The sequence below is a fragment of the Pedobacter sp. NEAU-ZC8 genome (assembly GCF_059278965.1).
Window position 1 is genome coordinate 1 of the sequence record NZ_JCAJXC010000020.1, and the last position, 57,671, is coordinate 57,671.

Annotated in this window: 51 protein-coding genes (1 of these 51 running past the window's edge); 27 read left to right on the forward strand and 24 right to left on the reverse strand. The window is 43.6% G+C overall.

Annotated elements, in window-relative coordinates; translation table 11 throughout:
• Window positions 1–54: 54 nt before the first annotated feature.
• From AC5WJX_RS14920 to miaB, 6 genes are all read right to left on the reverse strand, one after another.
• Window positions 55–1,119, reverse strand: a complete 1,065-nt coding sequence (locus AC5WJX_RS14920) for an IS110 family RNA-guided transposase (RefSeq protein WP_494483982.1) — start codon at window positions 1,117–1,119, stop codon at window positions 55–57.
• Between the two features lie 284 nt (window positions 1,120–1,403).
• Window positions 1,404–1,775, reverse strand: coding sequence for a preprotein translocase subunit SecG (secG, locus tag AC5WJX_RS14925; RefSeq protein ID WP_440428455.1), 372 nt, complete (start codon window positions 1,773–1,775; stop codon window positions 1,404–1,406).
• 14 nt (window positions 1,776–1,789) lie between these two features.
• Entirely contained in the window at window positions 1,790–3,259 is a 1,470-nt protein-coding gene (locus AC5WJX_RS14930) for a DUF8458 domain-containing protein (protein WP_494485147.1), read from the reverse strand.
• Window positions 3,260–3,277: 18 nt separating this feature from the next.
• Window positions 3,278–3,796, reverse strand: coding sequence for an LptE family protein (locus AC5WJX_RS14935; RefSeq protein ID WP_440428453.1), 519 nt, complete (start codon window positions 3,794–3,796; stop codon window positions 3,278–3,280).
• The gene (locus tag AC5WJX_RS14940; protein WP_440428452.1) at window positions 3,796–5,031 is read right to left on the reverse strand and encodes a sigma-54 interaction domain-containing protein; all 1,236 of its coding nucleotides are present in this window, start codon (window positions 5,029–5,031) and stop codon (window positions 3,796–3,798) included. The genes AC5WJX_RS14935 and AC5WJX_RS14940 overlap by 1 nt, the downstream gene beginning before the upstream one ends.
• A 2-nt stretch (window positions 5,032–5,033) precedes the next feature.
• The gene (gene miaB, locus AC5WJX_RS14945) at window positions 5,034–6,464 is read right to left on the reverse strand and encodes a tRNA (N6-isopentenyl adenosine(37)-C2)-methylthiotransferase MiaB (RefSeq protein WP_494485148.1); all 1,431 of its coding nucleotides are present in this window, start codon (window positions 6,462–6,464) and stop codon (window positions 5,034–5,036) included.
• Window positions 6,465–6,600: 136 nt separating this feature from the next.
• On the opposite strand from miaB, the gene AC5WJX_RS14950 reads away from it, so the two are divergent.
• Together AC5WJX_RS14950 and AC5WJX_RS14955 are read left to right on the forward strand one after the other, a co-directional pair.
• Window positions 6,601–8,409, forward strand: coding sequence for an AsmA family protein (locus AC5WJX_RS14950; RefSeq protein ID WP_494485149.1), 1,809 nt, complete (start codon window positions 6,601–6,603; stop codon window positions 8,407–8,409).
• Between the two features lie 16 nt (window positions 8,410–8,425).
• Entirely contained in the window at window positions 8,426–10,204 is a 1,779-nt protein-coding gene (locus tag AC5WJX_RS14955) for a hypothetical protein (protein ID WP_494485150.1), read from the forward strand.
• A 51-nt stretch (window positions 10,205–10,255) separates the two neighbouring features.
• Here the strand turns inward: AC5WJX_RS14955 and AC5WJX_RS14960 are convergent, their stop codons facing one another.
• The 8 genes from AC5WJX_RS14960 to AC5WJX_RS14995 form a co-directional block, all read right to left on the reverse strand.
• Window positions 10,256–12,376 (reverse strand): S9 family peptidase, encoded by a 2,121-nt coding sequence (locus AC5WJX_RS14960; RefSeq protein WP_494485151.1) that lies wholly within the window; start codon window positions 12,374–12,376, stop codon window positions 10,256–10,258.
• 186 nt (window positions 12,377–12,562) lie between these two features.
• Entirely contained in the window at window positions 12,563–13,624 is a 1,062-nt protein-coding gene (locus AC5WJX_RS14965; protein ID WP_494485152.1) for an IPT/TIG domain-containing protein, read from the reverse strand.
• 20 nt (window positions 13,625–13,644) lie between these two features.
• Window positions 13,645–15,219 carry a RagB/SusD family nutrient uptake outer membrane protein gene (locus tag AC5WJX_RS14970; RefSeq protein ID WP_494485153.1) on the reverse strand — a complete coding sequence of 525 codons (1,575 nt, stop codon included), beginning with the start codon at window positions 15,217–15,219 and terminating at the stop codon, window positions 13,645–13,647.
• A 17-nt stretch (window positions 15,220–15,236) separates the two neighbouring features.
• Complete coding sequence (locus tag AC5WJX_RS14975; protein ID WP_494485154.1) at window positions 15,237–18,371, reverse strand: SusC/RagA family TonB-linked outer membrane protein; 3,135 nt, start codon at window positions 18,369–18,371, stop codon at window positions 15,237–15,239.
• A 273-nt stretch (window positions 18,372–18,644) separates the two neighbouring features.
• Entirely contained in the window at window positions 18,645–19,709 is a 1,065-nt protein-coding gene (locus AC5WJX_RS14980) for a branched-chain amino acid aminotransferase (protein WP_494485155.1), read from the reverse strand.
• Window positions 19,710–19,812: 103 nt separating this feature from the next.
• Window positions 19,813–20,226, reverse strand: coding sequence for a lactate dehydrogenase (locus AC5WJX_RS14985; RefSeq protein ID WP_494485156.1), 414 nt, complete (start codon window positions 20,224–20,226; stop codon window positions 19,813–19,815).
• 81 nt (window positions 20,227–20,307) lie between these two features.
• Entirely contained in the window at window positions 20,308–21,360 is a 1,053-nt protein-coding gene (locus AC5WJX_RS14990) for a response regulator (RefSeq protein ID WP_494485157.1), read from the reverse strand.
• Window positions 21,357–22,544, reverse strand: coding sequence for a PAS domain-containing sensor histidine kinase (locus AC5WJX_RS14995; protein ID WP_494485158.1), 1,188 nt, complete (start codon window positions 22,542–22,544; stop codon window positions 21,357–21,359). Before AC5WJX_RS14995 ends, AC5WJX_RS14990 begins: the two co-directional genes overlap by 4 nt.
• 200 nt (window positions 22,545–22,744) lie before the next feature.
• Between AC5WJX_RS14995 and AC5WJX_RS15000 the strand changes: the two genes are divergently transcribed.
• Window positions 22,745–25,150, forward strand: a complete 2,406-nt coding sequence (locus AC5WJX_RS15000; RefSeq protein ID WP_494485159.1) for a phosphoketolase family protein — start codon at window positions 22,745–22,747, stop codon at window positions 25,148–25,150.
• On the opposite strand, the gene AC5WJX_RS15005 is transcribed toward AC5WJX_RS15000, so the two are convergent.
• A complete protein-coding gene (locus AC5WJX_RS15005) occupies window positions 25,151–26,596 on the reverse strand; it encodes a sensor histidine kinase (protein ID WP_494485160.1) in 1,446 nt (481 codons plus the stop codon). It lies immediately after the preceding gene.
• Between the two features lie 315 nt (window positions 26,597–26,911).
• On the opposite strand from AC5WJX_RS15005, the gene AC5WJX_RS15010 reads away from it, so the two are divergent.
• Window positions 26,912–28,393, forward strand: coding sequence for a glycoside hydrolase family 130 protein (locus tag AC5WJX_RS15010; protein WP_494485161.1), 1,482 nt, complete (start codon window positions 26,912–26,914; stop codon window positions 28,391–28,393).
• Here AC5WJX_RS15010 and AC5WJX_RS15015 read toward each other — a convergent pair.
• Both AC5WJX_RS15015 and AC5WJX_RS15020 read right to left on the reverse strand, forming a co-directional pair.
• Window positions 28,332–30,623 (reverse strand): glycosyltransferase, encoded by a 2,292-nt coding sequence (locus AC5WJX_RS15015; RefSeq protein WP_494485162.1) that lies wholly within the window; start codon window positions 30,621–30,623, stop codon window positions 28,332–28,334. The two genes, AC5WJX_RS15010 and AC5WJX_RS15015, sit on opposite strands and share 62 nt — an antisense overlap.
• A 116-nt stretch (window positions 30,624–30,739) precedes the next feature.
• On the reverse strand, window positions 30,740–31,324 hold the full coding sequence (locus AC5WJX_RS15020) for a helix-turn-helix domain-containing protein (RefSeq protein ID WP_494485163.1): 585 nt from the start codon (window positions 31,322–31,324) through the stop codon (window positions 30,740–30,742).
• Between the two features lie 432 nt (window positions 31,325–31,756).
• Between AC5WJX_RS15020 and AC5WJX_RS15025 the strand changes: the two genes are divergently transcribed.
• From AC5WJX_RS15025 to AC5WJX_RS15040, 4 genes are all read left to right on the forward strand, one after another.
• On the forward strand, window positions 31,757–32,242 hold the full coding sequence (locus AC5WJX_RS15025; protein ID WP_494485164.1) for a hypothetical protein: 486 nt from the start codon (window positions 31,757–31,759) through the stop codon (window positions 32,240–32,242).
• Window positions 32,243–32,469: 227 nt separating this feature from the next.
• On the forward strand, window positions 32,470–32,991 hold the full coding sequence (locus AC5WJX_RS15030) for a Crp/Fnr family transcriptional regulator (RefSeq protein WP_494485165.1): 522 nt from the start codon (window positions 32,470–32,472) through the stop codon (window positions 32,989–32,991).
• A gap of 118 nt (window positions 32,992–33,109) precedes the next feature.
• Window positions 33,110–33,499 (forward strand): RidA family protein, encoded by a 390-nt coding sequence (locus AC5WJX_RS15035; protein WP_494485166.1) that lies wholly within the window; start codon window positions 33,110–33,112, stop codon window positions 33,497–33,499.
• A gap of 107 nt (window positions 33,500–33,606) precedes the next feature.
• Window positions 33,607–34,401 carry an SDR family oxidoreductase gene (locus AC5WJX_RS15040; protein WP_494485167.1) on the forward strand — a complete coding sequence of 265 codons (795 nt, stop codon included), beginning with the start codon at window positions 33,607–33,609 and terminating at the stop codon, window positions 34,399–34,401.
• 437 nt (window positions 34,402–34,838) lie between these two features.
• Here AC5WJX_RS15040 and AC5WJX_RS15045 read toward each other — a convergent pair whose 3' ends face one another.
• Window positions 34,839–35,699: an AraC family transcriptional regulator gene (locus AC5WJX_RS15045; RefSeq protein ID WP_494485168.1), complete on the reverse strand. Its 861-nt coding sequence runs from the start codon at window positions 35,697–35,699 to the stop codon at window positions 34,839–34,841.
• An 88-nt stretch (window positions 35,700–35,787) separates the two neighbouring features.
• Here AC5WJX_RS15045 and namA point away from each other — a divergent pair, with 88 nt between their 5' ends.
• Window positions 35,788–36,840, forward strand: a complete 1,053-nt coding sequence (gene namA, locus AC5WJX_RS15050) for an NADPH dehydrogenase NamA (protein WP_494485169.1) — start codon at window positions 35,788–35,790, stop codon at window positions 36,838–36,840.
• Between the two features lie 359 nt (window positions 36,841–37,199).
• Here the strand turns inward: namA and AC5WJX_RS15055 are convergent, their stop codons facing one another.
• From AC5WJX_RS15055 to AC5WJX_RS15070, 4 genes are all read right to left on the reverse strand, one after another.
• The gene (locus tag AC5WJX_RS15055; RefSeq protein ID WP_494485170.1) at window positions 37,200–37,586 is read right to left on the reverse strand and encodes a VOC family protein; all 387 of its coding nucleotides are present in this window, start codon (window positions 37,584–37,586) and stop codon (window positions 37,200–37,202) included.
• A gap of 91 nt (window positions 37,587–37,677) precedes the next feature.
• On the reverse strand, window positions 37,678–38,166 hold the full coding sequence (locus AC5WJX_RS15060; RefSeq protein WP_494485212.1) for a Crp/Fnr family transcriptional regulator: 489 nt from the start codon (window positions 38,164–38,166) through the stop codon (window positions 37,678–37,680).
• 376 nt (window positions 38,167–38,542) lie between these two features.
• Window positions 38,543–39,838, reverse strand: coding sequence for an HAD-IB family phosphatase (locus AC5WJX_RS15065; protein ID WP_440428440.1), 1,296 nt, complete (start codon window positions 39,836–39,838; stop codon window positions 38,543–38,545).
• Window positions 39,835–40,809 (reverse strand): SDR family NAD(P)-dependent oxidoreductase, encoded by a 975-nt coding sequence (locus AC5WJX_RS15070; RefSeq protein ID WP_440428439.1) that lies wholly within the window; start codon window positions 40,807–40,809, stop codon window positions 39,835–39,837. The genes AC5WJX_RS15065 and AC5WJX_RS15070 overlap by 4 nt, the downstream gene beginning before the upstream one ends.
• Before the next feature lie 71 nt (window positions 40,810–40,880).
• Between AC5WJX_RS15070 and AC5WJX_RS15075 the strand changes: the two genes are divergently transcribed.
• Window positions 40,881–42,062: a formimidoylglutamase gene (locus AC5WJX_RS15075; RefSeq protein ID WP_440428438.1), complete on the forward strand. Its 1,182-nt coding sequence runs from the start codon at window positions 40,881–40,883 to the stop codon at window positions 42,060–42,062.
• Between the two features lie 122 nt (window positions 42,063–42,184).
• Window positions 42,185–43,387 (forward strand): redoxin domain-containing protein, encoded by a 1,203-nt coding sequence (locus tag AC5WJX_RS15080; RefSeq protein ID WP_494485171.1) that lies wholly within the window; start codon window positions 42,185–42,187, stop codon window positions 43,385–43,387.
• 42 nt (window positions 43,388–43,429) lie between these two features.
• On the opposite strand, the gene AC5WJX_RS15085 is transcribed toward AC5WJX_RS15080, so the two are convergent.
• Window positions 43,430–44,107, reverse strand: coding sequence for a DUF6266 family protein (locus AC5WJX_RS15085; protein ID WP_494485172.1), 678 nt, complete (start codon window positions 44,105–44,107; stop codon window positions 43,430–43,432).
• A 285-nt stretch (window positions 44,108–44,392) separates the two neighbouring features.
• On the opposite strand from AC5WJX_RS15085, the gene AC5WJX_RS15090 reads away from it, so the two are divergent.
• From AC5WJX_RS15090 to AC5WJX_RS15110, 5 genes are all read left to right on the forward strand, one after another.
• On the forward strand, window positions 44,393–45,679 hold the full coding sequence (locus AC5WJX_RS15090; RefSeq protein WP_494485173.1) for a PQQ-dependent sugar dehydrogenase: 1,287 nt from the start codon (window positions 44,393–44,395) through the stop codon (window positions 45,677–45,679).
• 43 nt (window positions 45,680–45,722) lie between these two features.
• Window positions 45,723–46,451 carry a hypothetical protein gene (locus tag AC5WJX_RS15095; protein ID WP_494485174.1) on the forward strand — a complete coding sequence of 243 codons (729 nt, stop codon included), beginning with the start codon at window positions 45,723–45,725 and terminating at the stop codon, window positions 46,449–46,451.
• Window positions 46,452–46,555: 104 nt separating this feature from the next.
• Window positions 46,556–46,855, forward strand: a complete 300-nt coding sequence (locus AC5WJX_RS15100) for a hypothetical protein (protein WP_494485175.1) — start codon at window positions 46,556–46,558, stop codon at window positions 46,853–46,855.
• Window positions 46,856–46,930: 75 nt separating this feature from the next.
• Window positions 46,931–47,152, forward strand: a complete 222-nt coding sequence (locus AC5WJX_RS15105; RefSeq protein ID WP_494485176.1) for a hypothetical protein — start codon at window positions 46,931–46,933, stop codon at window positions 47,150–47,152.
• Between the two features lie 497 nt (window positions 47,153–47,649).
• Window positions 47,650–48,210: a hypothetical protein gene (locus AC5WJX_RS15110; RefSeq protein WP_494485177.1), complete on the forward strand. Its 561-nt coding sequence runs from the start codon at window positions 47,650–47,652 to the stop codon at window positions 48,208–48,210.
• 26 nt (window positions 48,211–48,236) lie between these two features.
• Here the strand turns inward: AC5WJX_RS15110 and AC5WJX_RS15115 are convergent, their stop codons facing one another.
• Window positions 48,237–48,497, reverse strand: a complete 261-nt coding sequence (locus AC5WJX_RS15115; protein ID WP_494485178.1) for a hypothetical protein — start codon at window positions 48,495–48,497, stop codon at window positions 48,237–48,239.
• Window positions 48,498–48,549: 52 nt separating this feature from the next.
• Here AC5WJX_RS15115 and AC5WJX_RS15120 point away from each other — a divergent pair, with 52 nt between their 5' ends.
• The 11 genes from AC5WJX_RS15120 to AC5WJX_RS15170 all read left to right on the forward strand — a co-directional run.
• Window positions 48,550–49,119: a Crp/Fnr family transcriptional regulator gene (locus AC5WJX_RS15120; RefSeq protein ID WP_440428431.1), complete on the forward strand. Its 570-nt coding sequence runs from the start codon at window positions 48,550–48,552 to the stop codon at window positions 49,117–49,119.
• A 68-nt stretch (window positions 49,120–49,187) separates the two neighbouring features.
• Window positions 49,188–49,652 (forward strand): hydroxyisourate hydrolase, encoded by a 465-nt coding sequence (gene uraH, locus AC5WJX_RS15125; RefSeq protein WP_494485179.1) that lies wholly within the window; start codon window positions 49,188–49,190, stop codon window positions 49,650–49,652.
• 59 nt (window positions 49,653–49,711) lie between these two features.
• Complete coding sequence (locus AC5WJX_RS15130) at window positions 49,712–50,578, forward strand: alpha/beta hydrolase (protein ID WP_494485180.1); 867 nt, start codon at window positions 49,712–49,714, stop codon at window positions 50,576–50,578.
• A gap of 102 nt (window positions 50,579–50,680) precedes the next feature.
• Window positions 50,681–51,151 carry a hypothetical protein gene (locus AC5WJX_RS15135; protein WP_494485181.1) on the forward strand — a complete coding sequence of 157 codons (471 nt, stop codon included), beginning with the start codon at window positions 50,681–50,683 and terminating at the stop codon, window positions 51,149–51,151.
• A 91-nt stretch (window positions 51,152–51,242) separates the two neighbouring features.
• Entirely contained in the window at window positions 51,243–52,265 is a 1,023-nt protein-coding gene (locus AC5WJX_RS15140; RefSeq protein ID WP_494485182.1) for an LLM class flavin-dependent oxidoreductase, read from the forward strand.
• A gap of 126 nt (window positions 52,266–52,391) precedes the next feature.
• Complete coding sequence (locus tag AC5WJX_RS15145) at window positions 52,392–54,335, forward strand: PAS domain-containing protein (protein WP_494485183.1); 1,944 nt, start codon at window positions 52,392–52,394, stop codon at window positions 54,333–54,335.
• An 80-nt stretch (window positions 54,336–54,415) separates the two neighbouring features.
• On the forward strand, window positions 54,416–54,757 hold the full coding sequence (locus tag AC5WJX_RS15150) for a VOC family protein (RefSeq protein ID WP_494485184.1): 342 nt from the start codon (window positions 54,416–54,418) through the stop codon (window positions 54,755–54,757).
• Between the two features lie 66 nt (window positions 54,758–54,823).
• The gene (locus AC5WJX_RS15155) at window positions 54,824–56,017 is read left to right on the forward strand and encodes a hypothetical protein (RefSeq protein ID WP_494485185.1); all 1,194 of its coding nucleotides are present in this window, start codon (window positions 54,824–54,826) and stop codon (window positions 56,015–56,017) included.
• A 149-nt stretch (window positions 56,018–56,166) separates the two neighbouring features.
• Entirely contained in the window at window positions 56,167–57,024 is an 858-nt protein-coding gene (locus AC5WJX_RS15160; RefSeq protein ID WP_440428421.1) for an SPFH domain-containing protein, read from the forward strand.
• 2 nt (window positions 57,025–57,026) lie between these two features.
• A complete protein-coding gene (locus AC5WJX_RS15165) occupies window positions 57,027–57,539 on the forward strand; it encodes a hypothetical protein (protein WP_494485186.1) in 513 nt (170 codons plus the stop codon).
• A gap of 2 nt (window positions 57,540–57,541) precedes the next feature.
• Window positions 57,542–57,671, forward strand: partial view of a type II toxin-antitoxin system antitoxin gene (locus tag AC5WJX_RS15170; RefSeq protein ID WP_494485187.1) — the 5' portion only. It continues 41 nt past the right edge of the window; 130 of the gene's 171 nt are visible here — the first part of the coding sequence; its start codon is at window positions 57,542–57,544; its stop codon lies beyond the right edge, outside the window.

The window sequence follows — 57,671 nt, forward strand, 5'->3', positions numbered from 1 at the left end:
AAAAGGTACTGTTATAAATTGCAAACATTTTAGACAAAAAAGTATTTTTGTATTTCAAAGAAGTTCGACTATGGAACTATCTAGCGTAGTCTCAACTTTCGGGTTGGGACTACTTAGTTTATAGCCCTCAATGAACTCCGTATCATTCTTCCATAAAGTATAGATCAATATTAATAGCTTTCTTTGAATGGCAACTTGTCCAATCATCTTTGAGGGTTTGTTTTGATTGATTCTTGTATACATTTCTTTTAGACCAGGATTGAATCTGCAAGCGACCATTGCCGGGAAGTACAATGCATTTCTGATGTACCGATTGCCTTTTTTAGAGATTCTGGTCTTGCCTTTTATGGAGGTTCCTGATTCTCTTTGCACGACATCATAGCCTGAATAACTTACCAGTTGTTTAGCATTCCTGAAATGCTCAAATCCCATAGTTTCGGCCAGGATAGTAGCTATGGTAATCAAACCTACTCCCTTTATGGTGAGCAGCTTTGTTATTCTTTCTTTCAGGTTGCTGTCTGTTTCTATAAGCCTTTTTATCTCTTTTAACGTTTTTGCAATTTCTTTGTCGATATCTTCAATCAACTTTTTATTACTCTTGAGAATGAAGCTTTGAACATCGTGCGAAGCGTCCTTACTGTGCTTGATGTTGCCAAGGCTAGTTTTTTGTTCTTGTAGCTGAACATAATATCTGGTTAGATTCCTCAGCTGTAATAAGGCGGCAGGAGGTGGAGTCCAAAGCTTATGAGTCCGCTCTACTCCAAGCTGACTTAAGATCCTTGCATCAACAGCATCTGTCTTGGTCTTGATGTTTAAGCTCGAAAAGTAGTGTTTAGAGGTGTTAGGAAGCACCACATGAACCCTTTTCTTTACTTTATGTAAATGGTGTGCCAAATTTTCGTAATAAACACCCGTGGCTTCCATTAGAAACACAAGCTCTGGTCCGATGGCGATAGCGCCCTTGGCCCAGCGAAGCATTTGGTTAAAACCTTTAGTATCATTGCCAAAGGTTACTACTTTTGAGAACGCTAATTCGCCATTCTCTGCACGCTGACACAGACATACTGTAAATGTAGCTTGTGAGATATCTATCCCAACTGATTGTTTTGTAATAGCCATAATCAAGAATTTAGATCGTATCGACTTAATTCCCCTTCGTCTATCCTTTTGTTTTATCCAGGCTCCTAGTTATGGCCTTAAGTACTGTTCAGACTCCTGAGAATAAAATCGTGTCGTTCAACCTTTTTTACGGTATAACATATAGCCTACCTAGCCCGATCTGAACTGACACGAACAGCCAACACATTTTGCATAACAACAATATATTGACCTTTTTAAAATTCTCAGTAAAAATAAAAGCCCGTTAAGAGTTGTCTTAACGGGCTTCAAATCTTTATTTAGGACTATGGTGCTGGCTGCGCTGGTGTTTCTGCAGGTGCAGTGTTGTTGTTAGCAGGAGCAGCATTGTTATTAGCAGGCGCATTTCCAATTGGAGATGGAGCAGGTGTTCTGTTCAGTTGTTCCTGAATTTTCGACGCTCCGGTTGAACCGCCGTTACCAGTTTTAGCAATGGTTGTAATAGATAAAGTAATTACAACAACTACGGCTAACAGGATCCAGGTGCCTTTTTCTAGAACATCTCCTGTGCGCTGTACGCCGAACATGTTACTGGCTGACGATCCTGTTGCCAATCCACCACCTTTAGGGTTCTGGATCAATACAAAGATTGCTAAAGCGACACAAATAATGATCAATAGAATAATTAAAAAAAGCATAGTCTGTTATATGGTTAAATTTTCTTTTTTATAGATTGGATAAGATCGGCAAAGTAACGGCTTTTTTCCGGAAACTTCAAACTTAATTTTTCATAAGTATCTATGGCCTTGTGGTAAAGCATCTGCTCGATGTAGATCTTCGCGAGGGTCTCTGAAACGAGATCATTGTGGTCCTCGGCGCTACGCTTAGCCTTGTTTTCCGTATCAATCTGCTCTGGCCTTGGCGGCGTGATCTGCGGGTCTTTCTTGATGAACTCGTCAATGATCTTAGCATCCTTCGGATCTGCCTGGTGCTCCGGAACGTTGTTCAGGATCTCTTCTGCATTGAAGGGACTTTGAATATGGAAAATGTGCTCTACATATTGCTGATGGAGCTCACTCTGCGTTTGCCGCTTTGGCGTCGCATAGGGCTGGAAGATCGTGGAATGCTCTTTCCGTGTTTTTGCCAGCCACCACAGGAAGGTGTAAGGAAGTGTGTCATCGTCGTAATTGGTGATTTCACTGGTGTCCTTCTCTCCTGGATTTGCCTGTTGTTGATCCGTCCAAGCCGGGGCTGGAGGTGCAGAAACTGCTTTGCTATTGTTTTGCGCATCATCCGCGATGAACTTCTCTTCGAAAGCGAAGAAATCAGTGGCGGCAATATTTTCAACGAAGTTATCTTCTAAAGTCTCAATGACCGGCGCAGGCGTAGGTATGGTCTGTTCGGTAGCGGGCTGTTGATAGTCATGGCCATCAACTTCAGAAATCTCTTCAAATATTTCCTGTGCATCATTATCCTCTGCACCCGTTGAACTATGATCTGCAACCGCTATATCAATTTCATCAATGCCTCCGTCAATATTCTCAACAGTTTCTATAAAGGCATTATTATCTACTATAGCCGGTTGCTCTACAGGAGCATCCCCATCATAGTCATGAATGTTTATCTCTGATATTTCTTCGTAGGTGTCATCGCTCTGCGCTGCAGAAAGATGATCAATAGGATTGTCGTAGTCGTGGATATTGATTTCCGCAATCTCGTCGTAAGTGGCCTGATCGTCAGTAATGGTATCATTTACCTCTTCAACGCTGTTGATTTCCTCAGGCTGTTCCGGGTCAGCGGCACCAAAGGCATATACTTCTTCCAGTAAACTTGCCGCCTCCAGGTCTGTTGCTTCTTCAAAAATGGATTTATCTTCGAAGGTTGTTTCTACAGCAGGGGCTGATGGAAGCGGTGCTTCTGCAGACCTTGCCGGTTGCATCGCCGGTTTCCGGTGCAGGAATTGGTGCAACATGGCGCCATTGGTGTACAAGGCGGTGGTGGTGAGGGTGTGTTCCGCTTCCGCTGTTTCCATGGAGAGCTTCGCCAGAATTAACCGCAGGGGCTGGAAGTAGGGGTACAGCTCCAGCAGTTCCCGCAATAAAGGAATGTCCGAATGCCGCAGGCTATCCGGATCATTAATGATAGAACTAAGCTGTTTATTATGGTCTATTCCCTGCTCCACGTTGCTAAGATACAATTATTACCATTGAGCAAAAGCCCTGTTAAAAATATCCTCAGTCAACTGCGTATTGATGTCTTTGATCAATTGCGGCTCAAGTGCCTGCAAGCTAGAGCCGGAAAGCACGAAATCCTTGAATCTTGTAAACGACTCTTCAAAGCTCTGTTTAGCGTCAATATTGTTCGTGTACTTCACGTTTACAGTAATTGATAGCCTGTTTGAACCTTGTGTATTGGAGTTCATTTGGTTATTGTCGGTAAGTGTCACCGGACGGATCTCATAGTTCGTAATCCGGCCTTCAAATATCGCATGGCCGTCATTCTGCACGATGCTCAGGCGCGACTGGTTCCTGATCCTGGTACGCAGGTCCTCTGTAAACTGCTGGCTCAGGTAAGGGATTACCAAGGGCGCATTGTTCTCGAAGAAGTTCACGGTCACGGTCTTCATCTCCGGGGGGATTGACGCTCCATTGAATTTGATTGAACATGAATTAAACAGTGCAACAACCGCAAAAAGCAGGATATATATCTTCTTCATCATTAATTTAAGTTCAGTTCTTTGATTTTGCGGTATAGGGTGCGCTCAGAAATACCCAGCTCCTGCGCTGCAAACTTACGTTTGCCTTTATGCTTTTTCAGTGCCTTTTTAATCAGGTCAGATTCTTTATCCACCAGTGACAGTGATTCTTCTACTTCCTCCGCCTCATGTGCGTAGTTGTATTCCATCGGTGCATTTGGCGCAGGCTTGTTAATTGTCAATGCCTGTGGCTCAAACTTCGGCCGGTCAATTTCCTGATAAAGCTGGTTGATGTAATGCGGGTTATCCTCCATAATGTGGGCCGTGTTACCGCCGCTTTGGATAATCTCCGCAACAAGCTTCTTCAGATCAACCATGTCCTTTTTCATATCAAAAAGAACCTTGTATAGAATATCCCTTTCGGTAAAATCTTCCTTATTGTTATTGCCGTTGATGGCCATCGGCAGGTTAGCGCCGCTTTCATTCGGAATATAGTTTAGCAATGCGGCCGCTGTAACGTTGCGGTCTTTCTCCAACACACAGATCTGCTCGGCAATGTTTTTCAACTGTCGTACGTTACCCGGCCAGCTGTAGTTGCTGAGCACCTGAATGGCATCGGGTTCCAGCTGTATACCCGGACTGCGGTACTTATCACTAAAATCTGCTGAAAACTTGCGGAACAGCAGATAGATATCTTCCTTACGCTCATGCAACGCAGGAATGCGCAAAGGCACGGTGTTCAGCCTGTAGTAAAGATCCTCGCGGAATTTGCCATTTTTCACCCGGTTATAAACGTCTACGTTTGTCGCCGCAATAATGCGCACATCGGTTTTCTGCACCTTCGAAGAACCCACGCGCAGGTATTCCCCGCTTTCCAGGATCCTAAGCAAACGTGCCTGTGTGCCCAGCGGTAACTCGGCAACCTCATCCAGGAAGATCGTTCCGCCATTGGCCACCTCAAAGTAACCCTTACGTGCTTCATGCGCACCGGTAAAGGAACCTTTCTCATGCCCGAATAGCTCCGAATCGATCGTGCCTTCCGGAATAGCACCACAGTTTACGGCGATGAAAGTACCGTGCTTCCTTGCACTCATCTGGTGGATGATGTGCGAAAACACCTCTTTACCGCTACCACTTTCACCGGTAATTAAAACCGACATATCCGTAGGTGCAACCTGTCTCGCTATATCTATCGCCCGGTTCAGCAGCGGTGAGCCGCCAATGATCCCGAACCTGTTTTTAATATCCTGTACGTCCATAATTACTCCGCAATTCTACCCAATAGGGTCGCTGATGTACAACGTTCAATAGTTACATTCACATATTGCCCTGGTTTAATTTCCGCCGTTGCCGGGAAAACCACCATAGCATTCTGGTCGTTACGACCGCAATAATCTGTTTTTGATTTCTTAGAAGTCCCCTCCACCAGAATGCGCAGGGTTTTACCCACATTCTGCTGCAAGCGGTACAGAGAAGTTTCCTGCGCTTTCTGCAGGATCTCCGCCAAGCGACGTTTCTTCACTTCCTCAGGCACATCATCCACCAGCTTTCTCGCAGCCAATGTTCCCGGACGCTCCGAATAGCTGAAGGTAAAGGCGAAGTCATAACCAACATAGTCCATCATGCTTAAGGTCTCCTGGTGCTCTTCTTCCGTTTCTGTGCAGAAACCTGCGATGATGTCTGAAGAAATTGCACAATCCGGAATGATCCTCCTGATGGCATCCACACGGTTCATGTACCACTCCCTGGTGTATGTGCGGTTCATCAGTTCCAACACGCGGGTGCTGCCTGATTGTACCGGCAGGTGTATATAGTTACAGATGTTATCGTATTTGGCAATGGTATAAAGTACCTCGTCCGTAATGTCTTTAGGGTGAGAGGTCGAGAAACGAATCCGTAGATCCGGGCTGATCAGGGCAACCATCTCCAGCAGTTGAGCGAAGTTCACTTGTACCTCTGCTGATTCTGTTCCTTCAGTGCCCTTCCACTTGTACGAATCCACGTTCTGCCCAAGTAAGGTCACTTCGCGGTAGCCACGATCGAATAGATCCTGCGCTTCCGCAACTATGGAATAAGGATCCCTGCTGCGCTCACGTCCACGGGTAAATGGTACCACGCAGAAAGAACACATGTTGTCGCAGCCGCGCATAATGGAAATAAAAGCAGTTATGCCATTTCCATTTAAACGCACCGGACTGATATCTGCATAGGTTTCCTCGCGGGAAAGCAACACGTTGATCGCTTTTTGACCATCTTCCACCTGACCGATCAGTTGTGGCAGGTCGCGGTAAGCATCCGGTCCAACAACCATATCTACCAGCTTCTCTTCATCCAGGAATTTAGACTTCAATCTTTCGGCCATACAGCCCAGAACACCCACAATAAGCTTTGGATTTCTACGCTTCTCCACACCAAATTGCGACAAACGGTTACGCACCCTTTGTTCTGCATTTTCCCTGATGGAGCAGGTGTTGATGAATACTAAATCTGCCTCTTTATAATCGCCGGTTGTTTCAAAACCGTTATCACCTAAAATCGAAGCCACAATCTCGCTATCGGCGAAATTCATCTGGCAGCCATAGCTTTCAATGTACAGTTTACGTGCATTCTGAAGCTTCGGCGTATCAATTATTAAAGCTTCACCCTGGCGCGCTTCATCGTGTGTCTTGTCTGCTAGCTCTAATTCAATCATTGCTGTATGCTTTATTACTGAAATACAAAATTAAGCAATTAATTTTTAAAATGACAAAGTGTCAGATTTAAATGGGGCCCCAAACATTTTGCTTTTGATTTTCCTTATTATACTATAAACCAATGAAAGCTGCTTCATGACGAACCTTAACCCGAAGAAAAGAAAGCTCCTAAAATGGATCGCAGGCAGCTTAATTGCACTACTTGTAATTGTCGTAACCTCCGCGATATACATTGCAGCGAAGTGGAAACCCTTTCTTACGGAAAAGATCAAGACCGGCATATATGAGGCTTCAGACCATTTATACAACATAGATTTTACAGACCTCAACCTGAACGTGCTTACCGGTACGGTGAGTCTGGATAGTGTACGACTTTATCCGGATACCTCGGTGTTCCATGCACTAAGAAAAAAAGAACTTGCCCCGGTGCACCTGTTCGAGATCAAACTTGCAAAGCTTAAACTTACCCGCATCAGCATTTTAGAAGCCTACTTTAAGAAGCGGATCAACATGAATGCAATTGTGATAGACGAGCCCTCCATCAACATGCTGCGCTTCAATGTTAAACCGCAGGCCGACACTACAAAAACAGCAACCAATCTTTATCAGAAGATCTCCAAATCATTGGAATCTGTGCATATCAGGAGCATCAAAGTGCTTAATGCAAACTTCGATTACATTCGTGGAGAAACAGGGACAGTTCTGAATGCGGTGCAAAAGCTTAATGTCAGCATTACTGATGTGCTTATTGACAGTGTATCCCAGTATGATAAAGAAAGGTTTTATTACAGCAAAGACGTTGCATTTGAATTGATCGGGTACAAGTCGATCAGCAAAGATAAGTTGTACACCATGAAGGTGGATACCCTTACCGGCTTTGCCAACAAAGGGGATATCCGGATGAAGGGATTTCAGATGATCCCGATGTATCCGGACCTGGAGTTCAGCAGGAAGTACAAGACCCAACGGGATCGCTATGACCTGAAGTTTCCGACCATCAATTTTCGCGGTTTAGATCTGGAGCGCTTCAACGTGGAGGGGCGCTTGTATGCGGAGGCCCTGACCATTGCTTCCGCCAAAGTGAAGATATTCATGAACCGCGAACTCCCACCCTCAAAGGAGAACAAGAGCCGCAACTTTCCGCACATCGCACTGCAAAGGGTAGAACTGCCACTGATCATCGACACGGTAAATCTGAAAAACGTTGACGTAGCGTATACTGAGTATAATCCAATTGCGCAGGAGCGGGGTACGGTGCATATCGATAACCTGACCGGCACTATTAAAAACGTGACGAACGATTCCCTGCAGAAAAGCAAAAATGCCTTCATGGCGGCAGATCTAAAAGCGAAGATCATTAAGGCGGCAGATCTCGATGCACACCTTCGTTTTAACCTGAACGCTAAAGATGGCGCCTTCAGCTTCCGGGGAAATATAGGTTCCATGAATATGCCCGCTTTAAACCCACTGGCTTCTGCACTTGGATTGGTCAAGATTGAAACAGGTAATATTCAAAAAGTTGAATTTGACATTAAAGGAAATGCTGTGGGTTCTACAGGTAGCCTGAGAATGCAATACAACAACCTCAAAGTGCAGCTGCTTAAGGAGGCTGAAGATGGTGAGACGCCTAAGAAGAAAGGTCTGCTGTCCTTCCTGGCGAACAAGTTGGTTATTAAGGATGCCAATCCTGAAAAAGGAGAGCCACTCCGCGTTGCAGCGGTACAGTTTACCCGCTCACCTTCGCAATCCTTCTTCAGTTTACTCTGGAAAAGTGTTTTTACCGGTATCCGGGAAACCGTAGGTATTGGCTTTATCAAACCGAAAAGTGCGGCGAAGTCGCACGAGAAAATAGAGGAGAAGCTCGAAGAGCGCAAGGAAGAACGTAAAGAAAAACGGCAGCAAAAACGTGCGGAAAGAAAGCAAGCACGTGAGGAAAAAAAGTAGTAACTTTTAGCCGGATATGTCAGATCATGCGCATAAAAACTTCCGGATTGTTAAGTATATCGCCGCCATTCTGCTGCCGGTATCTATCTTCGCCACTGCATTATCCTGGTACTATTCTGAAAAACTCCGCCCGGTCATTACCCAGGAATTAAAAGACCTGGTTTTTACCGCTACAGACAGCCTCTACCATGTTGAGTTCTCCACCATCCGCACCAATTGGATCACCGGTAATGCTTCCTTATACGACGTAAACATCATTCCCGATTCTCTGGCGCTTAAACGCTTAAATGCCCGGGCCGCCGGTCCGAATAACATCTATACCATCCGCGTAAAGCGCGTGATGATCCGGGGCTTTCACCCCTTTACACTGTACAGGAAAAATAAACTGCAAATTGATGAGCTGCTGCTGCTGCGACCGGATATCATGATGGTCAATAAGCAACAGCCCTATAATGAAGGAAAACCGCCAAGGCCCAGGTACAATCCTTACGACTACATTTCCAAGTATCTGGCAGAGCTGCAGGTCAATAATATAAATCTGCGCGACATCAAGTTTAAATACATCAACAACAACGGTGAAAAGCCAGTAGCCGACTCCCTGTCTAACCTGAACATCACGCTTAAAGACTGGCTCATCGATCCCAAATCTGCGGAGGACCCCAAACGTTTGTACCTGCTTAAAGATGTTGTGCTCAGCATGAACGATTATGTATACCGAAGCCCGGATAGCCTGTACCACATTAAGATGAACAAGCTGGACTTCCGGGCATCCACCGGCCGTTTAAAGATCAGGCAGTTTACTGTAGTGCCGCAACATCCGGAAATGGATTTCTCAAAAGCTGCCGGTTATGCTAAGGACCGCTTCAACATTTCTTTCAATGAGATCAGCCTGGGCGGCATTGATTTTCCCCTCTATATCTCCACACAGGAGCTATTTGCAAAGGACATGCAGATCAATAACGGCTTTGTTGCTGTTTTTAGTTCCAATGTGATACCCGGCAAAGGCCTTCCTAAAAGCGGACAGTTTCCGCATCAGCTGCTACAGAATCTAAGTGGTACGGTGACCGTGCAGAAGCTTCATCTGAATGACATTGATTTCAGTTACTCGGCCTACAACCGCCGCAGTAAACAGAAGGGGAGTATCACGTTTAACAAGACCTCCGGAACGATCAGCAACCTGACGAATGCTCCAAAGTACAAAGCACTAAATCCGGTGATGACGGCGAAACTGCAGAGCCGGTTCATGGAAAAAGGTGCCTTGGATGTCGATTTCAAATTCCACCTCTCGGCTAAAAATGGATTCTTCAATTACAAAGGCAGGTTGCGGAACATGGATGGGCGGCTGCTGAATAAGATCACCAGACCGGTAGCCATGCTGCAGATTAAGAGCGGATTTATTGATGAACTCCGTTTTGATATTCGAGCCAACGAAAGCCTCGCCTTAGGCACGCTCGACTTCCGGTATCATAACCTTGGTGTAAGACTGCTGGAGCCCGCTGAAGATTCCGACCGTCTGGTGAGTAAAGGCTTTATGTCCTTTCTTGCAAATAACCTGATCATCAACTCCGGCAACCCCGACCGGGAAGGTAAGTTTGTCTCTGCAAAGATCAATTACCATCGACCGGCAAAGGCATCCTTCTTTAGCTTTATCCATAAAAGCCTGTTTCAAGGCATACGGCACAGCATAGGGTTTACCGTGGAGAAAGAAAAAGAGATTAAGGCACAGATCGAGAAGTTTGAAAAGATGAAAGCAGATCGTGAACAACGGCGCGAGAACCGCCGAAAGCGGAACTAAAAACAAAAAGCCCTTGAACGAAGTCCAAGGGCTTTTGCAATATCATGGCTTTTAGTTAGCCAGGGAAGCCGGCATCGGCTTATTCAATAAGTTTTCATAGTAAAAACGGAAGCGCTCTGCACGATCATGCGGGGTTTTCACACCACCCCAACCATGACGGCCACCAGGGTAGATCATCAACTCAAAATGCTTGTTTGCATTCTGCAGCTTGTCAATAAACTGGATGGTATTCTGCATGTGGACGTTATCGTCCATATCGCCATGCATCACACGTAATAACCCTTTGTACTGATCTACGTAGGTCAATACAGACGCATTCTTGTAACCTTCAGGGTTTTCCTGTGGCGTGTCCATGAAACGTTCAGTATAGTGACTGTCGTACAATTCCCAGCTGGTAACCGGTGCGCCGGCATAACCGAAATCAAAGACATCAGCACCGTAAGTTAAAGCCATACAAGTCATGTAGCCGCCGTAACTATGGCCAGTGATCAGTAGTTTTTTACCATCAACCCAAGGTTGTGATTTCAACCAGCGACCTGCGGTCATATAATCTTTCATCTCCCATTTACCAAGGTTGCGGTGCATCAAAGCAACACCTTCCTTTCCAAACTGGCCAGAGGCGCGGTGATCTACAGCAATCTGAATCACACCTTCATTCGCCCAGTATTGGGGCGCAGTACCTTTCCAGGTGTTGGTCACGGTACCTGCATTTGGTCCGCCGTAGATGCTGAACACAACAGGGTACTGCTTCGTTTTATCAAAGCCAGTAGGGTAGGTGATCACGGCCGGAAGGTTGTAGCCATCTTCTGTTGGAATGGTAATCATCTCCGTTTTACCGAATTCATAAGAAGCGAAATCCGGAGATTTGCTGTCTCCAAGTTCCTTAATGATCTTACCATTGTTGTCTACCAAAGTTCTTTTCTGTGGGGTAGAAACGTTCGAGTAGGTGGTGATGAACTTGCTGCCATCTGGCGCCATCTCCACCTGATTGCTATATTCGCCAAACGTTAAACGTTTCAGATTTTTACCATTGTAATTTACGCGGTAAAAGTCGGTACGGGTTGAAGCTTCTTTACGGGCCATAAAGTAAACCACTTTATTTTTTTCATCTACATGCACCAGTTTGGTTACCTGCCATTTTCCGCTAGTTAGTGGGTTCAGCAGTTTGCCGCCCAACGTGTACAGGTAGTAGTGCGACCAGCCGGTTTTGTCACTTCTCAGGATGTAGTGCTTTTTGTCTTCCAGGTAGGTGATGCGCTCATCAAAGTCCAGGTCAACCCAAGACTTCTGTTTCTCGTCATAGATCTCCTTTTTGGCACCGGTAAGTGGATCAACCGAGTAAAACTTCAGGTTATCCTGACCGCGGTTCAGCCATTGCACCATCATGCTGCTGCCGTCGTAGCTCCAGTATGGGGTACCGAAGTACTGATCATCTTTAGCATTGAAGTCCGCCCAAACCACAGCACCCCCCACTGCCGGGACAAAACCGATTTTAACCTCCGGGTTTGCATCACCAGCTTTAGGGTAACGGGTCTTCTCCGTATAGCCATGCTGACCGGTAGATCCATAGATCGGGAACATCGGTACTTTGGTATCATCAAAGCGCATGAAGGAAATGTGTTTGCTGTCTGGCGACCACCAGAAAGCCTTGTATTTTGTTGCGCGGCCTAAGATCTCCTCAAAATATACCCAGGAAGAATAACCGTTATAGATAACATCTGTACCATCGTTGGTGTAGCGAATCTCTTTGCCTGTCGTTACATCAACGGCATACAGGTCGTTGTTGCGGGTAAAAGCAACATATTTTCCATCCGGAGAAAGGGTAGGGTTCTTCTCCTCGTCTTTATCATTCGTTAAACGCTTCGGCGCATCTTTTCCATACTGGATGAAAACGTCAGCGTCTTTCACCATCACACTTACATTGCTTTTCGGTGGTGGGGTATAGCTTTCCTTCTTGCCGGTATTCACGTCGACCGCTTTCAGGCTGCGGTCCTTTATATCCATTTCAATGTAATGCTGTGCATCCGCCCAGCCCGTAACCGGGTTTAATGGAATCGTCAGAGAAGGTTGATTTCCCAGCGTTTGCTGCTGACTTAATCGCTTAAGCTGCGCCTGGGCGGGCGACATATAGAGCAAGCCGGCAGTTAAGGTAAACAGTAGAGTTTTATTCATTTTTAAAACAGTTTAAAGGCTGAAAGTAAGAAGTTAAAGCCATGCTGCAAAATATGTTTGATAGATGTTACCCTGGAGCTCCACAATTTGGACTCAGCATTATAGATGTCCACTCCGGCCAGGTGCCTCTAAAAAAAAGCTGGCTTGTAAAATGAATTACAAGCCAGCTAATGAAGTTTTAGTGGTCTATTTGATGAAGATTACGTCATCAAAGTAAAATGCCTCATCCTGTGCATCCGGACCTTCGATCCAGAAGCCAAACTGCTTCATCGGAGCGCCCTTTTCCCAGAACTTAATGGTCGACATCGGGATCTTAAAGTAGGTCCAAACATTGGCAGGGATGTTTAATGGAATAGATTTATCGGAGTTTCCGTATCCACCTGCACGTTGGTCGCCAGTCAGGTACAAGGTGTAATTCGCTGAGCCACCTTTAACCCAGAAGCTTAGGAATTTGTACTCCGGCATGTTTGCCAGGCCATCCCAGTATGCAAAACCATCTGCACTCCAATTGCCTTTGTTGTAACCAGCTTTGAATGATTTCGAACCAGACTTAAAGAATTCGGTTGAAATATCTGCAGGTCCCCAAGAGCCATTTACAAAGCCATTCTCATAATCATCGGTGAAGATCTTGAAGGCATTGTTCATGTTTACGAACTCCTGGTTTGTAGTGATCGGACCGGTTGAGTTTGTAACAACAAGTTTTGCACTGTTTACCGTTGTTGCAGGGAAAGTGATCACAAGTTCACGTTTCGACTGCGATACAATGGTTGCGGCTGCGCTGCTGCCTTCTAAGGTAACAGAAGTTACATCACCCAGGTTGTTACCGGTTAACGTTATCGCAGGGCCATCTGGTACGAAGTTATAGTTAGATACTCCAGTAACGGTTGGCAAAGCAATGACTTTATACGGAATAATGATCTGCTTGTTCAGGGTATTGGTCAGGATGATGTTTTGCTCACCACCAACAGCCTCGTCCGGCACCCGGAATACAATTGCGCGATCATTATTTAGCACTGGGTTAAACGGTGCTAATACACTATCCTTTTCAAATAGAATGGTTTTTATGCCGCCTAGTTTGTCGCCCGTTACGGTGATGACCTCACCTGCAGAACCTTCAGTTATTTCAAGCGCATTGGCCCTTGGACTTTCCGATGCTTCAGGCCGCTCCTCTTCCTTCGTGCAGGCAGCAAGGAAGGTGGATGCCAACAGGAGCACCAACGCAAAGCTTTTTAATTTAAATCGTTTCATATCGAATATTTTATAATGGTCTAATAGTATGGAATAGCAGGTTTACCCAATTCTGGGTTTGTCAGGATCTCTGTTGTTGGAATTGGGATAAACAGATTAGCTTCTGAAGTCAAGGTTGCTTTAACACTCTCAATGCGGTGTTTACCAGCCGAGCTGTAAATACCTCTTTCCTGCTGGTCAACAATTTGTTTAGCCTTAGCAAAACCTTGTCTTTGAATATCAAACCAGTAATCACCTTCAAATGCAAACTCCACCCTTCTTTCATGCAGGATCAGCTCTGGGGTAAGCACGGTCTTATCGGCTGAAACGCCAAATCCTGCACGATGTCTCACCTGATTGAATGCTTCAAGCGCAGAGGCGTCACTTGTAGATGCTGCAGTACCTAAGGTTGCTTCTGCATAGATCAACAGGATATCAGCATATCTCAAGATATAAGTGTTCATATCGGTTGATGTTCCATTTACATTAACACCATTGCCACCCGGACCAACAACATATTTCAAAGCATTGGAACGTGTACCTGTTTTAATTTTCAGCTTTTCATCCGCATTGGTTACATAGGTCGTATCGTAAGTAAAACCATTTGGAAAATTCACATTCACCCAGTTCTCTTTCTTGAAACCATGCTCCATGATAGACCATTGTTTACGCTTGTCGTTGAACTCATAGCTGTTTAGCAAGTCAATCGATGGAATAATGGCCGACCAGCCTGCACCTGTAGTTGGTAGTAGCAAAGTCGAAGGCGCCACATACGCCTGGATCGGGTTTCCTATCGAGTAACCACCAGAAGCAAGCCACTGCAAGGCGAAGAGCACTTCCGGGTTGTTGTTTGCAGAAGGATCTGTAAACATTTTCTGGTAGTCAGGATATAAAGAATACTTGCCGGAACTGATTACCTCGCTGGCTTTAGCTTTTGCATTCGCGTAATCTTTCAGGTACAGGTAAGCTTTTGCCATCATACCTTTTGCCGAGAACTGCGTTACACGGCCTGGATCATCATTTGCTTTCAGGTTTGCCTCAGCAAATTGCAAATCTTCAATGGCAAACTTGATCACGTCCGACTGGATGTAACGTGGAACGTTAAACTGTCCACTTTGTGCCAGGTCAACCGGATCAGTAATAATAGGCACATCACCAAAAACACGTGCAAGATAGAAATAAGCTACACCTCTCATGAACCTTGCTTCAGCAATCCCCTGGTTCAGATAAGAAGGATCTGAAACCTGAGCCTTTTTCTGCTCAAAAGTGTTGATCAGAACGGTTGCGTTACCGGCTATTTTATAGAAGGCATACCATGATCTGGTTACCTGCTCATCCGTTCCGGAGATAGAGAAGTTCAGGTAGGTGTTATATTTTGGATCGCTGGTATACATATTGCCGCTGAGTACCTCGCCAATAGCATGGAATGCTTTATCCTGATATTCGTACCAGATGCTATTGTATAATAGACCCGTAGCCCCTCTTACCTGTTCCGCATTTTCATAATAGGTTTCCAGGGTAGGTTCATTTCTGGAAGGTTTTTCAAGAAAATCCTTCTTACAACTGGTTACTACCGTCAATGCCGACAGCAATACCGTTGAATATATAAATTTCATTTTCATGTTCTTAATTCTTAAAAGGTAATGTTTGCACCAAAGGTGAATGTGCGTGGATTAGGATAGTTTCCGTTGTCGATGTTAAAGAAGGTAGCGCTGCTGTTAAATGCACCCAATTCCGGATCATATCCTGTGTAATTTGTGAACGTGTATAGGTTTTGACCAGTTACAAATACCCTTGCATTCGCAATTTTAGCTTTGCTGATCAGTGTTTGTGGCAAGTTGTAACCAAAGGTCACGTTCTGGATACGCAGGTAAGAACCATCTTCCACAAAACGATCAGACACCCTGAAGTTGTTGTTGTGCCACTGGTTGTACCTTGGAAGTGCTCCATTAGGGTTACTTTGTGTAAAGCGGTCTTTAACCGTATTCAACTGATTGTTATATACGTTGCTCAGTTGCTCGGTTGTCCTTTTGGTATAGTTTAAAACATCATTACCATAGGTTCCTTGTAAGAAAACTGATAAGTCAAAGTTTTTATATCTGAAGGTATTGGTTAAACCAAAGGTGAATGATGGGTTTGGATCGCCGATGTAAGTTAGATCCTGATCATCAATCTTGCCATCGCCATTCAGATCTTTATACCGTACGTCACCTAACCAGGTACCTGTAGGGCTAACTGGCAGTCCCTGATCTGGACCATTGTTCAATTCATCCATGGTTCTGAACAAGCCATCTGTCTGGAAGCCATAGAATCCACCTACAGCACGGCCAGCTGCGGTTCTGGTTAGCAATATTGCATTACCATATTCAACAAATTCCAGATAAGTAGAAGATGGACTGTTTAAGTAATTTAACGTGTTCTTGTATTTAGAGAAGACAAAGTTTGTTCTCCATTCGAAGTCCTTTGAAGTCATGTTATATGACGTAATGCCAATATCAATACCCTTGTTGGTCATCTTTCCGGCGTTTACCACTGGCGCCTGAATATCATTGTATTCGGTTCCGATACCAGTAAATACTGGAAGTGAACTTGGAAGAATCATATTAGTGGTTTCCTTCTGGTAAAGGTCCAAGGTAACATCCAGCTTTCTGTTCAGGAATCCAAAGTCAAGACCAGCGTTGTAAGTTCTCACAGACTCCCATTGCAAAGCAGGGTTGCCCACGTTCTGTGGAATACCACCTTGTCCGAAAGGTGCGGTAGATACAAGCCTTACACGGGTTACATAAGCATTTTGTTGAGGCGAGTTCTGATTACCTACTGCACCTGCACCTGCTCTTACTTTAAGGTAATCCAGGAACTTGATGTTTTTAGCCCAATCTTCATTGGTAACGGTCCAGCCAATCGATGCTGCAGGGAAGTAACCGATGCGGTTATCCGGTCCGAAAGTAGATGATCCGTCACGTCTGATGGACAGGTTTAAGGCATATTTATCATTGTAAGTATAACCTGCTCTGGCAAAGTAAGACTCCATCGCGAAGTCGCCCAGGTAGGAGCCTAAAGATTGACCGGCTTCTCCACCAGCACCAATTGCAGGAATGTTCTGTGCAAGATTTTGTCTGGAAGCATCCAGCTGATCGTATTCACTTTCCTGGAATTCATGACCTAATAATGCAGTAACCTTGTGTTTACCGAAGCTCTGGTTATAGTTCAGGAAGTTTCTTACGCCATAGTAAACATTAGTAGACCTTTGTTCTACCAATCTGCTTGGGGTTAGAATGTTGTCGATATAAGGCTGGAAAGCACTATTGTCGCCAACAGTATAGTCGAAGTTTACCTCAGATCTGAAGGAGAAATTTTCGTTGAAGGTGATTTCGCCATAAAGGTTTCCATAACCTTTAGACTGGATGTTCCGTACTTCACGTGCAAGTGCAAGGGCTATCGGATTCCGGACGTTTCCGAAGTTATAGCCGCCGATGCCTACAGTTGTTGCATAACCTCCGTTTTGATCAAAAACAGGAGAAGCAGGGCTGTTTGCTGTTGCGATGGTTACAATTGCATCTGATCCGTTCGTCAAGGATACACGTTGATTACTCCTGGTTAAGTTCGAGCTTAAACCAACTTTAAACCAGCTTTTTACCTGTTGATCGATGTTAAAGCGAAGGGACAATCTCTTGAAGTCTGATCCGATGATGGTACCTTGCTGATCAAAATAGTTTAATGCAGTATAGTAATTGGTTTTCTCATGGCCGCCGGAGAAGCTCAACTGATGGTTCTGCATTGCGCCCCTTCTGAAAACCTCATCCTGCCAGTCGGTACCCACACCTAAGATGCCAGGGTTTTGAAACTCCGGAATAGGTGTAAAAGTAGTATTGTTTGTTGTTGCGATTTCGCTTAATACTTGATTGTTGTACTCCGCAAATTCGCTTAGGTTCATAATGTCAAGCTTTTTCGGTACTTCCTGTAAGCCATAATAGCCTTCATAAGTGATTTTACCTTCCCCAGCCTGACCTCTTTTGGTGGTAATTAATACCACACCATTAGCACCTAATGAACCGTAGATCGCCTGAGCAGAAGCATCCTTCAGGATGTCAATGGTAAGGATATCTGAAGGGTTGATCGAAGCCAATGGACTTTGCGTGGTTTGACCACCCATACCACCTAACTGATCCTGAGAAATCGTGTTTCTGGTGGTCTGCAAAGGCACCCCATCAACCACATACAATGGCTCGTTTCCATTAACCGAGGTGATACCTCTTACACGTACAGAAACACCGCCGCCTGGCTGTCCACCGTTGGTAGATACACTAACACCGGATAGTTTTCCTTGTAAAGCCTGATCTACACCTGAAACGGGAAGATCTTTAATGTCTTTAGCGCTAATGGATGAAATGGAAGAGGTAACCTCTGATTTTTTTGCGGTTCCGTAACCGATAACCACAACGTTCTCCAGGTCCATTGCTGAGGATCGGAGGGTAACATTAACCGTTGTTCTGTTTGCGGCAACTTCCACTTCCTGGGAAGTTGTACCAATGTAGGAGAATACAAGGACTGTTGGCGTTGCTGGAACGCTAATGCTGTATCTGCCTTCAGAATTTGTTGAAGCTGCGGTTTTGGTACCTTTGATGATGGCGCCGGCACCTGGTAGGGCGACACCTGAATCATCATAAACCGTCCCCGTGATGGTTCTGGTTGCGGGCGTTTGAGCCATAGACATTAATGTTCCGAAACACAATATCACAAGCCAGATTGCTCGTAGAATTTTATTCATAAGATTTAAAATTTGGTTATTTAAACAGGTTATAAAATTAAGAGTAGATAGGATGCCCAGTGTAGTACTATTTTAACCCATAATGAGCTAATCTGAACATTCATACTTACGGTATTTGCGGTTTGAAGCCTCTATCGGCGTTTTTTATGATTGCCAATGAAGCTAAATTGGGTCGAAATATAGGACAATATTATCCGGGACTTAATCGGCATAAACTTAAGAAGCCGTACATTTCTTTAATGTACGGCTTCTTAATATTTAAGATGGGTTGGATCAGATGATCCAGTTCCAGCCAAACTCGTCAGGCACCAGGCCGTAACGGATGTCATTTACTTTCTTAGCGATTGCTGCAGAAACCGGGCGGTTAGCCGGATCATTCAGCGTATGAATGGTTCCATTAAAACCAATTTCCGCAATCTGAGTGATGGTTGCTGCGGTACCAACAGCAAAGGCTTCGGTAAGTGCGCCATTACCAATCTTCTCCAGTACTTCATCAACAGAAACACGACGTTCTTCGATGCCATACCCAAGGCTTTTCGCTACTTCAAGTACGGTATCTCTGGTTACCCCGTCCAGGATGGTTTCACGAACCTCAGGGGTTACAATCTTATTGTCCATCACGAACATCAGGTTTGCTGTACCAGATTCTTCCACATATTTATGTTCTTTCGCGTCCGTCCAGATTAGTTGATCGTAACCTTCTGCCTGCGCCTGCTGTGTAGGTAACATAGACATGGCATAGTTACCAGCGGTTTTCGCGGCACCTACACCACCATCTGCACCACGGGTATAGTGGGTTTCAATTTTAACACGCAATGGTTTGTTGTAGTATGGACCAGCAGGGGTGGTAAGTACTACAAACTTATAGTCTGCAGAAGCTTTTACGCCTAATACAGCATCCATAGCAAAAAGGGTAGGGCGAATGTAAAGGGAGTTATTCGCTGCACTTGGAACCCAATCCCGGTCCAGGTTAATCAAAGCAGCAATACCTTGCATAAAGACCTCTTCAGGAATGGTGGCCATGGCCATACGTGTTGCTGATTTGTTAAAGCGGGCAAAGTTCTTGTCGGCGCGGAACACGCTGATGCTACCATCAGGAAGGCGGTAAGCCTTCATGCCTTCAAAAATTGCCTGGCCATAATGAAGCGCTGAAATCGCAGGGCTCATTGCAATTGGTCCGTAAGGCAGCACCTCAAAGTTTTTCCACTCGCCGTCAATGTAGTCTGCAACGAACATATGGTCGGTGAAAACTTTCCCAAAAGGCAGGTCTGTTAACTCGGTTTCAGCAAGTTTAGACTGACCGGTTTTGGTTATTTTAATATCTAAAGTATCTATCACTGCTGTAAATTCTAATTCTGTACAATATTAGGGAAAAATATATTTCAATGCAGGTTTATTTCAGATTTACAGGTGTTTGGAATACACTAAGGAGCTTTGTCTTTTACCTGGTTACAGCATCGAGTGTGTTAACGATGTGATTTGCATTCTCCTTTAACGAGACTTCAATCAATTGTGGCGATGGTACATTACCGTAATGTTCTACTGCCGTTATGGGGGGAGGTGCTGTCATGCCGAAAACCAATATCTCATATGCTGATGCTGCTTCCTGGTCGATAAAATCGGTGTTGGCCAACCGGGAAATGATGAACTTAATCCCAAGCCTTGCCAGTTGGGCAATTATTGATGCTGAAACATTGTCGGTGCTGTAAACGATAATAGCTTTCTTACCAGTGGCATAGCCTATGGTATCTGGCCCTAGGGCATTAGAAATTAAAGTTATATCATGTTTTTTGCTGTTGGCCTTGGCCAGATATTCGCGTTCAAAAGAACGGGTACTGTACACTACGGCTTTCATGTTGGTATGAATTTACATGTAAAGCTACTTGGAAAAACAGCATGTAGCAGTGTGCGGTAACATCCACTGGTGTGATCTGCATCAGTTTTTCATCTTTATCAGACGCTGAAGCTCAAGTATCGTGATGATTTGGCCTACCTTGGCTACAATGCCCTCGTTTGAAAAGTCTGACAAGGTGCGACTTACCGTTTCTGCTGCCATGCCAGACATTGCCGCCAAATTTTCACGGGAGATGTTCAAGTCTTTTTTTTCCGGTGTTTGCCCACGATGCAACCGAAGAATAGCATCAGCAACCTTCCGCCTCACTGAGTTATAAGCCAGCTGCAGCAGTTGTTCTTCCTTCCACTTGGTATCTTTCGAAAGTAAGCTGATGAATGAACGGCTCACTTCTGGATATGTGGTAACCAGCTGTTCCAGGATCTCGGCAGGGATAAAGCATAGTTCCACCATTTCAATTGCAATCGCCGTGTCTATGTAGTTATCTGCAGCCAAAGCAGCATTAATTCCTATGTAACTATCAGCGTTGTAAATGCAGGTAATGAGCTCCCTACCACCGTCACTTTGCTTTACCGTTTTCACCGTGCCACTAATCAGCAGGTGAAGTCCGTCACTTTGGTCACCTTCGTAATAAATGACTTGGTTCTTCTTGAAAGATCTGGTCTGTCGGTCCCTGATTATTGACTTCAACTCAGCGAAGCCATCCTTTTTAAGAATCAATGCTTGAAGCTTGTCAAGTTGATTACTGTAGCCGCGCTCAACAGCAACTTTCTTTTTCAGCCTGGTCTCTACAGCATTTAGCAGTTCGGTCCGATTGAAAGGTTTTGTCAGGTAGTCGTCAGCACCTGATTCCATCCCTTTTCGCCAGTCCAGATGTTCTGTTCTAGCTGTTAAGAATATAAAAGGAATGGTACAGGTTGCCACATTACTGCTGAGAATAGACAACACACCATAGCCGTCCAGCTCCGGCATCATAATGTCGCAAAGAATTATGTCTGGGAGCTGTTTTTTAGCCATTTCAATCCCGTCTTTGCCATCCGCCGCCTCAGTAACAGCATAACCGGCAAGCATTAAGATTTCTGCAACATTTTCCCTGATGTCCTGATTATCTTCTATGATTAGGATGTTTTTGCTCATGATGCCGGAAATAAAATGGTGAATACCGTGCCTTGTTTGAGGTCACTTTCAAAGTTTATGACTCCCCCCATTAATGCAACGTAACGGGCAACGATGTTGAGGCCAAGTCCCGTACCCGGAATACTTCCTGTGTTGTGGGCACGAAAAAAAGCCTCAAAAAGATGTTTTTGGTCCCTTTTAGGAATTCCGATACCATCATCCTTTATCGTGATAGTACAAGCTTCTGCATCGATTTCGGTATTGAAGTCTATAAAAGAGTTTTCTCCTGAATATTTAATCGCATTGGAGATCAGATTAACCACGCAGCATTTCAGGAGGTTTCGGTCCAATTTGACAGTGCTTATGGTTCCTGTATGTTGATAAATGATATTTTGCTGCGGCTTGGCCATTGATTGCATATCTTCAGTTATCTCCTCTGCAAGTTTGACAAGGTCAAATTGGTCAGCCGTTACTTCCTGTTTTCCACGATCTAACTTTTCCAATGACAGGAAATCATTAAGAATACTCGTCAGGTTCCCAACAGCACTATTTATTTTGGCAATATGCTTAGCGATAAGTGATGTTGTTGATGTCTCAGCATACTGCTCAATAAGAGAGGTGGAAAGCTGAATGGATGTTAAGGGTGTCCTGAATTCATGCGAGGCAATGGAAACAAACCTGCTTTTTAATAAACCCAGTTCCTTTTCCTTTTCCAATGAAATACTAACCTCTTCCTTAGCCTGTTCCAAGGCATCTACAGTAGCATTAAGTGACTGTGTCCGGCCAAGTACTTCCGCTTCAAGGCGGCTGGCGTATTCTTTTAGCTGCATTTCAGCATCCTTTTCCCGGGTAAGATCATGAATAAAACCAGTATAAATTTTCCGCCCGGAATATTGTACCACGCTCAAACCAAGGCAAAATGGAAACAGCGTGCCATCTTTCTTTAAACCAACAATCTCTCGTTCGCTGCCGCCGGGTTTAACCTTGCTAAGTCGCTGATAATTTTTAAAGTACCTGGCATGGTCGACCCGGCCTGTAATCGGCATCAGCATGGACACATTGTTGCCAATGACTTCCGTAGCGAAATAGTTGAATAGTTTACATGCCGCAGGATTAATGGATTCAACAGTTCCACGACAATCAATCGTTATAATACCATCAGTCGCGTTTTGTATGATCGCAATTAGTAATGCAGCATTTTCCATAACAACATTTTGGTATAACCTCAATGTTATATCTACCTAAAGATCGACAATGTGAATCAAAGAACCCCTAAATAGTTTTGCTAAATGTGTGATACACATCACCATTCGTAAGAATTCCGAACACCACTAACCTGGAGAATTAGCGATAGCTTGCTGTTAACATCATGTCGTCAGTATATACACTTTAAAATCACAGAAGAATGGAAACTGCACTATCAAACATAGCAATCGAAGGATGCGCTCCGGAGTTAATACAAAGAATGGATGCTTACTGGCGTGCGGCCAACTACATTAGTGTCGGCCAACTTTATTTGCGTGACAATCCTTTACTGAACAAGCCATTGGAGTTAGCGCATATTAAAAACATGTTGTTAGGACACTGGGGCACAACACCGGGTCAAAATTTCATTTATACGCATTTGAATCGGATCATCAATAAGTATGATCTTAACATGATCTATGTTTCCGGTCCCGGGCATGGTGGACCGGCTGTTGTTGCCGGCACTTATCTTGAAGGCACATACACTGAAGTTTACCCTGATATAACTCAAGATGAAGATGGCTTACGAAAATTGTTCAGGCAATTTTCTTATCCTGGCGGTATTCCCAGCCACGCATCCCCCCAAACACCCGGCTCCATACATGAAGGTGGTGAATTGGGATACTCCTTAAGTCATGCTTTTGGAGCAGTATTGGACAATCCCGATCTGCTGGTCGCCTGTGTTGTAGGTGACGGAGAAGCTGAAACTGGGCCATTAGCAACGGCATGGCATTCAAATAAGTTCCTTGATCCATTGAGTGACGGTACGGTTTTACCCATCCTTCATTTAAATGGATACAAGATAGCCAATCCCGCTATCCTGGCTCGTATTTCCCATGTTGAGCTCGACCAATTGTTTCGGGGGTACGGTTGGAATCCGATATTTGTAGAAGGAGATGACCCCGGGTTAATGCATCAAAAAATGGCCGAAGCGCTGGACTATGCTGTAGATCGTATTAAGCAGGTAAAATATGATGCTTTGCACGATGCGAGTGAGCGGCCGTGCTGGCCCATGATTATACTTCGTTCGCCAAAAGGTTGGACAGGACCTAAAGTGGTGGATGGCTATCAGATTGAGGGAAATTTCCGAGCACATCAGATACCGCTAGCCGTCTCCGCGAAAACACCTTCGGGGCACCTGCAAATGCTGGAAAACTGGATGAAGAGCTATCGTCCGGAAGAGTTATTTGATAAAACAGGTAAACTGATCCCAGAACTGGCTGCTCTTGCTCCGAATGGCAAACGCAGAATGGGTTCTAATCCTCATGCAAATGGTGGTAATTTGTTGCGTGACCTTTGTCTTCCGGATTTCAGGAGGTACGAAGCTCTCGTCGACAAGCCCGGTGTAGCTGGTGAGGGGGATACCTACGTAATCGGACGCTTTCTAAGGGATGTAATCAAACTTAATCAGGTGAAACGTAACTTCCGGATCTTTGGCCCTGATGAAACCCTGTCCAATAGGCTTGATGCTGTATTTGCTGTAACCAACCGACAATGGAATGGGCCCATCGAGGAGCACGATGAACACCTGGCAGCACAAGGCAGTGTGATGGAGATGCTTAGCGAGCACCAATGCGAAGGATGGCTTGAAGGCTATTTGCTTACCGGTCGGCATGGGCTATTTAATTGTTATGAAGCCTTTATACATATTGTAGATTCCATGTTCAACCAGCATGCGAAGTGGTTGAAAACGTCCTCGGAGGTGCCTTGGCGTAAGCGAATCGCCTCACTGAATATTTTATTGACTTCAACCGTATGGCGGCAGGATCATAACGGATTTACACATCAGGATCCCGGATTCCTTGATCATGTGGTAAATAAAAAGGCAAGTATCGTTCGGGTCTATCTGCCACCTGATGCAAATTGTTTACTATCGGTGATGGATCATTGTCTTCGTAGTTATCATTATGTAAACGTGATTGTCGCAGGCAAGCACCCCGCACCACAATGGCTTAACATGGAGCAGGCGGTCCAGCATTGTACCCGTGGTATTGGTATCTGGGACTTTGCAAGCAATGATCAGCAATCCGAACCCGACGTGATTATGGCTTGCAGCGGCGACGTACCAACCCTGGAAACGCTGGCCGCAGTGTCGATATTACGCGAACACTTGCCGGCCTTAAAAATCAGGGTTGTTAATGTAGTTGATTTGTTTAAACTCCAAAAGAGTAGTGAGCATGCCCATGGCCTGACCGATAGGGATTATAATGCATTATTTACAATAAACAAACCTGTTATATTTGCGTTTCATGGATATCCATGGTTGGTGCATCGCCTAACTTACAACCGTGTCAATAATGCGAACATCCATGTGCGTGGTTATAAGGAGGAGGGCACCATCACCACCGCGTTTGATATGACGGTGCTGAATGAAATGGACCGGTTTCACCTGGTGATTGATGTCATAGACCGTTTGCCACAAACGGGGAGCCCAGGCGTTTATCTCAAACAATTATTACTCGATAAATTAACTACCCACAGGAACTATATTAATGTGCATGGGAAAGATATGCCGGAAATCTTGGAATGGAAATGGGAGCCGAGGTATGTAAGCGCAACAAGCTAATTATGCTATAGGGAGTTTGAACCAAAAAATACTCCCTTTACCAACTTCACTCTCCACGCCAATTTGTCCCTGATGTTTTTTGATGATTTCTGAACAAATGTATAATCCAAGTCCTAAGCCTGAATATTGACTTCCGCTACTATCTACCTGGTAATAACGTTCAAACAGGTGCGGCAGTTTTTCAGCGGAAATGCCCGGCCCTTTGTCAATAATGGAAACTTTAGCCATGTTGTCTGCCCTTTCTAGTCTAATTACAATCTCTTTGGAATCAGCAGCATACTTCATGGCATTGTTGACAAAGTTCACGATGACCTGATCAATTCTGCCTTCATCTGCGAAAACCTCTACATGGTCAATGTATTCCGTTTTGATCGTAAACCTTCCCTCAAAACGTACGTGGTCGCAACAATTGTCCATTGATGTAGATAGAAGATATTGTTTTTTCTTCAGGTGCAATTGACCCTCATTTACTTTACTAGCATTCAACAAATCATTAATCAGCACATTAACTTTTTCCAAGCTCTTGTTAGCCATTTCTACGAGCTTAGAAAACATGGCAGAAGAATGGACATCTTTATTCTTCTCCAGCAGTTGCAGCGAGGCTTTTAAACTGGTAATGGGTGTTTTTAGCTCATGGCTTGCAATACTGATGAAATCATCCTTTTGCTGCTGTAACAACTTAAGCGCTTGTATATCTGTAGCGGTACCTACCCAAAGTTGTACCTCTCCATGTTCATTGCTAACCGGCATTAGCCTCACCAACTGCCATAGATATAGTCCATCTGCACGTTTTACTCGGATCTGTAACTCCCCACCTTTAGCGGTTTGTCTGATGGATCTGTAGTGATCCAGAACATCTTCCAGATCTTCCGGGTGAATTGCCGTCTCAAGTCCACCTTTGTTGCTCTCGTTGGGATCCAGCCCGGTATAATCATACCAGCGCTTATTGTAAAAGGTAACCTGACCATCTACAGTGTTTGTCCAGGCAATTTGAGAAATGGTTTCCATCATAATTCGAAAGCGGTTTTCGCTGTCAGCTAATGCCTTGGTACGGTCGCTCACCCGGCTTTCCAGTTCCTGATTCAGGCTCGAAAGCTCCTGATTAACGATGCGGATCTTTTCTTCTTGTTTTATGAGTAGCTCGTTGCTGCTTTTTAACGCTTCCTGCTGCAACTTCAGATCTGCTGTAAGATCAATTAAGGCCGCTGCCCGTTTCTCTTTTTCTGTGTTTTGAAAAGCGAGTTCTTTGTTTGCAACTCCAAGTTGAGCTGTTCGCTGGATGAGGTACAATTCAGTTACATTACTCGCAAATAGTTTTTTAGCAATGCCCTTCGGTGCAGTGATATACCGTGGTTTGCCTGGATTTAATGGAGCAAATGCACTAAAGATCTTGTGGGGTGACATTGCGCATGGTTTGGCAATGCTTAATTCTTTATTCCATTTCATGTAGCGACTTTGATGTAAATTCTGTTAAACAGAATACGGCTTGGCTCTGTGAAATAACAAAGAACGATTGTGTGTGTAATGCACCGCGACTAAAGATACCTACAAATTGAGGACATCCGGTATAAAGTCTTAAGGTGAGGAGTTTAATGACAAGCGTGTGCGTATTGTTTGCCTTCTCTAGCTTAGCGCGTCAATTTGTGGTGATTATGTAAGTCTTCTCTCGTACGATGTAATTATGGGCAACCGAAATCACGTAGATTAAACGGGCTTCAATGACCAGGCAGCTTAATTGCTGTGTTGCATCTAACCTATCAAATGAGATTAACAATAGAACGAAAACCAATAAAGGTATATCCAGACCCTAAACGCGTAATCGCCCGATTCTTTTTTAATGGAGAAGAACGTGGCAAGCATGTAATTGCAAAGGTGCTTGAGCTAACTGACGAACAGGTGTTTACCATTTTGTCACCACTGCTCCAGGATTTTTCCAAGCGCCACAGAAGCATTACAAAGCTGCTATTAAAGCACTTCAATAAGCTAAAATCACTGTTTGATGCACTTCAGATCGACACTTCATTGTTGAAACATAATACAAAGCTGCTGATTGCGTCCTACTTCACGCACGAATACTCGATTGAATCCGCTGCTTTTTTTAATCCGTCTATTGTGGAAGATCCTGATCAGACGGAGCTTGAGGATGGTGAACGACGGCTCATTGTCAGCTTCAGGGCTGTTGGAGAAGGTCATATTTCATCTATTGTATTCCGACGTGCCCTCATTGACAAAAACAACAATATACATGTCATTCCCTCCGGTAACTACATTGATGAAGCGGAGATCGTACAGAATGCTACATACAGCAAAGAGCTGTTCCTTGAAAGAGCTTTAATATCCAGGATCAGCAATGTGGTTGTGGCGGAGTTAAATGCTAAACTGACGAGTTCCTTTGATTATCTAACCTTAAGAAGCATCATTCTGGAATCCCAACAGAATGAACCAGATCCATTGAAAGATTCGGATTTGGAGCGCGTTTTATGGCTCTCAGACTCCTATTATCAGATCACGTTTTCACAGGATACAGATATATCCGATCGAGTGATTTTTCCAATTTCAGAGTTCGAACGAAAAGGCATTGAAGATGCCCGGTTTGTAAAGTTTGTTGAGGATGATGGCACCATCATGTATTACGCTACCTATACTGCATTCGACGGATTGGTGATCATGCCTAAACTTTTGAAAACCAAGGATTTTTACAGCTTTACGATTGGTCCACTGTTTGGCGCGGGCGCACAAAACAAAAATCTAGCGCTCTTTCCGAGAAAGATAAATGGAAAATATGTTATGCTATCCAGAATAGATGGCTGCAATAACTATGTGATGTATTCAGACAATATCAACGTCTGGGAAAATCCAATTAAGCTGCAGCAAACTAAGTATAGCTGGGAATTCGTCCAAATCGGTAATTGTGGCTCACCAATAGAAACCATCGATGGATGGCTTGTTATTACCCACGCTGTGGGCCCGATGAGGCGCTACTGCATCAGTGCTTGCCTGCTTGATATCGATGATCCATCCATTGAAATTGGTCGCCTAGATGAGCCGCTGTTGATCCCGAATCCGGATGAGCGGGTAGGTTACGTCCCAAACGTCGTTTACTCCTGCGGCTCTATAATCAATAATGGCGCATTAATTATCCCTTATGGATTATCTGATTATTGTTCTTCCTTTGCCAGTGTTAACCTTCAATCTTTACTTGATCGTCTGAAATTAAACAAAGACCATCAAGGCAAGAATTAGTGTCGTATTGCATTTGATACTTTTCCATAGTTAACCTGGCCATCAAATAGCTAACGGTAGATTCTGCACCCTGATTCAAATTGATCTGAAACTGTTCGAGGCCGTCATAGCAACCGCCCGTACAGGGATTGTATATGATCTGCTGTAGGTGGTTTCTACCAAGAAACCATTGGAAAGCGATGTTCATCTTTTGCAGATAGGCATCATCTTTAAACACCTGATAAAACCGGTCGAGTGCCAGAACCGTGTAGGCCACATCAATGGGTTGCTCTCCGAAGCGTGCGGAAACTTTTCCTTTTTGCAGCCACTCCTGATTTGAAATGACCTTAATTCCGGTGTCATCAAAGGTCTGGTTAAGAAGAAAAGCGAATGAGCATTGTGCGATCTCCTTGTATTTCAAACGATTCGTTAATTCGTATGCGCATAACAACGATTCAGGTAATATGCTGTTGCCATAGGTAAGATAACTCTCAAACCATTCCCATGATAACTCTCCTTCATGTTTGTACATTTCAACCAGCCTGTTTGCAAGCGTATTTATCAGATCTAAATGTTCCTTTGCCGCCCTGTTATGATTATAATAGCAGAGCCCTTTCAGTGAAAACGCCATAGATCGGGTAGAATGCCTTTTGGCAATTTGAGGAAGCGCCCGGTCAAAGATGGTATTGGCCTTTTCAATTAACGTTTGTGGCAGAATGGTACGTTGCGCAATAAGAATTCCTAAAGCCCATAGTGCTCTTCCATTGGAATCCTCCAGGTTGGTTTCATTGTTTTGAGGTGTGAATTTCCTTTCCTCATCAACGTAATTCAGGAAAGAACCATCATGCTGCTGGCAAAAGCCGATGAAGTCCAAGTACAAGGTAATAAATGGGATATGCCCAACATTTTTTGTAAGTTCAAAATCCATGGTTAATGCCACCAATGCACGGGCATTATCATCAAGGGTGTATCCTGAACTAATATCAGGCGCATCAATCTTTGAAAATTGAATGATTCCTAAGGGCCCGGTCAGATGTTTTACAAACTGCAAATCAATGCTGGGCATACGGAACTGCAGGTTTAAACCATCGTAATATCTTGCAAAAAGATTTGCATGTGAGAGGGAGACATTCTGCCAGGCACTGGCAACAATCTTTTGGAGACCGTTGTTGCTGTAGGTATTTCTTAAGTTTTCATCTGCCAAAAGACAATTTACCGCTTTCATTAATTGACTTGAATCTTGAAAGTCTAAGATTATTCCGGCATCATCTTTTAGTACCTCAACTGCATGTGGCATAGGTGTCGATATTATCGGACAACCACAGCTAATCGCATAAGAAAAGGTTCCGCTAACAGCCTGATTAGGATCTTTGGATGTAAACAGATAGATATCGGTTAGCTGTAAATACTCAAGCAGCTCCGTTAATGGTAAATAATAATTTATAAAGCGTACATGATGGTGTAGTTTTAATTCTTCCACCTTTTGCTGCAGCATATTACGATAGCTTTCGCCATCGTGCTTCAGTACCGTGGGATGTGTTTTGCCAATAATCAGGAAAAGAACATCCGGATGCTGTTCTATGATGCCGGGTAATGCTGCCAGGGTTGTTTCAATACTTTTTCCCGTGCTGATCAACCCAAAGGTCGACAGGATGGTTCGACCTGTCAGATCATATTTTACTTTCAGCGCGTTTCTATTAGAGTGTGGAACCAGGTGTACTCCATGCGGAATAACAGTTATCTTTTCGGCTGCAATGGAATAGTCATTCCGGAGAATTTTCGCTGAATTCTCAGTCATAACGATTACAGCGCTACAACATGCCGTAATTAGGGCTACTTTCAACTTGAAATGCAGGTCGGGTCGCGGTAACACGGTATGATAGGTAATAATAACCGGAACGTTCAGGGCCGATAGGAATTGGATGAATTCTTCTTCATACGCCGGGTCGAACAATCCAAATTCGTGCTGAATCATCACCAATTTAATTGCACTTCTCGCATTGATGGCAAGTGCAGTCTCAAAGTAAGAATTTGCATCTGAGGTATTCAAAACAAACTTCACCTCGGGTGCATAACTATGCATTTCTTTGTCGGACTCCAAAGCACATATAGATGAAGAAAATGAATCCACATACTTTGTTTCCAATGCCTTAATCAAGTCCTGTGAAAAAGACGCAATACCGCATTCCCTTGGTGGGAAAGAGGTGATGTAGAGGATCTCGGGTGTAGGACTAGCGAGCTTGTCAATCATGTTTGTAATTTAAATCCACCGGCCTATTAAACGGCCAATCAGAACTTGTAAAATAGGATTTAAATACGCAGAAATCTTACAGCATTCTTTGTGTTACTTGTATGATTCACATTTGGTTAGGACTTGTATTTTCCTGTGTCTGCCAGATTAACCAGCCCTTCTCGGCGGTAGTCTTTCAGTTTTTTAAAATGAGAAGGTGTTAGCCCCGTGATTTTCTTGAACTGGTTAGATAAGTGTGGCACACTGCTGTAATGCAATTTAAAGGCAATTTCTTTCAAAGAAAGCTCGTCATAAACAAGCAGCTCTTTAACTTTCTCGATTTTATGGATGATCAAAAAATGTTCAATGTTTATGCCTTCCACTTCGGAGAATAAATTGGCTAAATATGTGTAGTCGTAATTCAATTTTTCGCTTAGGTGATTTGAAAATTTGATCTTCAGCGCCTTATCGGTATGGTGTACAAGTTCAACGACTACATTCTTTATCTGCTCAATAAGAATACTTTTTTTATCATCCATAAGCTCCAGCCCAAATCTGGCAAGTGCAGTAGCAAACTGCTGTTTCTGGTCAGCTGAAATCTGTTCCATGATTTCTACTTCACCCAGATTTACGACAACATAATGTATTCCAAGCCTTCTGAGCTCTTGTTTTACCACCATCTTGCAACGGATGCATACCATGTTTTTGACGTAGATCTTCAAGATGAGGTTGGTTTAAGGAAGTAGGTGCTGAGGCGAACTCCTCAATTTAGCAAAATTTAACATAAATGGGTTGTATTTTGTGGAGTCGAAATCACCTTGAAGACCTGTTGAAAAATGGGGGTATGTAAACGCGTGTTAATAAATGCTCTGCTCCAAGGCAGGTTCGCTGTCTTAATCTTTGATCTTGCTAAAGTAGGTGTCTGATAAGCCTGACATTAATTAGATTTATTAGCAAGAAGTTCCCTAATTTCTTCATATCAAGAATGCAATTCCTTTAATGATTTTACCGTTCTGAAGTTCAAGCTTCCAGGCACATTAAGGATTGTCTGAATCAAACTTTACTTTAATGGAGCACGGTAATTTTTGATGCATCTCAGCTAAATAGCTTGCATGATTGGCTTAATATTCGCGGTAACCACGAAAATTCAGAGTATGAATAACAAGCTGATAATTCAAGGACTCATTGCTGGGGCGGCAGGCGTTGCTGCAATGACATTAGCAGAAAAATTGGAACAGGTTATTACCAAGCGGCCAAACTCTTATGTGCCTGATCATACACTCAGACGCTTACTTGGCGCTGACTCCAGTGCAGACAAGATATGGACGAATTGGGCAATGCACTGGGGACAAGGCATCTTACTTGGAGCTGTAAGAATCGTGATGGCAGAAAAAGGGATCAGAGGTCCGGTAAGCTCGTTTATATTTATGAACCTGCGCTTATTAACGGATCAAACACTTGAAAATGCAACAGGAGTTGGTGCCCCACCATGGACATGGCCTAAAGATGAGCAAATTATTGACCTCATTCACAAGGGGATTTATGCTTTTGCGACAGGAGCTGTAGCGGACGCTGTGGTTAGTGGATCAAATTCAGGCAAGCTTGCTCGTAAGGGCTGGACAGCCGGCACGCTCGCCTAAAATCCTCAATCTCCTGGGTAATGTGTTTCAGCTAAATGTCTACAATGGTTGAGACATATTCTTCATAGGCATTTGAACTGTTACCTTTGATCTTATTTTTAATACAGAGGCATGTACGAGCGAAGAATCCCTAATAACCTGGACTGCGGAACGGGTATGACTTCTATAGAAACTATCTAATCGTGATGCACCAGAATCTCAGGAGACATATAGAAACAGTTGTATCATTGACTGATGAAGAATTTGAAGTTATAAGCAGGTATTTTATTGTTAAAAGTTTCAAGAAGCACCAATTTCTGGTTCAACCAGGGGAGATGGTGCGCTACCACTATTATGTAATTTCCGGATTGCTAAAGCTTGTTTATACTGATGCTAACATGAAGCAACATATATTGGCTTTTGCCATGGAGGATTGGTGGGACAGTGACTTTCATGCCTACTACACGCAAACGGAAGCCACCTTATCTCTGGAATGTTTAGAAGATACAGAAGTGCTGTGCCTTTCTCTGGATAACTACTACGCGCTCCGTGCCGCCATGCCTAAAATGGAGCATTTCATTCTTGAAAAACTAACTTTGGGATATCTTGCAGGACAACGACGAATACTCTCTTTGCTTACTACGAGTGCCAAAGAGCGCTATGAACATCTGGCAAAACAGTACCCGGCCTTGTTACAACCCATTCCTAAAAAGCAGTTAGCCGCATATTTAGGTGTATCCCGCGAAACACTAAGCAGACTGTCGCGTTAGTGACTTAGGTCACAGCAAAATCGTGTCTTAAGTCACAAGCCTTTTCTTTCCATTTTCAAGAGTTTTGCACATCAACGCTGCTGCATTTGCAGGGCGTATAACTAAGAAGCAAACTAAAATGGAAAAACGAATTATCAATCCTTGGAAATGGCAGGACGAACGTCACTACGTGCAAGGCGTAGAAGTTAAATCCGTTCAAAGCACCCTTTATTGTGCCGGTCAAGCTGCTGTACATGCAGACGGAACATCTAGTTCAGCTGATATGAAAACGCAATTGCAACTCGCCATTCAAAACCTTGAACAGGTGATTAGCGAGGCGGGCTATGAAGCGAAGAATATTGTTCGTCTGACTGTTTATACCACATCGCATGAAGAATTTCTTCCCTATTTCGACTTTTTCGGTGCATGGATCGTCAAAAATGAAATTAAGCAAGCAGCTACTTTTGTTGAAGTGAAGACACTTTTCGAAACACTTAAGGTAGAACTCGAAGCAACAGTCGTAAAATAGGGTATTCTGAAAAACGACTTCCTCGATCACAATTCTCGTTACCTACACGCTGCGTACTTCGTGAATCATTTTTTAACAAACAATTAAGAACAACAAGTTTAAATACCATGAACATTACACAATCCTTAAACACAGATCTGAGCGGTAAACGAGTCCTGGTAACAGGAGGCACAAAAGGTATCGGCAAGGCCATTGCTGACCAACTGGCAAGTGCTGGTGCAAAGGTCATTGTTTCTGCACGGCATGAGCCGGCTGAAGCTGAAAACCCGCATTACTTTATTGCGGCAGACTTAACAAAGAACCAAGACGTTATCATGCTCAATCAGGAGATCAATGATAAGTTTGGCGGGATTGATATATTGATCAATAATGTGGGGGGAATAGTTGCTCCAGGAGGCGGCTACCAGACCCTGACAGATGCCGATTGGGAAAATGAGCTGCAGTTGAATTTATTGGCTGCAATCCGGTTGGATAAGATTTTTCTGCCCCAATTGATAGAACAGCAAAGTGGAGTAATCATTCACATTTCTTCAGTAGCAGCGCGTACACCGCTATGGAAAATAAATATGGCGTATGCGGTATCCAAGGCTGCTTTAAATGCCTACAGCAAAACCTTATCGTTGGAAATGGCGAGTAAAAACATCCGAGTTCTTACCGTAGCTCCAGGTGCAACAAAAACGGCTGCAATGGAAAAATTCATTGAAGATTTCGCGATCTCCACAGGTATCTCTACAGATGAGGCATTGAATAAAATGATGGCCGAATTGGGCAGTATTCCTATGGGAAGAATGGCAAAGCCTGAAGAAGTAGCCTCGCTGGTGCACTTTCTGGTATCACCGGCGGCGGCATATCTCACCGGAACAATCTATTCCATTGACGGTGGATCACTTCCGGTCGTATAGTTTTGATCTATCTGAACTGAGCTTGATTATACAAGATTAGTCTATCCCTGGATAGGCTCTCCTTGTATAATCAAGCTTCCTTAGAATTTATGATGTGCGCTTCTTAACTTCTTGATAGGGTTCAATTATTTGTTTCAAGACCCCTTGAATCAATTGTATTATCATTATTCCCTGGTTTTCTAGCGAGGTGTAGCTTGCTTTCCAAAGAAACGACCGTTTTTTGATAGTAAATGAGACGAGTATTTAATGAAAATTATTGTGTGAACTTTGAAGTTATTTTGCCGTTTATCTTTCTAGCAATTGCTCATTGAGGAACAGAATTTTCACAGTTTACCGACAAATTCAAATTGAATAGCAGTAACCTTGCAGCATTGAGAACAGCTTAGTAAGTAAAATGAAATCATACCCACTGGCTATTAGGATAATATTTGCAACTTTTATTCGGCCTGTGCAGTTATTCTGTAAGAAGCTAGGCTTTGTCCTCTGTGTTTCCGGAAAAATTTATTGATATGGCTTTCATCTGAAAAGCCAAACTCATGAACAATCTCATTGATCCGGCTATCACTGAACTTCAACCGATGTTCAATCAGGCGTATACGGTAAGCGCCAATATAATCCTGCAGGGTTTCGCCACATAGCCTTTTAAAATATGAACCCAGGTAGGTTTCCGAAAGACCGAATTTTTCAGCCATTACAGAAACTTTTAACAGCAATGGGCTATGGATATGAAGATGAATATAGTCTATAATATCCATAATTTTCTTATCTGCACTACTCTCTAAACCTACCGGTTTTACGATGGAAAGATTTCTTGCTGTGATCACAATTACGCCATTTACTAAATTGCGCATAAGATCTTCAGTGTAGATACCATCATCGGAACCAGCTTGCACTATTCCTTCGATAAGCGTGCTGATAATTTTCTTATCAGTTTCACTTTTGATGACCGAACCTAACAGATTAGAAGAGTAGTATAGCAGACATTCTATGTGATCAATAGTTTTCCACGAATATTCCTGAATGAAACTTTTCTGAAAACGCATTACAACGAATTCACATGGTTCAGCCAGATCAAACTCATGGCAGTCATTTGGTGTAATTAAAAACAGGTCACCTTCGTTAAACGCCATAGAATGGCTATTGATGCTATACTGGCCAGTTCCAGATACCGTATAAACGAGCTGAAAAAAATTTAATCTGACTTCCCTTAAGGGACATTCGGTTACGTTTTCATATATGACCTCAAAGCTCTTATGAAGATTTGTCCTTATCATACCGCAAAAATACTTAATTATCATTGAATTGTACCTATAATAATCGATGTGGTAAGTATAATTTTGCTTATCAAATTAAAAGAAGATTTTAAATTTAAAAACACACAACAAAATGGAAAGTATTCAGCCATTACTATTTACTCCTATAAAAATTAAAAATGTAGAGCTTAAAAACCGAATTGTAATGTCTCCTATGTGCATGCACAGTGCAACACCAGATGGACATATTACAGACTGGTTAAAAACCCATTATACATCACGCGCCCTGGGACAGACCGGGCTTATTTTCCTGGAATCGCTAGTGATTAGCAAACAGGGGTTGATTGGTCCTGGCGATATTGGGATTTGGGATGATGGGCATGTTAAGGGACTTAGTGAACTAGTAGATCTCATTCACAGCTATGGAACAAAGGTAGGTGCACAGATCTCACATGCCGGCAGGCAGACATACATTCCTGACGGGGAAGAATTTGACCGGTTAGCTCCTTCAGCAATACCATTCGGCGAAGGGTTTCCAACACCGACAGCTTTGAATGCCGAACAAATTGAAGATGTGATCAAGGAGTTTGGAATAGCCGCAAAACGCGTGAAAGATGCCGGCTTTGATATTTTGGAAATACATACTGCACATGGATACTTATTGGGCGAGTTTTTATCTCCGTTAGCTAATGAGCGCACTGACCAATATGGCGGAAGTCCGGAAAACAGATACAGAATAGTATCTCGCATCATTCAGGAAGTTAAACAATATTGGGATGGCCCTTTGTTTGTAAGAATTTCAAGCACTGATTATAAAGAAGGTGGAAACACGCCAGAATCTTTTATACAATATGCTAAGTGGATGCAGGAAGAAGGAGTAGATTTGGTTGATTGTAGTTCGGGTGGTATTGCACCGATCAAAGTCGACGCTTACCCCAATTATCAAGTTCCAGCTGCTGAATTAATTAAAAAGGAAGTTGGAATCATGACAGGCGCTGTTGGCGTAATTGAAAGTGGAAAACAAGCCGAAGAAATTCTAAAGAACAATAGAGCAGATTTAATATTTGTTGGACGTGCAATCTTAAGAGACCCATTTTGGGCAAGAACTGCAGCTGTCCAATTAGGAACGGAAATTGAAATACCAGTACAGTATACAAGGTATGGTTCAAAATGGCTACTCCCTTAGTTTTATATTGTCTTATCAGTAAGTAAAAGCTTTATAAAAGAAAGAGGATGGTTAGTAAACCACCCTCTTTCTTTTTATCTATATATCAACATGACCTCCGCGAGTCCTTTTCATATTAAGGTAGAGGAAATAAGGTATTGAGAATCTATTGGAATATCTGATCACTATTTCCCTTTTTTTTGATAATCTTAAGAGATTTTACACGTAAAATGAGTTCGTGAATTGGGGCAGAACGAAATCATGAAGTATTTCCTTCAAATCGTTCAAGGAAACAACTGTTTGCTGATGAATTGAGATTAGGTATTTGACATCAGGGAAATTGTCTTAGTCGTTATTTTAAGACACTGGGTAATTAAAAACTATTTTTTGTTATACCACTGAATGAATTCAAGAACATTATGATCAGGATCGGAAAAATAAACCCAAGTTTCTTCGTTTTCAATCTTTAATGGACCCCTGAGTATTGGAATTTCCATTGCTTCCAGATCACGCACAGCTACTTCCAAATCCTCAACTTCGACGCATAAATGTGGACAGAATGGTTTTTTCAATATAGGCAAGGTATAGTCATTGGTCAAATCCTGGATTAATTCAATACGAACATTGCCAGCGGAGATAAACGCATATTCCTCTTGTTCCTCTTGATTTATTGCTCTGTGATCTAAGGTAAAGGCTAACTTTTCTATATAAAATGCAATTGCTCTGTCCATATATTGAACTTGTAAAGCGGCATGATCAAATTTCATAATAATCTTATTTAAGTATGTGATTAGAAATACAAATATCCTTCTTAATAGAAAAGAACGCGTTTAACTAGTTTAAGATTTTAGGTTAAAATTATTTAATATTCGAATGACGTCTTCTGATCATACTTAAGAATACAGGAGTTATTCCGAGGTAAGAGGCAATGTGCTTCTGCGCTGAGCGATTTTCTATCCTGGGGTATTTAGCAACAAGTGCGTGATACCGCTCTGCCCCATTCATGGAAATTGCATTTAAAACTCTTTCACTCTGCGATAAATTGAAATTTTGATTTAGCACTCGCCAGAATCTATCGAAGATCGGATAATCAAGATAAAGTTGATCTAAAGCTTCCTTTTCAATTTGCATGACGATTGTCGGTTCGTGTGCAATAATATTTATTTCAGAGGGCAGCAGCTGTACAAAACTTTTGCTGTCAGAAATCCACCAGTCTTCGAAAGCAAAATTGAGGGTATGTTCAGTACCAAGGTCATCGACAAAAAAGGAACGTAAAAAACCCTCAACTATAAAAAACTCATATCTACAAATCTCCCCTTGCTGTAATAGATACTGTCTTGGTAAAATTTTCTGAAGGTAAAAAGTGAGGTGAAATGTATTTGTTCATCCGTCGATAGATTGATTCTTTTCAATACATGATTTATCAACAAAGTATCAGCATATGTTTTTTTCAAAGCAAACAATAATATATAAATGTACTGCCAATAGTATGAATATTAGTCGACTTTTTGTAACTCTTCCAGTTACTATCATTATTCCCTCCTTTATCGATAACCCACAAAAACATACGCCCCCCTCATAATTCCTAAGAAAACGCCAGCTGTAACCTGCTAAAAGAAACCAGATCCTCACCTCAAATTATCAAAAACCCATTCCATTAATCAAACCCTATTTTCCAGTTTTTGATAATGGGTTTTTGATAAATAAAAACCCCTCAACCGGCCTAGTACAACACCCTGAACTTGATCGTCTGTTCAATCTGCTTCAACGACTTGAACAGCTCCTTATCGTACTCCGCATTGATATCCGTGATGGCATACCCGATCTGGGCATTTGTCATCAGGAACTGCCCTACGATATTGATATCGTGCGCAGCAAAGATGGTATTGATCTGCGCCATAATGCCCGGAATATTCTGGTGAATGTGGATCAAGCGGTGCGACTTCTCCATTCTCGGCAATTGCAGATTTGGAAAGTTTACACTCAGATACGTTGCACCGGTGTTCATGAAATCGATCATGCGCTGCGGGATGAAAGAAGAACTTCTTGGATTGTTCCTGGGATTGTCAAAAACAACAATACCCATCTCCGTACAAGCCGTTAAATCCAGCGACTTGGCCTTGCCCAAATGGCCAATCGTTTTCAGCTTGTTTGCACGCTTCAGCTTTTCATGATCGATCCTTTCATCTGCAGCAAGCAACACCATGTGTACGTCTGCTACATATTTCTCCTCGAAATCTGCTTTGTGGCGTACGGAAAACCCGTCCCTTTTCAGCATGTTGATGCTGAGTTCCGGTACATCACCGATCACGAGGCAAAGAATCCTGTTTTTTGGATAAGATATTGCGCTCGGCAAATTGTTTACATACAGGAACTCGTCGAAACTCGGCGTAACATGGTCCGCACGGCTAACGATGCTGTCGCGAGCGATGTTCTCTGTAAAAGCGAAGAACTTCTTGATCAATCCACTTTCGCGCAGCTGGAAATCCGAGTACCCATCGCCGATGCCATAAACATTACCATCCAGCTTCATGCCTTGAAGTAGTTTCACCTTGCCACCTTCCTCGCTCAATGGGTTGTCATGATCATAGTCAATGATTTGACCCTCCTCATTGGTTACGAAAGTATTGGCATAGATGTTCTCCTTTTTGATGTGATACTGGCTCACCACTGGCGTAATGAACTCCTTAAACCCACCTGAAACGATTAATACCTCATCTGCATGATTCCTGAAGAACTCCGCATTGCGGGAGAAAGAGGCCGAAACCTTCTTTTTCAAACGGGTGATCAGCTGCTTCAAGTGATCCTGGTTGGCATTAAGCAGGCGGACACGTGCTGCAAGACTTTCCGTAAATGACAACTTACCTTCCATGGCAAGGTTGGTATAATCCTCAATCTGCTTTAGAATTTCTTCTTTTTGCGGGTGATTTTTGAGGGAGATCTTAGCCATCTCATCCAGCGCTTCTACCTGTGTAAAGGTGCTATCGAAATCAATGATGTAGTAGTTTTTAGGTGTCATGGATTGTTTTTTGTCAATGCAGCACAAACCTCAGAGATGCTTTGCTCCAGTGGTTTGAATGCGATGCCTATCGTGTTTCTTATTTTTGAATTGCTGTAATAACTGTAGCTGGTACTGCTTTTCGCGGTATCACTGGTGAGCCCGAATGACCGGCCGGTAAACAACGTTGCCACCCTTGCAGCACGCCAGGCGATGCCCAGCATCCAGGGTTTGGCTTCCCGGGCTGGTGCTTTCCTCCCGAACCCATTAGCGATCAGGCTGAACAGTTCTTTGTAGCTCAGGTTGGCTGCCGAAATGGTGAACCGCTCCGCCTGCTGTTCGCTGTTCATCAGCAGGATCATGCTTTTGGCCACATCACTGACATCCACCAAACCTGTAGCGCCATTGGTGTAAAAGGAAAGGCCGTCTTGGACCAATTTAAATAGAGCGCCGCTTCCCTGATAACCCGCATTTGCACCGATGATCACGGATGGATTTACAATAACCGCTTCCAGACCTTCGGCAATGCCACGCCAGACTTCCATCTCACCTTCGTACTTTGAAATGGCATAAGTATGCACATGCGCGCTATATTCCCAGTAATCGTTTTCTGTAATTTCCTGTCCCTTCTTCGGTTCACCCAAGGCAGCTACCGAACTCACGTGTAGCAGTCGCGCGCCATATTCCATGCAAAGGTTAACCACATTACTGGTGCCTTCAATATTCACATGGATCATTTTTGCTTTGTCTTTTGGATCAAAAGAAACGACTGCAGCACAATGGTAAACCTGATGGATACCTTCGAAAGCATCTTCAAGGGTTGCCAGATCATTGATGTCTGCACTGAACCATTCAATGTTGGTATTCCCTTTCAGCAGATCGGGAATTCTTCCTGTTTCGCGTTTTAAAGCACGCACCCGGAGCCCTTGCGATGTTAACTGTTGGGTCAGTTCAGCGCCCAAAAATCCGGTGGCACCAGTGATCAGGATCATTTCATTAATTTAAGGTTGTGCATCAATATGTGGGCTCAAAAATAGATATTTGAGCCCACATATTGACATTTATGAGCCTTTCCGACTTCTTTTCTCCCTTATCACTGGAAGAACTTAGCCCTAAAAACGGATTCCTGACCAGCCAGCTGGGCATGAAAGCCAGTTTTTATACCGACAGGTTTCCTGAACTGGAAGAGAATGCCTACGATATTGCCATAATTGGTGTACAGGATGATCGCGCAGCGGTCAATAACAGTGGCTGTTCACTGGGGCCAGATGCTTTCCGTGAACAATTCTACCTTTTAAATGAGGGCGATTTCCAATGTAAGATCATCGACCTTGGAAATATCAAGGCTGGTGCTGCCATCTCCGACACCTATATTGCAGTGAAAATGGTTGTTTCGGAGCTGATGAAGCTGAACATCCTGCCGGTGATTATCGGTGGCGGACAAGACCTTACTTACCCGCAATATCTGGCTTATGAAAGCATGGAGCAAAAGGTAGATCTGGTTGTGGTCGACAACAAGTTCGACCTCGATGAAGATGATGAAGAGGGCATCGCAACCCGCTCCGACACCTATCTGAACAAGATCTTTTTACATCAGCCAAATTACCTGTTCAACTTCAGCAACCTGGGTTATCAAACCTATTTCGTTAACCAGGAAAGTCTGAAAGTGATGAGCAAGTTATACTTCGATGCGCACCGCCTTGGAGAATTTACAACCGATATCAGTCTGACAGAGCCGATCATCCGGAACTCGAATATGATCAGCTTTGATATCTCTGCCATCCGTTCGTCCGATGCCGGAGCCAATGCCAATGCCACGCCAAACGGCTTCTATGGCGAACAGGCTTGCAGGATCGCCCGGTATGCAGGAATGAACGACAAGCTGACGTCCATCGGTTTCTATGAGTTCAATCCAGCCTATGATAATAACAGTCAGACGGCACTCTTACTTGCACAGATCGTCTGGTATTTCGTAGATGGTTTTTACAACCGCAAAAAAGATTTTCCATTAAGTCCGAAGTCGCAATACATCACCTACCGCACGACTTTAAGCGATGGAACAGGGGAGATGCTCTTCGTGAAAAGCAAGAAGTCTGACCGCTGGTGGATGCAGGTGCCATATCCAACAGGTGTATCCAAGAATGAGCGTTATCACCTGGTGCCCTGCCGCTATGAAGACTATACGATGGCCGTGAATGGAGAAATGCCTGATCTTTGGTGGCGCACCTTCCAGAAGCTACTATAATCCCTGATCAGCCAGCGGCGCTACGATTGTAATTTTACTGGTAAAGAATCGTTATGGTATTATCAATATTTTATATTTGATATGCTAACGCAATCTAATTAACACCAACCAAATTACAATCAATGAAAAAATTCATTCTATCTGCTGCCATGATATTGCCTTTTGCGGCAATGGCGCAGCAGGGCTTTACCATCAACGGTAAAATAGGCGCACTAAACGCACCAGCCAAAGCTTATCTGATCTATAGAACCCCCGCTGGGCAGTTCGCCGACTCGACTAATATCGTAAACGGTGCTTTCAGCTTCAAAGGACAGGTGGAAATGCCGGTAAGTGCAAACATCAGGGTAAAACATGCACAAGCAACAGCGGCAAAAACACCACTGGATGTACTTGGATTCTATATTGAAAATAAGAATATCACCATTTCTGCCAAAGATTCCGTGAAAAATGCGGTGATCACTGGCTCGCCGGTAAATGAAGATAATGCGAAACTTGCTGTCTTGATGAAACCAGCAGTAGCGAAGATGGAAGCTTTGCAGGCGGAGTTTTCTGCGAAAACCGATGAAGAGCGTAAGGCTCCGGGTTACATGGAAACCGTATATGCACGTTCCAATGCCATAGAAAAAGAAATGCAGGACCTAAGCCAGACTTTCATTGATGGCAACAGAAATTCATACGTTGCTCTAAATGCCTTCCGTTCAGTGTTGGGGTACGATATTGACCCAACGACTGCGGAGCCTGCTTTCAATAAGTTTTCTGCAGAGCTGAAAGCAACGCCACTTGGAAAAAGCATTCAGACTGCAATTGATGGCGCAAAGAAATCGCAGGTAGGTACCATGGCGACAAACTTTACACAAAATGATCCAAGTGGTAAACCAATCAAACTTTCTGATTTCAAAGGTAAGTATGTGCTGGTTGATTTCTGGGCTTCCTGGTGCGGACCTTGTCGTCGTGAAAACCCGAACGTGGTAAAAGCTTATAACACATATAAGGACAAGAACTTTACCGTGCTGGGTGTTTCTTTGGACCGTCCGGATGGGAAAGAAGCCTGGGTTAAAGCAATTCAGGATGATGGCTTAACCTGGAGCCATGTTTCAGATTTAAAATATTTTGATAATGCTGCTTCGAAGATGTATGGCGTACAGGCTATTCCTTTCAACTTCCTGGTAGATCCAACTGGTAAAATCGTTGCCAGAAACCTGAGGGAAGAGGCTTTACAAACCAAGCTTGCTGAACTTTTAGGTGCGAATACGGCTGCTGCGACTTCACCTACTGCCGCTGCTCCAGCTGCAAAAGCTTCTAAAGCGAAGAAAGCTAAATCTTAGTCGTATATAATTGATATAAAAAAGGGCTGGTCATTGGGTTGATCAGCCCTTTTTGTTTGTCTTGCTGAGATTGCAACTACGCAATAACGACCTGCCCGGTATAGGTGCTTTTAGAGATCTTTCTCCGGTCGTCTGAGATGAAGGCAATATAGGTTTCGAATACTTGCCCCGGTTTGCCCGAGCAGACTTCCAGCAGGTCTTGCCCTGCGCTGCGCCGTGCTCCGCTGGTGACGTAAAATGCGACATCTTCTTCCGGCATATAGGCAAGTAGCATGACTTGATCCTGGCTGCGCACATAACTTTGCTTGTCCGGCTGTTCCCAGAAAACTCTAAAGTGCGCGGGCTTGTCATTTCCACCCTTGCACCTAGTGCTTCCTGCAGGTTACCATCTGCAACCAAAAGATCTTCGTACCTGAAGTGGAAGTCGGGATTTAGCCCCTCAACAACACTTAACACTTTGGAGACTGCGATATTGTGGGCGGTTTGTCCTTTCTCCCGGCCCAGGGAGAATCCAACGTTAAGAAAAGGCGTTGTCGGCTTAACGAACTTCATGGCAAAGCCGAAGCGGTTATTTGCCGCGATCTGTTTTTCGCTGCGGGGTTTTGTGGGGTCAAGCTCGCGCTTCTTTCGAAGTACGGGTACTCCAAGACGGATATAGCCAGTAACCTGCGATACTGGTCCCTCAATGGGACCCAATATGCCATTCTTTATTCTTGCCATGCTGATTGCGTTATTGATTCTTCAAGGTAAACAAAGATTTGATCTCTATCAAGTTTGTCTAAGTGTCGCGTATTCAAAGCCTCTCCAGCGCGTTTTGTTCGCTTGCAGGCGAAGCATAAGCGAACAATAGGCGGCCAAGAGGCGATGAACAGCCGGCGAAGCTGCGATGCAAAACCCCAGCAATTCATCTTTTGTGTAACAATTTATATCCTTAATGCTGAATTACTTCCTGATGTATTATCTTAACAAAACGAGCGGAATCTTAAAATATGCTCCTGATTATCCATGAATAATATCCTGAACTCAATTAAAAAAGGCTGCGCATTCCTGCTGTGTATCCATCTCCTGTCAAGCTGTCAAAATGCAAATAAAGAATCTATTGCAAATACCGTAAGCGACAGCGCCGCGATGGCGCTTGTCTTGCCACAAGGCTTCTCTGCCAGCGTTGTGGCAGATTCTTTAGGCCCGCTGCGTCATCTTGCATTGAATAAAAACGGTGACATCTATGTTAAGCTTAGCAAAATGAAAGATGGAAAGGGTATCCTTTTTCTGAGCGATACGGATCATGATGGAAGGATGGACAAAACGATGGGCTTTGGAAATTATCCAGGTACAGGCATTCGCATTCAGGGGAACCTGTTGTATTCATCTTCTAACAGTAATGTATACAGGTACCAGCTGGATGATCAAGGACAGCTACTGGACACAGCTAAGGCAGAATTGATTGTTCAGGGTTTGGTAGATAAAGGCCGGGACAATGCAAAAGCCTTATCGCTGGATGCTGAAAATAACCTGTATGTCGCTATTGGCTCCTATGATGAAACCTGCACCGACGCAGCAGGTCGCGGGTTGAATAATTGTACACTGCTTGATTCTGTGGGTGGTGTGTGGCAGTTCAGTGCGAATAAGCTTAACCAAGGCTACTCCAGTGGGGTTCATTATGCAAGAGGGCTCAAGAATGTGGTTGGAATGGATTGGAATCCGGTGTCGAAATCACTTTTTGCATCCCAGCATGGCCGTGGGGGACTGCATGATAAGTTTCCTAAGATCTATACCGCGGAACAGGATATGACCTTACCAGCAGAGACGATGTATGAGCTGCATAAAGGCGATGATGCGGGATGGCCATACGTGTACTACGATCCTTTTGAGCACAAACAGATTGTTTCTCCTGAATATGGAGGCGATGGAAAGAAGTCGGTGGACAAGAAGTACATTGATCCTGCTACCGATTTTCCGGCGCACCTTGCACCCAACGATCTGCTATTTTACACCGGTAATATGTTTCCGGAGAAATATAAAAACGGGGCATTCATCGTTTTTCACGGACAGTCGCAACCGCTGAAGAAAGGATATCTTGTTGCTTTTGTACCATTCAAGAACGGTAAGCCATCTGGTCCATGGGAAGTTTTTGCTGACAATTTCATGGCTGTAGATGCGGCGTCCAAAAGTTCTTTCAAGCACCGTCCAATGGGGATTGCACAAGGGCCTGACGGCGCATTATATGTAGCTGATGATGTCAAAGGCACGATCTTCAGGATTGGCTATGCCGAAGCGAAGAAGCAGGGCTAAAGCTTAAAAGCCGATATCTATTTAACGACTCATCTAAAAAACTATGCGCTTATTCGCTCTCCTGGTGTTGCTGCTCTGCATGAAAGTCAGCTTTGCTCAAACTGTTACGGAGACTTATCCAAAAACGTTATGGTGTCCAAATGATACCATCAGCCTGAAATTTTCGAACCTGAAGGAGCGGGATCATTATCAGGTTAGCACCCTTAAAACAAGCTACGGCGCAGATGCCAGCTATGGACTGGCTATAACATTGTACTTTGGCAAGGATTCTTTAAGGTTCAATTATCATAACAAGATTCCTTATGCGCATTACATTTTGGTCAACCTGGCCTCCCCTAAGGGAAAAAGTACGTTGAAGTTACACTTTAACGATCTCCGGGTGATGTTCCCGAAGTCCTACATCATGCGCAATACGGGAAACGTCCAGCTTGATATACCAGAGCCCTATGAACTTGCAAATATTCTTTGGACAATCTCTTCAGCCGGTCAGAAAGCCACAGACCTAAACAAGGAGGGTGCCTATTACGAAAGGGTCATGAAATGGTTTAAGCCTTACATGAATGATCCCATCTTCAAACTTCTGGACTATCCCGATAGCCTGGCCACCAGGAATTACTATGACTTCCGGGAAAACAGCTTTGCTTTTAATTTCCAAGATACTACCTTGGGTTCAAAGCATACAGCATTGACTTTTAACGGCGCCCATACTATCACGTATTTGGCACGGAGCTGGCAGACAGCAGCCTTTTTGGGAAGCTCAAGCCAGCTGTAGAAGATTTTGCGGCAAGGTCCGGCTTCAGACAATTTTATAAAGCAAACCTTAAATTTTATCAGGAACAACTTTCCAGACAGCGTGAACTATTGCCTGTTAAACAGATGTGGACCTGGTTGGAGCGCAACTTTCCAAAAATCACGTATCATTCCTACAAGGTAGTCTCCTCCCCACTCATTGGCGGAACGCATAGCACGCAGCGGTATACCACTTATGTAGACGATAAAAGGTTTGCAGAAAACGTAATGTTCGTTTGTGGTACTGATCGGTATGACCGAAATGTTGATCTTACGGAAAAACAGCGCGCTGGTCTGATGTCTGGTATTGTTTTTACGGAAATCGACCACAACTATGTAAATCCGACCAGTAACAAATATGCCAGTCAGATCAATGCGGCATTCTGAAAACGACAAGGCTGGGTTCGCGAAGATGCTTATAATGTTTTTTATGCGAGCCCTGTTGCAGTTTTCAATGAGTACATGACGCATGCGTTATTTTGCCTCTACATCAGTGATGTTTACGATAAAGAAACTGCAGATTTCATTATCGGAGATCGGGTTAAAATCATGGAAGAGCGAAGAAGCTTCATCAGATTTAAAGCATTTAACGAGGAGTTGATGCGTCTGCATAAGTTGGATCAATCGCGGGCAGCAGCCGACCTATATACCGAAATACTGGCTTGGTGTGATACACAGGTTTAATACTTGAGAACGGATATTCCGGAAATTCCAGCTTGTTAAAGTGAGTTCCTTTGATTCCAGCGATCAACGATACGGACGAAAGGTCCGATAGCAAAAACAACAAGGCAGGCTAGCAAAATGAGCATTACTGACTCCATAATTTTTCAGGTTAAAGCAGGTTAATTTCTACTGCTAAATGTAAGCAATACGCATTTCACATGTGTTTACATGTTGTTGCACATTGATTTACAATATGTGCTTCGGGTACAATCCTATGGTTACATTTTTTAGAAAGATGGTGTAAATCATACACGGTTAAGAAAGCGGATTAGGTTTTGCAACACTGAATTGGACAGGCGCAACAAACATGCTTATTCGCTTCTGTTGCATAAATACGATAGCATGTGAGATATAGTATGTAGACAAATTACTCATACCGAGCAATTGTGTGTAATTCTTGCCTGCTGATGAAAAATACAAACAACACATCCTACCTGGATAAACAAAACAAAATTAAGATGGCAGAACATTACGGAGAAATCGTAGAGAAAGCGGTTAGACGAGGCGGACACTCCTTAACAGATTTAGCGAAAATGATGGGCGTAAACAGGCGCTCCATCTACAATTGGTTTTTGCAACTAAGACTTAAACCAGAGATCATTCTTAGAATTGGTAAAGCAATAGGACACGATTTTTCTGTGGAGTTTCCACAGCTATTCTTGCCTGAGGATTTCATAGTGGATGCGAAAGCGGAATCCGCCTCAACCAGCGACAATCAGGAAGTCATAAACACCTGGATGGAAAAGTATATCGACCTCTTGGAACGGTACAATCTTCTCTTAACCTTAAAGCACCAAGGCATACCTAAAAGCGCTGGAGCTGGGTTCAACGTCCTGTTCGTTAACGATAAAAGCAATGAGTATCGACTTGATCTGAAAAATCCTCCCAGTGATCTATTCCTGGAGAAATGCAAAAAAGCTGGCTACAAGATCAAATGTATCAACCGCAGCGAAATTGCCAGAGATAGAGATGTTCTACATAAAAATACTCAAGCCACACAGCCTTGTAAAGAAGCATAAAGCTTGCTATACATTGACTTCAAGTCTTACGATCCGAAGGCGGAATGGTTAACCGTGAAGAAGGTTTGGTCTCTGAGTTCCTTGTCCAGGTCTTTGTAGTCTTGTGATTGAATTTCATCGATGATCAAGGTAAGTTCATCGCCATCATCAGTTAGATTAACTTGTTCAGCAAAGTTTGAGCAACAATCTGTGATAAACTGCATGATGTCAACCTTGGAATGAATTGCTGGAGTGACTGTAGATTCGTTAATGGTAAGATCGAATTTAGCCTGTTGTTTGTGGTCCATGATTTTTTAAGACAAAATAGGTATTTTTATTTGCTAGTTCCAGAGATAACCTATGTTTGATTTATTAAAAAACTATATCGTAAGCAGGAGCGATGTCTCTGTTGGGACTTTAGAATTAATTTGCAGTCATTTTACACTGGTGAAAGCTCAGCGGAATGAAATACTAATTAATTCTGATGAAGTTTGCAAAGGCTATTATTTTGTAAATGATGGTTGCTTACGTTTGTTTACTTACAATTCCGAGGGAAACGAATCCACCAGATATTTTGGATTTAAAGGTGGGTTCTGCACAGCTTTGCCCAGCTTCATTGAACAAACAGTAACTCAGGAATACCTACAAGCGGTCGCCAAATCGGAGTTGTTGTACATCAATCGGCGGGATTTTTATCAACTTGTTGATACAGTTCCCCAATTTGCGATGATCTATCGGGAAATTCTTGAACTTGGTTTTGTTAATGCTCAAAAGCGAATTTATGGCTTTCAGGGCTTTGATGCTTTGGAAAAGGTACGCTGGATCATCAGGTTTCAGCCTGACTTTCTTCTTCGACTGTCTAACAAGATGGCCGCCTCCTACCTGGGTATCTCCCCTTCGACGCTTAGTCGGATAAAGTCCAGAATCTAAAACGTTGCGCTAGAGCAACGTTTTTTCATCAATACCCCGGTAGATTGTGTGATCCAGACACTGAAAACTTGGCTTACTTACCAGAATTGCTATTGCTTGGTGGAGGTGTTCCGCTTTGGTTTAATAATAAAGTTATTGGAGCCATTGGTGTAGCTGGAGGTGGCAGTGCAGAAGCCTATGGACAAACACCAACCTATCAACTGTCAACTCATATTCTGGATGTATCATCGGGTATGCCAGCTCCAGGTGTTACGGTTCAGTTGGAAAAGTTAAATGAAAAAACTAAGGCATGGGTTTTTGTAGACAAGAACATAACAGATGAGCAAGGTAGAATCAAGGCCTTTCTAGATCAGCGGCAGGAAAACCGGGGCATCTATAAACTGATATTTTTTGTGAAAGACTATTTCTCCAGCAAAAAGGCTGATACCTTTTACCCCTTTGTTGATGTTGTATTTGAGATAAAAGATAACAAGCATTATCATGTGCCGATCACACTTTCGGCCTATGGATATTCAACCTATAGAGGTAACTAAGACCTGGCTGCTTGCTAGATGGCGACGGAATGGCTCAGAAATCATTAGATTGCGGGTAAATGAAATTACTGTGCTCCGTATTACTTTTATCTCTTTTAAACATCAGTACTTGTATCCTGGCTTCGGCTCAAAACAATGACAATCTTGGATCAGATCAAAAGTTTGTCTTAGGTAAAGTAGAGGTATTACATTCTAGCATCCTATCGGAAGATCGGATCCTCAATGTCTATCTGCCGGAAGGCTATGACAGTACAGCAAGATACCCGATAATCTATTTGCTGGATGGTTCCGCAGATGAGGATTTCATCCATGTAGCTGGTATTGTGCAATTCAACACCTTTCCATGGGTAAATCGACTTCCAAAATCCATTGTCGTTGGTATTGCCAATATTAGCCGCAAGTATGATTTTACTTCAAAAAGTGATCGTAGCAGTGACAATAAACTGGTTCCTAGAAATGGTGGTTCTACTCAATTTATTTCTTTCATGGAGCAGGAGCTTCAGCCTTACGTGGAAAAGAAATACGGCTCTAGCAAGGGTAACACCATTATTGGTCAATCATTAGGTGGATTGCTGGCCACGGAGATACTATTTACCAAACCTCAGCTTTTTGACAAGTACATCATTATCAGTCCGAGTTTATGGTGGCGGGATGGTTATCTGCTCAGAAGCAGTCCGTCCATTCTGAACTCTAATTATTCTGCTCCGACAAAAATATATATTGGCGTAGGCAAGGAAGGCTCCATTGATGGTTCCAAGGAGCATATCATGGAAGAGGATGCCCGTTTATTGGCCGACAAACTTCAGAAAGGACTCTCTAGGCATGTAAATGTTTATTTCGACTATTTGCCAGAGGAAGACCATTCGACCATCACACATCAGGCAGTCTTTAATGCTTTTCGGATGTTATATCCTAAACAGAAATAATTGCAGAATTGTGCCGGGGTTTTTTTATCTACAATGAAATAATTTGATAATATTGTAGCTGAATAATTGTTTCCTATGCGCTCCGAATTTAAATTTCTATTGATGTTGATTTTCCTGACTGGTACAGTGCTTGGTCAGGAACGAAGCTACTCCATCGTAAAGTCTGTCGATATCTTTGGAGATACCTCCTTAACCTATAAAGATGAAAGAGGTAATCGAACACTTGTGGTTAAAAAAACCAAAGATATTTTTGGAAATCGGATCAAGCGCATAACAGGGGCGAATGGCGAGCTAATTCGTTCTGAAAAGAAGTCTAAAGATATCTTTGGGAACCAGATTACAGAGATCACTGAAAGAGAAGGCAGATCAAGGACCATTAAACAATCTAAAGATATATTTGGCGCTTTGATAACTACCGTTAACAACGAACAAGGACGTGAATTGCTGGTGATTAAAAAATCCAAAGACATCTTTGGAAACTGGGAAACCACAATTAAAGGTGACGAGGAAGCCTCCCGCATAGCCTTGTTAAAGATGTTGCGTGAGGAACAGGAAGGGGAATTTCCGCACTAAAGCATTCCATCATTTCTTATCATAGATCATCATTCTTCCTTGTGCTGCATCGTAAATTTGATTCTATAATCACCAGCTAATAGGATAAGTCATGGAAATAGGAATTGATAGTTTTGCATCTGCAATGTACGGTAGAAATACTCTGAGCAGTGTTGATGCAATGGAACAGTTACTGGATAGGATCGTTTCGGCCGATCGGGCCGGACTAGATGTCTACGGTATTGGAGAGCATCATAAGAAAGAATTCTTAGATTCTGCACCTGCGGTAATCCTTTCTGCAGCCGCTGCACGAACAAGTCGTATACGCCTTACGAGTGCAGTTACGGTGTTGAGTACATCAGATCCGGTTCGGGTATACCAGAATTTTGCTACCCTGGATTTAATCTCCAAAGGTAGAGCGGAATTGGTTGTTGGCCGTGGCTCAGCCATAGATGCTTATCCGCTGTTCGGTTATGATCTGAAAGATTACGATGCCTTATTCCGGGAGAAACTGGAATTGCTGTTACAGATCCGCGATCAGGAGTTCGTGACCTGGTCAGGAAAGTTCAGGCCTGCGCTACAAAATCAGCCGGTATACCCCAGATCGCTGCAGGAGAAACTTCCGGTTTGGCTCGGTGTAGGTGGCACCCCCGAATCATTTGCCCGGGCTGGCGCATTAGGTTTGCCTTTGATGGTTGCCATTATTGGAGGTGAAACCGAACGCTTCCGTCCACTCGTAGACCTCTACCGCGAGGCCGGACGCCAGGCTGGTTTTAGTCCTGAACAGCTGAAGGTTGGTCTGCATTCACCAGGGTATGTTGCTGCTACCACAGAGCAGGCTATTGCAGATTATTATCCAGGTTACGCGGAGTTATGGACGAAACTGGGTAGGGAACGTGGATGGCCTCCGGTAACAAGAACACAGTTCAACAATCTTATCGCGCCCAGAGGAGTGTTGGTGGTTGGTGGACCTGAGCAGGTTGCGGAAAAGTTATTAAGGCATAGCGAAGCACTTGGTGGGGTTGACCGCTTTACCTTCCAAATGGATAACGCCGGTTTAACGCACAACCAACTGGTACAATCTATTGAATTGATCGGAACCCAGGTGATGCCTTTGCTGAAAACCAGGGAATAAAATCAATGTGGTTTCCAACACCAGTCTGGAATTAATACTTATTTATACGCCTTTATTTCTTGGAACTGCAATCTTATTCTAACTTCGTTTTTGCAGCAAATCCGCATGTCGAACTAGTATCGAATAATGATTCCTAATAATGAAATTCTGGCGGGCCTGATTGAAGGCTCTCCATATCCCATATACTTGATCCTGGGTGACGAACTTATTGTAGCCGTTGCCAACGCAGCGACGCTTAAGGCTTGGGGGAAGGATAAGTCTGTAGTTGGAAAATCCTTTTCTCAGGCACTACCCGAGCTCCAGGACCAGCCTTTTGAGTCCTTATTACGACAGGTCATGGCAACTGGAGAGCCTTATTATGCCGTTAACGATCGCGCAACCTTCCTCATTGACGGGCAGGTAAAGGTGTCCTACTATACTTTTTCCTATCAACCTTTAAAGGATAGCGGAGGTAAGATCATTGGTGTGGTATGTTATGCAACGGATGTTACCGGACTAGTGGAGTCTAAAGAGAAGATCAAGGAACTCGGCGAGCAGGCGTTGTTAATGAACGAACAGCTCGCTTCTACCAACAGGAAGCTTGAGGCTTTCAACGAAGAACTTGCAACCATAAATGAAGAATTAACCGAATCTAACCATTTACTAGAGCTAAGCGAAAGGCGCTTTAGAAATCTTATTTTACAGGCCCCATTTGCAATCTGCGTGATTAGCGCCAGTGATCTTAAGGTCACAGATGTTAATGAGCGTTATCTGGAACTGGTTGGAAAGAAACTCGAGCAGTTAGATGGGCTTAGTATATGGGAGGGCGTGCCGGAGGCTGCCGAATCCTATGCGCCAATTATGCAGGAAGTAATTCGTACTGGAGAAGCTTTCAAGGCCAAAGAAGCTGACGTTAATCTGCTAAGAAATGGCCGGCCAGAGCAGGTTTTCGTAGATTTTACCTATGAACCGGTCTTTGATATTACTGGTAATGTTTCCGCCGTGATGGTTGTCGGGATTGACGTATCTGAAAAAGTAAATGCAAGAAAGGCTATAGAAGAAGTTGAAGAAAGGATACGACTTGCTACTGATGCTGCGGACATCGGTACTTATGAATACCGCTTTAATACGGATGATTTTGTAACCTCCGAACGTTTTGATGAAATCGTCGGGCTAAAAGCAGGCATCACCAGGAAAGAACTGGTAAGTCAGTATCACCCGGAGGATAAGAAATTAAGCGATCAGGCGCTGTTGGAAGCTAGAAAGACTGGAAGAATTTTCTATGAAGCCAGATTGGTTTCTGAAACGGACGCAATGAAGTGGGTGAGATTTCAGGCGAAAGTTTATTTTGACGACAAAGGGCAACCCGAACGTACTTTGGGAACGGCAATAGATATTACCCAACAGAAGGCACTTCAGCAGCAAAAAGATGATTTTATTTCGATAGCCAGTCATGAGCTGAAAACACCAATTACATCGCTGAAAGCTTCTTTACAGCTGATTACCAGGATCAGGGAAACCCCAAATCATACGCTGTTTCCGAAACTGCTGGATCAGGCAACCCGAAGTATGAACAAGATCTCGGAGCTGGTGGAGGACCTGTTGAATGTGTCCAGAATGAATCAAGGGCAGGTGGAACTGCGGAAAGATTGGTTCAAAGTGGCCGAGATGCTCGAACGTGCCTTCAGCCATATCGAAGAAACTTCCAGGTATTCCCTTGTTCTGGAAGGTGACTTGAATGCATCTGTCTTTGCGGATGAACATCGCATCGAGCAGGTTGTCGTAAATCTGGTAAATAATGCCATCAAGTATGCGCCTGAGTCGTATAGGATCTTTACGCATATCAAAAATGAAGGTTCGTTTCTGAAAATAACGGTCCGGGATACAGGCCCCGGAATTGCGCCGGACAAGATTCCGCAGCTGTTTGATCGTTATTACCGGGCAGATGCTTCCGGTAAGCAGGTGTCTGGCTTAGGGCTGGGGCTATATATCAGTGCTGAGCTGGTGGAGCGACATGGCGGGCAGATCGGCGTTGATAGTGTTCTGGGCGCTGGGAGTAGCTTCTGGTTTACCTTACCAGCGCTTCAATAAAGCTGCCTGATTGCCTTGGAAATTGTTCGAAGCAGTTGTAATATGTGCCTGAAATTGTAAATTCATGGAATTTATATATCATGGCAAACAATCATATCAACTACGTTGAATTTAAGGCAAAGGACCTTGAAGCAATTAAGAATTTCTACACTGCTGCATTTAATTGGAGCTTTACTGACTATGGACCGGACTATGTCGCTTTTGCAGATGCCGGGCTTGATGGCGGATTTGAGAAAAGCACAGATGAGGTTATAAACGGCGTCTTGGTGATTCTTTATCATGAGGATTTGGAGCAGTTGCAAGATGTAGTAATTCGGGCCGGGGGCATCATATCAAAAGAGATTTTCTCCTTTCCGGGCGGCCGCAGATTTCATTTTCTTGACCCTGCTGGTAACGAGCTCGGGGTTTGGTCGGATAAATAAGAAAAAGTTCAGGTTTTTAGTGGTGAATGTTGCTATCTTAATGTTAGTAATCATTAAACCTACTTTATGAAAAAAACCAACCTACTCGTAGCCAGTGCTGCAATTGTCTTTGCGTGCTTCCTGGGCTGTAAAAAAGAAAGTACAAACGCTATTCTGAACCAAGAGGAACTTGGAAAGTCTGTAAAAAACCAGTCCATTACGCTTTCTCCTGATGTTCAGCAAAAAATTGAGGCTTTGTATGCTAAGATTCCCGCAGCAGCGAAAGCAAAGGTGCGTGGCACAGCCAAACTGCAGCTGAATATGCACCCGGAATACCGGGACAAGGTTAGAAAGGCGCTTAAGCTTGAGGAAACCAGCTGTGACGATAATACGGCATCCAGCCAGTGGTTAGATCAGCAACTTTCCGATTGGAACAGCACGATCATCGATTATGTGTTAACAGCAGCTATGCTCGATCTGCCGACCTATGATGCACTGCTTTTTGAGAATAGCAGTGCAAATCAGACCTTTGGGGCGAACGGGCAGTATTCACAAAAGCTCAGCAAGGCGTTCAAAGATTTAAAACGTTTCTGGAACATCGACTCGGATAATATCGTGCTTGCTGCCATGCATGGAACGATGCTGACTGATAGAGCTAGAATTTTAAGGACTTATAAAGCAGCATTTGGCCTTGATGATGCAAGCGCGAACTACTATGCTGATTTAGTTTTAGCGGTAGTAGATGCGTATCCTCAACTTAGAGGGGGTAATCATCCGATGTTTACTTTTAATGCATTTGCACAATCGTCATTCAATTTTCCACCTTACGGCGTTATTCCAGATAAGATCATTATGGGCGACGGCATCATGGATGCTTTTGCGGCGATCGGTTATGCTGATGTGGCTCCGCAAGCCATCCTGGCTCATGAGTTTGGACATCATATTCAGTTCGATCTGAATCTTTTTGGAGATCAGTCGGGTCCGGAAGCAACCAGAAGGACAGAGCTAATGGCAGATGCTTACTCTGCTTACTACTTGTCGCATGCACGTGGGGCTTCTATGCAGTGGAAAAGGGTACAACTTTTCTTAAATGTGTTCTTCAACATTGGTGATTGTTCATTTACAAGTGACGGCCATCATGGTACGCCTACGCAGCGCATGGCAGCAGCGAAATGGGGTTATGAAGTGGCTGATAAAGCACAAAAACAGGGTCATATTTTAACTGCACAGGAGTTTACCCGGCAGTTTGAAGCGCAGTTGCCGCGATTGATTGCGCAGTAACAGAGATTACAGTGCTGAGAAAGAGGTTGTATCATCGAAGATGTGCAACCTCTTTTTTATTGTAGCTTAATTTTATCGGTGATTGATCCTTTGTTTTTATTGCTATTTTGATATCTTTATGATATCACTTTAAATCAAATATAGAACATATGGAAACTGAAAAGACTACGAATCCTCCATCAGGCTACGGCGCCCTGATCTTATCCCTGCTACTTGCAGCTGTAGCGATTTACCTGGGTATGAACCGGTACATCACAGCTTGCATACTGGTATCGATCATTGACATTGCATTGGTACTACCTGGATTGACTATTGTTAATCCGAATGAATCCAAGGTGCTTACCTTGTTTGGTAAGTATGTTGGGACGGTGAAAAAAGACGGTTTTTTCTGGGTGAATCCTTTTACGGTTAAAAAGAATATATCCCTGAAAGCCTATAACCTCAACGGTCAACAGCTGAAGGTTAATGACAAGCTTGGGAATCCGATTGAGATTGCCGCCGTCATCGTATGGCAGGTAACAGACACCGCCAAGGCTGTTTTCTCGGTTGAAAATTACCTGCAGTATGTTAATATCCAAAGCGAAGCTGCAGTAAGGCATCTTGCCAATAGCTTTGCGTATGATAACTTGGAGGACGAATCCGCGGCACTTACCTTGAGGGGTGGGGCAGAGCAGGTAAGTGAAATGTTGGAGCAGGAACTGAATGAAAGGCTGGAACGTGCCGGTATACAAGTCCTTGAAGCCCGCATATCGCACCTGGCCTATGCGCCTGAAATTGCGAATGCGATGCTCCAAAGGCAGCAGGCCTCGGCGATCATTGCTGCACGTAAACAGATCGTGGAGGGTGCGGTAGGCATGGTGGAAATGGCGCTTTCACGTCTTTCTGAGAAAAATATTGTGGAGTTTGACGAAGAGCGTAAAGCTGCCATGGTGAGCAACTTGCTTGTGGTACTTTGTGGCGAACGGGCAGTATCTCCAGTCGTAAATACGGGTACCTTATACCATTAATAATGAACGACTTTTTAATATTGAAATCAGCCATGCCGCTTGAGCTCAACGTAAAACGGCATGGATTGTGGAGGCCTCGGTATGAACTCACTGATGGGGTACACAGTTATGGCATACTCCGTCATGAAGGTTTTTGGCGTACCAAGTCGATCATTGAGACTGCAGATGGAAATTGGGTAATTACCGGCAAGGGATGGTCAGGCGCAGAGATTAATAGTACTACCGATGGTTCTTCTGCAACAACTTCTGGTAATCTTTTGGGAACAACAGTTACATTCAGTGCTCATGATGGGTTCAGGGCGACCTTTACGAAACCTTCCATTTGGAAGAATACAACGGTTTGGAAAGCGGAAGATGGCACAGCATTGTTAAGCATCAAAAGCAGGGGTTTTAAGATGCCGGTGATCTATATTGATGTGCAGGCTCAACAAAATCGCTGGATGCTTTTACTGGCCTTTTTAGCTTTGCAAATTCATTTAACAAGACAAAGACATGCCGCGGCAGCAGCAACATAGTTATGGCTGATAAAAAACCTTTTGTACTTAGGGTAAGTCCCGAGATGCTTAAAGAACTCGAAGATTGGGCCAGTGACGAGTTTAGAAGTATCAACGGACAGATTGAATACTTGCTTAACAAGGCTATCAATG

Excerpts from the sequence above, each read along its gene's own strand:
- AC5WJX_RS14920 (WP_494483982.1), bottom strand. The coding sequence starts at position 1,119 with ATGGCTATTACAAAACAATCAGTTGGGATAGATATCTCACAAGCTACA.
- secG (WP_440428455.1), bottom strand. The coding sequence starts at position 1,775 with ATGCTTTTTTTAATTATTCTATTGATCATTATTTGTGTCGCTTTAGCA.
- AC5WJX_RS14935 (WP_440428453.1), bottom strand. The coding sequence starts at position 3,796 with ATGATGAAGAAGATATATATCCTGCTTTTTGCGGTTGTTGCACTGTTT.
- AC5WJX_RS14940 (WP_440428452.1), bottom strand. The coding sequence starts at position 5,031 with ATGGACGTACAGGATATTAAAAACAGGTTCGGGATCATTGGCGGCTCA.
- miaB (WP_494485148.1), bottom strand. The coding sequence starts at position 6,464 with ATGATTGAATTAGAGCTAGCAGACAAGACACACGATGAAGCGCGCCAG.
- AC5WJX_RS14950 (WP_494485149.1), top strand. The coding sequence starts at position 6,601 with ATGACGAACCTTAACCCGAAGAAAAGAAAGCTCCTAAAATGGATCGCA.
- AC5WJX_RS14955 (WP_494485150.1), top strand. The coding sequence starts at position 8,426 with ATGTCAGATCATGCGCATAAAAACTTCCGGATTGTTAAGTATATCGCC.
- AC5WJX_RS14960 (WP_494485151.1), bottom strand. The coding sequence starts at position 12,376 with ATGAATAAAACTCTACTGTTTACCTTAACTGCCGGCTTGCTCTATATG.
- AC5WJX_RS14965 (WP_494485152.1), bottom strand. The coding sequence starts at position 13,624 with ATGAAACGATTTAAATTAAAAAGCTTTGCGTTGGTGCTCCTGTTGGCA.
- AC5WJX_RS14970 (WP_494485153.1), bottom strand. The coding sequence starts at position 15,219 with ATGAAATTTATATATTCAACGGTATTGCTGTCGGCATTGACGGTAGTA.
- AC5WJX_RS14975 (WP_494485154.1), bottom strand. The coding sequence starts at position 18,371 with ATGAATAAAATTCTACGAGCAATCTGGCTTGTGATATTGTGTTTCGGA.
- AC5WJX_RS14985 (WP_494485156.1), bottom strand. The coding sequence starts at position 20,226 with ATGAAAGCCGTAGTGTACAGTACCCGTTCTTTTGAACGCGAATATCTG.
- AC5WJX_RS14990 (WP_494485157.1), bottom strand. The coding sequence starts at position 21,360 with ATGAGCAAAAACATCCTAATCATAGAAGATAATCAGGACATCAGGGAA.
- AC5WJX_RS14995 (WP_494485158.1), bottom strand. The coding sequence starts at position 22,544 with ATGGAAAATGCTGCATTACTAATTGCGATCATACAAAACGCGACTGAT.
- AC5WJX_RS15000 (WP_494485159.1), top strand. The coding sequence starts at position 22,745 with ATGGAAACTGCACTATCAAACATAGCAATCGAAGGATGCGCTCCGGAG.
- AC5WJX_RS15005 (WP_494485160.1), bottom strand. The coding sequence starts at position 26,596 with ATGAAATGGAATAAAGAATTAAGCATTGCCAAACCATGCGCAATGTCA.
- AC5WJX_RS15010 (WP_494485161.1), top strand. The coding sequence starts at position 26,912 with ATGAGATTAACAATAGAACGAAAACCAATAAAGGTATATCCAGACCCT.
- AC5WJX_RS15015 (WP_494485162.1), bottom strand. The coding sequence starts at position 30,623 with ATGATTGACAAGCTCGCTAGTCCTACACCCGAGATCCTCTACATCACC.
- AC5WJX_RS15025 (WP_494485164.1), top strand. The coding sequence starts at position 31,757 with ATGAATAACAAGCTGATAATTCAAGGACTCATTGCTGGGGCGGCAGGC.
- AC5WJX_RS15035 (WP_494485166.1), top strand. The coding sequence starts at position 33,110 with ATGGAAAAACGAATTATCAATCCTTGGAAATGGCAGGACGAACGTCAC.
- AC5WJX_RS15040 (WP_494485167.1), top strand. The coding sequence starts at position 33,607 with ATGAACATTACACAATCCTTAAACACAGATCTGAGCGGTAAACGAGTC.
- AC5WJX_RS15045 (WP_494485168.1), bottom strand. The coding sequence starts at position 35,699 with ATGATAATTAAGTATTTTTGCGGTATGATAAGGACAAATCTTCATAAG.
- namA (WP_494485169.1), top strand. The coding sequence starts at position 35,788 with ATGGAAAGTATTCAGCCATTACTATTTACTCCTATAAAAATTAAAAAT.
- AC5WJX_RS15055 (WP_494485170.1), bottom strand. The coding sequence starts at position 37,586 with ATGAAATTTGATCATGCCGCTTTACAAGTTCAATATATGGACAGAGCA.
- AC5WJX_RS15065 (WP_440428440.1), bottom strand. The coding sequence starts at position 39,838 with ATGACACCTAAAAACTACTACATCATTGATTTCGATAGCACCTTTACA.
- AC5WJX_RS15070 (WP_440428439.1), bottom strand. The coding sequence starts at position 40,809 with ATGATCCTGATCACTGGTGCCACCGGATTTTTGGGCGCTGAACTGACC.
- AC5WJX_RS15075 (WP_440428438.1), top strand. The coding sequence starts at position 40,881 with ATGAGCCTTTCCGACTTCTTTTCTCCCTTATCACTGGAAGAACTTAGC.
- AC5WJX_RS15080 (WP_494485171.1), top strand. The coding sequence starts at position 42,185 with ATGAAAAAATTCATTCTATCTGCTGCCATGATATTGCCTTTTGCGGCA.
- AC5WJX_RS15085 (WP_494485172.1), bottom strand. The coding sequence starts at position 44,107 with ATGGCAAGAATAAAGAATGGCATATTGGGTCCCATTGAGGGACCAGTA.
- AC5WJX_RS15090 (WP_494485173.1), top strand. The coding sequence starts at position 44,393 with ATGAATAATATCCTGAACTCAATTAAAAAAGGCTGCGCATTCCTGCTG.
- AC5WJX_RS15095 (WP_494485174.1), top strand. The coding sequence starts at position 45,723 with ATGCGCTTATTCGCTCTCCTGGTGTTGCTGCTCTGCATGAAAGTCAGC.
- AC5WJX_RS15100 (WP_494485175.1), top strand. The coding sequence starts at position 46,556 with ATGTGGACCTGGTTGGAGCGCAACTTTCCAAAAATCACGTATCATTCC.
- AC5WJX_RS15105 (WP_494485176.1), top strand. The coding sequence starts at position 46,931 with ATGACGCATGCGTTATTTTGCCTCTACATCAGTGATGTTTACGATAAA.
- AC5WJX_RS15110 (WP_494485177.1), top strand. The coding sequence starts at position 47,650 with ATGGCAGAACATTACGGAGAAATCGTAGAGAAAGCGGTTAGACGAGGC.
- AC5WJX_RS15115 (WP_494485178.1), bottom strand. The coding sequence starts at position 48,497 with ATGGACCACAAACAACAGGCTAAATTCGATCTTACCATTAACGAATCT.
- AC5WJX_RS15120 (WP_440428431.1), top strand. The coding sequence starts at position 48,550 with ATGTTTGATTTATTAAAAAACTATATCGTAAGCAGGAGCGATGTCTCT.
- AC5WJX_RS15130 (WP_494485180.1), top strand. The coding sequence starts at position 49,712 with ATGAAATTACTGTGCTCCGTATTACTTTTATCTCTTTTAAACATCAGT.
- AC5WJX_RS15135 (WP_494485181.1), top strand. The coding sequence starts at position 50,681 with ATGTTGATTTTCCTGACTGGTACAGTGCTTGGTCAGGAACGAAGCTAC.
- AC5WJX_RS15140 (WP_494485182.1), top strand. The coding sequence starts at position 51,243 with ATGGAAATAGGAATTGATAGTTTTGCATCTGCAATGTACGGTAGAAAT.
- AC5WJX_RS15145 (WP_494485183.1), top strand. The coding sequence starts at position 52,392 with ATGATTCCTAATAATGAAATTCTGGCGGGCCTGATTGAAGGCTCTCCA.
- AC5WJX_RS15150 (WP_494485184.1), top strand. The coding sequence starts at position 54,416 with ATGGCAAACAATCATATCAACTACGTTGAATTTAAGGCAAAGGACCTT.
- AC5WJX_RS15155 (WP_494485185.1), top strand. The coding sequence starts at position 54,824 with ATGAAAAAAACCAACCTACTCGTAGCCAGTGCTGCAATTGTCTTTGCG.
- AC5WJX_RS15160 (WP_440428421.1), top strand. The coding sequence starts at position 56,167 with ATGGAAACTGAAAAGACTACGAATCCTCCATCAGGCTACGGCGCCCTG.
- AC5WJX_RS15165 (WP_494485186.1), top strand. The coding sequence starts at position 57,027 with ATGAACGACTTTTTAATATTGAAATCAGCCATGCCGCTTGAGCTCAAC.